Annotated in this window: 54 protein-coding genes and 1 pseudogene (1 of these 55 only partly in view); 34 read left to right on the forward strand and 21 right to left on the reverse strand. The window is 70.7% G+C overall.

Annotated features, from left to right (window positions below):
* From ACFSVL_RS38700 to rimP, 4 genes are all read right to left on the reverse strand, one after another.
* A partial coding sequence (locus tag ACFSVL_RS38700) for a translation initiation factor IF-2 N-terminal domain-containing protein (protein ID WP_378311827.1) occupies positions 1–867 on the reverse strand: 867 nt, incomplete at its 3' end.
* An 88-nt stretch (positions 868–955) separates the two neighbouring features.
* Entirely contained in the window at positions 956–1,258 is a 303-nt protein-coding gene (locus ACFSVL_RS38705; protein ID WP_378311829.1) for a YlxR family protein, read from the reverse strand.
* Between the two features lie 89 nt (positions 1,259–1,347).
* Positions 1,348–2,394, reverse strand: coding sequence for a transcription termination factor NusA (nusA, locus tag ACFSVL_RS38710; RefSeq protein ID WP_378311831.1), 1,047 nt, complete (start codon positions 2,392–2,394; stop codon positions 1,348–1,350).
* The gene (gene rimP, locus ACFSVL_RS38715; protein ID WP_378311832.1) at positions 2,391–2,924 is read right to left on the reverse strand and encodes a ribosome maturation factor RimP; all 534 of its coding nucleotides are present in this window, start codon (positions 2,922–2,924) and stop codon (positions 2,391–2,393) included. Before rimP ends, nusA begins: the two co-directional genes overlap by 4 nt.
* 134 nt (positions 2,925–3,058) lie before the next feature.
* On the opposite strand from rimP, the gene ACFSVL_RS38720 reads away from it, so the two are divergent.
* The gene (locus ACFSVL_RS38720) at positions 3,059–3,979 is read left to right on the forward strand and encodes a ferritin-like domain-containing protein (protein ID WP_378311834.1); all 921 of its coding nucleotides are present in this window, start codon (positions 3,059–3,061) and stop codon (positions 3,977–3,979) included.
* A gap of 183 nt (positions 3,980–4,162) precedes the next feature.
* Here the strand turns inward: ACFSVL_RS38720 and ACFSVL_RS38725 are convergent, their stop codons facing one another.
* From ACFSVL_RS38725 to ACFSVL_RS38745, 5 genes are read right to left on the reverse strand one after another with little or no spacing between them, the layout of a single operon-like run.
* Positions 4,163–4,825, reverse strand: a complete 663-nt coding sequence (locus tag ACFSVL_RS38725) for a hypothetical protein (protein ID WP_378311836.1) — start codon at positions 4,823–4,825, stop codon at positions 4,163–4,165.
* A gap of 32 nt (positions 4,826–4,857) precedes the next feature.
* Complete coding sequence (locus ACFSVL_RS38730) at positions 4,858–5,868, reverse strand: aminotransferase class V-fold PLP-dependent enzyme (RefSeq protein ID WP_378311838.1); 1,011 nt, start codon at positions 5,866–5,868, stop codon at positions 4,858–4,860.
* 10 nt (positions 5,869–5,878) lie between these two features.
* Positions 5,879–6,643, reverse strand: coding sequence for an isocitrate lyase/PEP mutase family protein (locus ACFSVL_RS38735; RefSeq protein WP_378311840.1), 765 nt, complete (start codon positions 6,641–6,643; stop codon positions 5,879–5,881).
* Between the two features lie 48 nt (positions 6,644–6,691).
* A complete protein-coding gene (locus ACFSVL_RS38740) occupies positions 6,692–7,309 on the reverse strand; it encodes a GPP34 family phosphoprotein (RefSeq protein WP_378311842.1) in 618 nt (205 codons plus the stop codon).
* Complete coding sequence (locus tag ACFSVL_RS38745; RefSeq protein ID WP_378311843.1) at positions 7,306–8,745, reverse strand: ArnT family glycosyltransferase; 1,440 nt, start codon at positions 8,743–8,745, stop codon at positions 7,306–7,308. The genes ACFSVL_RS38740 and ACFSVL_RS38745 overlap by 4 nt, the downstream gene beginning before the upstream one ends.
* 167 nt (positions 8,746–8,912) lie before the next feature.
* On the opposite strand from ACFSVL_RS38745, the gene ACFSVL_RS38750 reads away from it, so the two are divergent.
* Positions 8,913–10,124, forward strand: coding sequence for a sensor histidine kinase (locus ACFSVL_RS38750; protein ID WP_378311845.1), 1,212 nt, complete (start codon positions 8,913–8,915; stop codon positions 10,122–10,124).
* Positions 10,121–10,771: a response regulator gene (locus tag ACFSVL_RS38755; RefSeq protein ID WP_378311847.1), complete on the forward strand. Its 651-nt coding sequence runs from the start codon at positions 10,121–10,123 to the stop codon at positions 10,769–10,771. Before ACFSVL_RS38750 ends, ACFSVL_RS38755 begins: the two co-directional genes overlap by 4 nt.
* A 1-nt stretch (position 10,772) precedes the next feature.
* On the opposite strand, the gene ACFSVL_RS38760 is transcribed toward ACFSVL_RS38755, so the two are convergent.
* A complete protein-coding gene (locus tag ACFSVL_RS38760) occupies positions 10,773–11,450 on the reverse strand; it encodes an IclR family transcriptional regulator (protein ID WP_378311849.1) in 678 nt (225 codons plus the stop codon).
* Between the two features lie 118 nt (positions 11,451–11,568).
* Between ACFSVL_RS38760 and ACFSVL_RS38765 the strand changes: the two genes are divergently transcribed.
* The 9 genes from ACFSVL_RS38765 (at position 11,569) to fahA (ending at position 20,408) form a co-directional block, all read left to right on the forward strand.
* A complete protein-coding gene (locus ACFSVL_RS38765; RefSeq protein WP_378311851.1) occupies positions 11,569–11,988 on the forward strand; it encodes a nuclear transport factor 2 family protein in 420 nt (139 codons plus the stop codon).
* 23 nt (positions 11,989–12,011) lie between these two features.
* Positions 12,012–12,845 carry an SDR family NAD(P)-dependent oxidoreductase gene (locus tag ACFSVL_RS38770; protein WP_378311853.1) on the forward strand — a complete coding sequence of 278 codons (834 nt, stop codon included), beginning with the start codon at positions 12,012–12,014 and terminating at the stop codon, positions 12,843–12,845.
* Positions 12,838–13,632 carry an SDR family NAD(P)-dependent oxidoreductase gene (locus ACFSVL_RS38775; protein ID WP_378311855.1) on the forward strand — a complete coding sequence of 265 codons (795 nt, stop codon included), beginning with the start codon at positions 12,838–12,840 and terminating at the stop codon, positions 13,630–13,632. Before ACFSVL_RS38770 ends, ACFSVL_RS38775 begins: the two co-directional genes overlap by 8 nt.
* A complete protein-coding gene (locus tag ACFSVL_RS38780) occupies positions 13,629–15,035 on the forward strand; it encodes an FAD-dependent oxidoreductase (protein WP_378311857.1) in 1,407 nt (468 codons plus the stop codon). The genes ACFSVL_RS38775 and ACFSVL_RS38780 overlap by 4 nt, the downstream gene beginning before the upstream one ends.
* 40 nt (positions 15,036–15,075) lie before the next feature.
* Positions 15,076–16,410, forward strand: coding sequence for an MFS transporter (locus ACFSVL_RS38785; RefSeq protein ID WP_378311859.1), 1,335 nt, complete (start codon positions 15,076–15,078; stop codon positions 16,408–16,410).
* Positions 16,411–16,454: 44 nt separating this feature from the next.
* Entirely contained in the window at positions 16,455–16,994 is a 540-nt protein-coding gene (locus tag ACFSVL_RS38790; protein WP_378311861.1) for a MarR family winged helix-turn-helix transcriptional regulator, read from the forward strand.
* Positions 16,995–17,218: 224 nt separating this feature from the next.
* Positions 17,219–18,418 (forward strand): homogentisate 1,2-dioxygenase, encoded by a 1,200-nt coding sequence (locus ACFSVL_RS38795; RefSeq protein ID WP_378311863.1) that lies wholly within the window; start codon positions 17,219–17,221, stop codon positions 18,416–18,418.
* Positions 18,385–19,242, forward strand: coding sequence for a hypothetical protein (locus ACFSVL_RS38800; protein WP_378312444.1), 858 nt, complete (start codon positions 18,385–18,387; stop codon positions 19,240–19,242). Before ACFSVL_RS38795 ends, ACFSVL_RS38800 begins: the two co-directional genes overlap by 34 nt.
* Positions 19,239–20,408 (forward strand): fumarylacetoacetase, encoded by a 1,170-nt coding sequence (gene fahA, locus ACFSVL_RS38805; protein ID WP_378311864.1) that lies wholly within the window; start codon positions 19,239–19,241, stop codon positions 20,406–20,408. The genes ACFSVL_RS38800 and fahA overlap by 4 nt, the downstream gene beginning before the upstream one ends.
* Before the next feature lie 232 nt (positions 20,409–20,640).
* On the opposite strand, the gene ACFSVL_RS38810 is transcribed toward fahA, so the two are convergent.
* Together ACFSVL_RS38810 and ACFSVL_RS38815 are read right to left on the reverse strand one after the other, a co-directional pair.
* Entirely contained in the window at positions 20,641–21,270 is a 630-nt protein-coding gene (locus tag ACFSVL_RS38810; protein ID WP_378311866.1) for a CoA transferase subunit B, read from the reverse strand.
* Positions 21,267–21,977 (reverse strand): CoA transferase subunit A, encoded by a 711-nt coding sequence (locus tag ACFSVL_RS38815; protein WP_378311868.1) that lies wholly within the window; start codon positions 21,975–21,977, stop codon positions 21,267–21,269. The genes ACFSVL_RS38810 and ACFSVL_RS38815 overlap by 4 nt, the downstream gene beginning before the upstream one ends.
* Positions 21,978–22,134: 157 nt before the next feature.
* Here ACFSVL_RS38815 and ACFSVL_RS38820 point away from each other — a divergent pair, with 157 nt between their 5' ends.
* Positions 22,135–22,902 (forward strand): IclR family transcriptional regulator, encoded by a 768-nt coding sequence (locus tag ACFSVL_RS38820; protein WP_378311870.1) that lies wholly within the window; start codon positions 22,135–22,137, stop codon positions 22,900–22,902.
* Positions 22,903–22,934: 32 nt separating this feature from the next.
* Here ACFSVL_RS38820 and ACFSVL_RS38825 read toward each other — a convergent pair whose 3' ends face one another.
* Entirely contained in the window at positions 22,935–23,306 is a 372-nt protein-coding gene (locus ACFSVL_RS38825) for a winged helix-turn-helix transcriptional regulator (protein ID WP_344284560.1), read from the reverse strand.
* 139 nt (positions 23,307–23,445) lie between these two features.
* Here ACFSVL_RS38825 and ACFSVL_RS38830 point away from each other — a divergent pair, with 139 nt between their 5' ends.
* Genes ACFSVL_RS38830 through ACFSVL_RS38845 form a run of 4 tightly spaced genes read left to right on the forward strand, consistent with a single transcriptional unit; the run spans position 23,446 to position 26,096 of the window.
* Positions 23,446–23,829: a hypothetical protein gene (locus tag ACFSVL_RS38830; RefSeq protein ID WP_378311873.1), complete on the forward strand. Its 384-nt coding sequence runs from the start codon at positions 23,446–23,448 to the stop codon at positions 23,827–23,829.
* A 31-nt stretch (positions 23,830–23,860) separates the two neighbouring features.
* Complete coding sequence (locus ACFSVL_RS38835) at positions 23,861–24,013, forward strand: hypothetical protein (RefSeq protein ID WP_378311874.1); 153 nt, start codon at positions 23,861–23,863, stop codon at positions 24,011–24,013.
* A gap of 50 nt (positions 24,014–24,063) precedes the next feature.
* Positions 24,064–24,738 carry a winged helix-turn-helix domain-containing protein gene (locus ACFSVL_RS38840; RefSeq protein ID WP_378311876.1) on the forward strand — a complete coding sequence of 225 codons (675 nt, stop codon included), beginning with the start codon at positions 24,064–24,066 and terminating at the stop codon, positions 24,736–24,738.
* Complete coding sequence (locus ACFSVL_RS38845) at positions 24,735–26,096, forward strand: sensor histidine kinase (protein WP_378311877.1); 1,362 nt, start codon at positions 24,735–24,737, stop codon at positions 26,094–26,096. Before ACFSVL_RS38840 ends, ACFSVL_RS38845 begins: the two co-directional genes overlap by 4 nt.
* Before the next feature lie 21 nt (positions 26,097–26,117).
* Here ACFSVL_RS38845 and ACFSVL_RS38850 read toward each other — a convergent pair whose 3' ends face one another.
* The 4 genes from ACFSVL_RS38850 to ACFSVL_RS38865 form a co-directional block, all read right to left on the reverse strand.
* Entirely contained in the window at positions 26,118–27,350 is a 1,233-nt protein-coding gene (locus tag ACFSVL_RS38850; RefSeq protein WP_378311879.1) for an LCP family protein, read from the reverse strand.
* Positions 27,351–27,507: 157 nt separating this feature from the next.
* Entirely contained in the window at positions 27,508–28,251 is a 744-nt protein-coding gene (locus ACFSVL_RS38855; protein ID WP_378311881.1) for an SDR family NAD(P)-dependent oxidoreductase, read from the reverse strand.
* Between the two features lie 131 nt (positions 28,252–28,382).
* Positions 28,383–28,979, reverse strand: coding sequence for a hypothetical protein (locus ACFSVL_RS38860; protein ID WP_378311883.1), 597 nt, complete (start codon positions 28,977–28,979; stop codon positions 28,383–28,385).
* A 51-nt stretch (positions 28,980–29,030) separates the two neighbouring features.
* Positions 29,031–29,921 carry a hypothetical protein gene (locus tag ACFSVL_RS38865; protein ID WP_378311884.1) on the reverse strand — a complete coding sequence of 297 codons (891 nt, stop codon included), beginning with the start codon at positions 29,919–29,921 and terminating at the stop codon, positions 29,031–29,033.
* A 356-nt stretch (positions 29,922–30,277) separates the two neighbouring features.
* Here ACFSVL_RS38865 and ACFSVL_RS38870 point away from each other — a divergent pair, with 356 nt between their 5' ends.
* Together ACFSVL_RS38870 and ACFSVL_RS38875 are read left to right on the forward strand one after the other, a co-directional pair.
* The gene (locus ACFSVL_RS38870) at positions 30,278–30,886 is read left to right on the forward strand and encodes a TetR/AcrR family transcriptional regulator (protein ID WP_378311885.1); all 609 of its coding nucleotides are present in this window, start codon (positions 30,278–30,280) and stop codon (positions 30,884–30,886) included.
* 35 nt (positions 30,887–30,921) lie between these two features.
* Positions 30,922–32,472 (forward strand): MDR family MFS transporter, encoded by a 1,551-nt coding sequence (locus tag ACFSVL_RS38875; protein ID WP_378311887.1) that lies wholly within the window; start codon positions 30,922–30,924, stop codon positions 32,470–32,472.
* 202 nt (positions 32,473–32,674) lie between these two features.
* On the opposite strand, the gene ACFSVL_RS38880 is transcribed toward ACFSVL_RS38875, so the two are convergent.
* Complete coding sequence (locus ACFSVL_RS38880) at positions 32,675–32,944, reverse strand: WhiB family transcriptional regulator (RefSeq protein WP_037812602.1); 270 nt, start codon at positions 32,942–32,944, stop codon at positions 32,675–32,677.
* 71 nt (positions 32,945–33,015) lie between these two features.
* On the opposite strand from ACFSVL_RS38880, the pseudogene ACFSVL_RS38885 reads away from it, so the two are divergent.
* Positions 33,016–33,801: pseudogene (locus ACFSVL_RS38885) on the forward strand (sigma factor-like helix-turn-helix DNA-binding protein); the annotation flags it as partial.
* A gap of 51 nt (positions 33,802–33,852) precedes the next feature.
* The gene (gene shbA / locus ACFSVL_RS38890; RefSeq protein ID WP_378312446.1) at positions 33,853–34,533 is read left to right on the forward strand and encodes an RNA polymerase sigma factor ShbA; all 681 of its coding nucleotides are present in this window, start codon (positions 33,853–33,855) and stop codon (positions 34,531–34,533) included.
* Here the strand turns inward: shbA and ACFSVL_RS38895 are convergent.
* Entirely contained in the window at positions 34,510–35,373 is an 864-nt protein-coding gene (locus ACFSVL_RS38895; RefSeq protein WP_378311890.1) for a LysR substrate-binding domain-containing protein, read from the reverse strand. The genes shbA and ACFSVL_RS38895 overlap by 24 nt on opposite strands.
* A gap of 100 nt (positions 35,374–35,473) precedes the next feature.
* Between ACFSVL_RS38895 and ACFSVL_RS38900 the strand changes: the two genes are divergently transcribed.
* A complete protein-coding gene (locus ACFSVL_RS38900; RefSeq protein WP_378311892.1) occupies positions 35,474–36,499 on the forward strand; it encodes a bile acid:sodium symporter family protein in 1,026 nt (341 codons plus the stop codon).
* Between the two features lie 203 nt (positions 36,500–36,702).
* On the opposite strand, the gene ACFSVL_RS38905 is transcribed toward ACFSVL_RS38900, so the two are convergent.
* Together ACFSVL_RS38905 and ACFSVL_RS38910 are read right to left on the reverse strand one after the other, a co-directional pair.
* Complete coding sequence (locus ACFSVL_RS38905) at positions 36,703–39,222, reverse strand: FtsX-like permease family protein (RefSeq protein ID WP_378311894.1); 2,520 nt, start codon at positions 39,220–39,222, stop codon at positions 36,703–36,705.
* Positions 39,223–39,225: 3 nt separating this feature from the next.
* Entirely contained in the window at positions 39,226–39,945 is a 720-nt protein-coding gene (locus tag ACFSVL_RS38910; RefSeq protein ID WP_378312448.1) for an ABC transporter ATP-binding protein, read from the reverse strand.
* A 193-nt stretch (positions 39,946–40,138) separates the two neighbouring features.
* Between ACFSVL_RS38910 and ACFSVL_RS38915 the strand changes: the two genes are divergently transcribed.
* The 12 genes from ACFSVL_RS38915 to ACFSVL_RS38970 form a co-directional block, all read left to right on the forward strand.
* On the forward strand, positions 40,139–41,371 hold the full coding sequence (locus ACFSVL_RS38915) for a sensor histidine kinase (RefSeq protein WP_378311896.1): 1,233 nt from the start codon (positions 40,139–40,141) through the stop codon (positions 41,369–41,371).
* Positions 41,359–42,003, forward strand: a complete 645-nt coding sequence (locus ACFSVL_RS38920; RefSeq protein WP_378311898.1) for a response regulator transcription factor — start codon at positions 41,359–41,361, stop codon at positions 42,001–42,003. Before ACFSVL_RS38915 ends, ACFSVL_RS38920 begins: the two co-directional genes overlap by 13 nt.
* A gap of 258 nt (positions 42,004–42,261) precedes the next feature.
* On the forward strand, positions 42,262–42,810 hold the full coding sequence (locus tag ACFSVL_RS38925; RefSeq protein ID WP_378311900.1) for a DUF1062 domain-containing protein: 549 nt from the start codon (positions 42,262–42,264) through the stop codon (positions 42,808–42,810).
* Positions 42,811–43,138: 328 nt separating this feature from the next.
* Complete coding sequence (locus tag ACFSVL_RS38930) at positions 43,139–43,477, forward strand: WXG100 family type VII secretion target (protein WP_378311901.1); 339 nt, start codon at positions 43,139–43,141, stop codon at positions 43,475–43,477.
* 31 nt (positions 43,478–43,508) lie between these two features.
* Positions 43,509–43,808: a WXG100 family type VII secretion target gene (locus ACFSVL_RS38935; protein ID WP_009080578.1), complete on the forward strand. Its 300-nt coding sequence runs from the start codon at positions 43,509–43,511 to the stop codon at positions 43,806–43,808.
* A 46-nt stretch (positions 43,809–43,854) separates the two neighbouring features.
* Complete coding sequence (locus tag ACFSVL_RS38940) at positions 43,855–44,403, forward strand: hypothetical protein (protein WP_378311903.1); 549 nt, start codon at positions 43,855–43,857, stop codon at positions 44,401–44,403.
* A gap of 66 nt (positions 44,404–44,469) precedes the next feature.
* Positions 44,470–47,880 (forward strand): hypothetical protein, encoded by a 3,411-nt coding sequence (locus tag ACFSVL_RS38945; RefSeq protein WP_378311905.1) that lies wholly within the window; start codon positions 44,470–44,472, stop codon positions 47,878–47,880.
* The gene (eccCa, locus tag ACFSVL_RS38950; protein WP_378311907.1) at positions 47,877–51,893 is read left to right on the forward strand and encodes a type VII secretion protein EccCa; all 4,017 of its coding nucleotides are present in this window, start codon (positions 47,877–47,879) and stop codon (positions 51,891–51,893) included. The genes ACFSVL_RS38945 and eccCa overlap by 4 nt, the downstream gene beginning before the upstream one ends.
* Positions 51,890–53,275: a type VII secretion integral membrane protein EccD gene (eccD, locus tag ACFSVL_RS38955; protein ID WP_378311908.1), complete on the forward strand. Its 1,386-nt coding sequence runs from the start codon at positions 51,890–51,892 to the stop codon at positions 53,273–53,275. The genes eccCa and eccD overlap by 4 nt, the downstream gene beginning before the upstream one ends.
* 16 nt (positions 53,276–53,291) lie before the next feature.
* On the forward strand, positions 53,292–53,522 hold the full coding sequence (locus tag ACFSVL_RS38960; protein ID WP_378311910.1) for a type VII secretion protein EccB: 231 nt from the start codon (positions 53,292–53,294) through the stop codon (positions 53,520–53,522).
* Between the two features lie 13 nt (positions 53,523–53,535).
* Positions 53,536–55,965, forward strand: a complete 2,430-nt coding sequence (locus tag ACFSVL_RS38965) for a hypothetical protein (protein WP_378311911.1) — start codon at positions 53,536–53,538, stop codon at positions 55,963–55,965.
* Between the two features lie 19 nt (positions 55,966–55,984).
* A protein-coding gene (locus ACFSVL_RS38970) for a right-handed parallel beta-helix repeat-containing protein (protein WP_378311912.1) crosses the window boundary here: on the forward strand, positions 55,985–56,847 show its beginning. The gene runs 2,422 nt beyond the window's last position; only the first 863 of its 3,285 coding nucleotides appear in the window; the start codon lies at positions 55,985–55,987; its stop codon lies beyond the right edge, outside the window.

A 56,847-nucleotide genomic window follows, 5' to 3' on the forward strand; every position in this document is an offset into this window, starting at 1 on the left:
GCCACCGCCGCCGGGACGACCGCCGCCGCCACCGGGACGACCGCCGCCGCCGCCAGGACCGCCACGGCCGCCTGCCGGTCCGGCCGGACGGGCGCGGCCCGGCATCATGCCGGGGTTCGGGCGCGGGGGCATGTTGCCCGGGCTCGGCCGGTTGCCGCCGCCCTGCCCGCCGGGACGCGGCGGACGCTCTCCGCCGCCGCCCTGGCCGCCGCCCGGACGCGGGGGACGGTTGTCGCCGCCCTGTCCGGGGCCGGGGCGGGCGGGCGGGCGCGGGGCCGGGGAACCGGAACCGACGCCGAACGGGTTGTTGCCGACCCGCGGGGTGCGCGGACCGGGCTTGGGACCGCCGGGCTTGGGGCCCTGCGGCTTGGGCGGCACGACCGAACCGGCGGACGCCGCGGCGTCCTGCTGCTTCGGGGCCGGCTTCGGCGCGGCGGGCTCGGCCTTGGCGGCCGGGACCTCCGGAGCCGGGGCCGGCTGGGCCGGAGCGGGCGGGCGCGGGCCGGGACGCGGGCCGCCGGGCTTCGGGCCCGGGGACGCGGCAGGCTTGGCCGCCTGCGGACCCGGCTTCACGGCCGGGGCCTGCTGCGGCGCGGGGGCCGGAGCGGACGGGGCCGGCGAAGCGGCGCTCTGCTGCTGCGGAGCGGGCGGCTTCGGGGCCGGAGCGGGCCGCGGTCCGGGGGTGGGACCGGGCTTCTTCCCGCCCTTGGCGGGGTACGCGTCGCGGAGCCGGCGGGCGACGGGCGCCTCGACGGTGGACGACGCGGACTTCACGAACTCGCCCTGCTCCTTCAGCTTGGCGAGAACTTCTTTGCTGGTGATGCCGAGCTCCTTAGCGAGCTCGTGTACACGGGCCTTGCCTGGCACAGCTCTCCTCATCTAGGGGAGGCCAGGCGGGGACCCGCTGACCTCGTCCTTATCGTCGCGCGTTCATGGCTTCAGCTTCACGGCTGACTCATGACGGGTCGACCTGCTTCCTTGTTTCTCGCGACCCCGGGGGTGTCCCGGCGTCGTCGTCCGCGGCGAACGCCTCGTGGTCGTGCAGCCTCGCGGCGTCGAGCGCGCCCTGGGCCCGAAGAGCCCGGGGGAACGCCCGCTTCCGCTCGGCTTTGGCCAGGCAGGCCGTTCCGGGGTGCAGCCACGCTCCCCGGCCCGGCAGCCGCCGACGTTCGTCGACGACCAGCCGCCCGTCCGCCGCGACCACGCGCAGCAGTTCGCCGGTCAAGTCCCGTTTCCGGCAGCCGACACACGTGCGCACCGGCGACTGCCGGTGACGCTGGAGGTCGGGGGTGTCCCCAGTAGCCCTTCGCGGGTCTTGAACCGTTGTCGAGTCTAGCGCCTGCACCTTCAGTCGGCCGAACCGGTTGCCGCGGCGGGCCGCGCCTGGCCGGCGTGGTCTTGCTCACCCTCGGCCTCGGCGGGTGCGGCGTCGCTGCGGATGTCGATCCGCCAGCCGGTGAGCCGGGCCGCGAGACGGGCGTTCTGGCCTTCCTTGCCGATCGCGAGCGACAGCTGGAAGTCGGGCACCACGACCCTCGCCGTCTTGGCGCGCTCGTCCACGACACGTACCGAAACAACCTTCGCCGGCGACAAAGCATTCCCGACGAACCTGGCCGGGTCCTCGGACCAGTCGATGATGTCGATCTTCTCGCCGGCCAGCTCGCTCATCACGTTGCGCACGCGCGCGCCCATCGGGCCGATGCAGGCGCCCTTGGCGTTGACGCCGGGGATGGTGGAGCGCACGGCGATCTTCGACCGGTGCCCCGGCTCGCGGGCGACCGCGGCGATCTCGACGGTGCCGTCGGCGATCTCCGGGACCTCCAGCGCGAACAGCTTGCGCACCAGGTTCGGATGCGAGCGCGACAGCATGATCTGCGGGCCGCGGTTGCTGCGCGACACCCCGAACACGAACGCCTTGATCCGGGTGCCGTGCTCGTAGGACTCCCCCGCGACCTGTTCGGCCTGCGGCAGCACGCCCTCGGTGTCGCCGACCTGGATCACGACCATGCCGCGGGCGTTGGCGCGCGCGTCGCGCTGCACCACGCCGGCCACGATCTCGCCCTCCTTCGCGGAGAACTCGCCGTAGGTCTTCTCGTGCTCGGCGTCGCGCAGCCGCTGCAGGATGACCTGGCGCGCGGTGGTGGCGGCGATCCGGCCGAAGCCCTCGGGGGTGTCGTCCCACTCCTCGTCGACCTCGCCGTCGGAGGTGAGCGTGTGCGCGAGGACGCGGACGAGGCCGGTCTTGCGGTCGATGTCGATCCGGGCGTGCGGCTGGTGGCCCTCGGTGTGCTTGTACGCGGTGAGCAGCGCGGTCTCGATGGCCTCGATGACCGTGTCGAAGGGGATGTCCTTGTCCCGTTCGATCGCCCGCAGCGCGGCGATGTCCACGTTCACTTCGACTCCTCCTTCTTGTCCTTGTCGTCTTCGGCAGCGCCGTCTTCGGTCAGGGTTTTCAGTTCTTCAGCGGGCGGTTGCTTGAATTCGACTTCCACCACGGCCTTCGCGACGGACTGGTAGGACACGTCCTTGATCCGGCCGTCCACGAGGACCCGCGCGCTCTTCTCGCCGGCGTGCCCGACGCGGCCGAGGTAGGCGGCCCCTTCGACGGGCGTGATCTTGACGAGGCGGAAGCGGGCGCGCCGCCAGTGCCGCTGCTGGGTGAGCGGGCGGTCGAGGCCCGGCGAGGTGACTTCGAGCGTGTAGGCGCTCGCCAGCACGTGCTCGTTCTCGTCGAGGGCGGCCGAGACGGTGCGGCTGACCTCGGCGACCTCGTCCAGCCCGACGCCGTCGTCGGAGTCGACGACCACCTTCACCAGCTGTCGCCTTCCGGCTTGCTGCACCTCGAGCGAGTCGAGGTCGAAACCCGCGGTCGTGACGGCTGCGGCCACGATCGGCTCCAGCCGGCTGGCGAGTTCGTTGGGCACGTGGAGCACTCCTGTTCGGCCGTCGTGACGCGGGCTGGTCACGGCTGTGGTCGGTGAAGGTCAAGCTTATCCTGCGCCCCCGCCAGGACGCGCGAGCGGCGGCGCACCCGGGCGGCCTGGCAGGATGGGCCGACGTGACCGCAGACTTCTCCCGGCGCGCCGTGCTGCGTCTGGGCGCACTGAGCGCCACTGTCGCCGCGGCTGTGCCGCTCGCCGCCTGCTCGGGCGGCTACGACGACGCCCCCGACCCGTTGGCCCCGCTGCTGGCGATGGCCGAGGCGGACGCCGCCGCGGCCAGGAAGCTGCCCTCCGGCGGCGACGCGGCGGGCCAGGTGGCCGACGCCAGAGCCGCGCAGGCCGCCGCGCTGAAAGCCGAGGTGGACCGGCTGAACCGGCCCAAGAAGGCGGCGAACGTCGCGCCCGCGCCCGCCGATCTGGGCGGGTTCAAGGACCGGCTCGCCGCCGCGCGCAAGCAGGCCGAGGACCTGGTGCCCGCGCTGCCGGCGTACCGGGCCGGGCTCGTCGCGTCGGTGGCCGCCGGGTGCGCCGGGCTGCAGCGGGTCGCGCCGGAACTCGGGCCGGGCGCCGACGCGAAGGCCGCTGCCGCTCCCTCGTCAGTGCCGAAGGACGCGGTGGACTCGCTGCAGAAGGCGCTGGCGGCCGAGCACGCGTCGTTGTGGGTGTACGGGCTGGTGACGGCGTTCCTGCCGGGCGACTTCGGGGACGCGGTGAAGTCTGGGCGCGCGGAGCACACCGCGCGCCGCGACGTGGTCACGCAGATGATCACTTCGGCTTCGGGGACGCCGGTGGCTCCTGAAGCCGCGTACGTGCCGCCTAAGCCGGTTACGGACACTGCTTCGGCGGCTGCGCTCGTGGCTAGCGCTGAGGCGGACACTGCGGCGGCTTGGCTTGCGGTGCTTACGCATACCGACGACTCGGGGTTGCGCGGGATGGCGTTGCAGGCGTTGGTGGCTGCGGCGCGGCGCGGGATGCCTTGGCGGCAGGAGGCTGGGGTTAAGCCGGCTGCGGTGGCGTTGCCTGGGCAGGCGTCTTGAGCCTCGTGAGTGGCAATCACGGTTAGAACCGGGATTGCCACTCACGAGACCCAGCCACACACGCCCCCGCGCCTGCCGGTGCGGGGCGGACGCGGGCAGGCCCGAAGGCTGCGGCTGCCGCAGTGCCTGGCCGGAGGGTTGTGAGTGGCAATGCCGGTTAGAACCGGCATCGCCACTCACGACTCAGCGGAGCTTGCTCGACAGGTTCAGCGCGTTCTTCGCGATCCGCGTGAGCAGCTTCTTGTCGTGGTGCCCGTAGTAGAAGTCCGTGAGCACGATCGTCACCTCGGTGCCGGTCGCCTTCGACTCGTACTCGGCCTCGTTGCCGCTCAACTTCGGGGCGTCGGTGTCGTGGAAGGTGCCGTCGCGGACGAGGTCGCTCACGTTGCCCGTGCCGTCGCGGTCGGTGAGCTGCTTCAGCTCGGTCGCCTTCGCCTCGTCGGGCATGGTGACCAGCACGACCGACACCAGCGCCTTCGCGTCGCCGGACTGCACCGTGTACAGCGCCCGCGCCAGCGACTTGCACGGGTTGTCCTGGAAGTACTTCTTGGCGCCCGAGTAGGCGTTGGCGGCGCAGTCGGTGGCCTTGGTGGGGCCTTCGGCCAGCTTGTAGTCGAACGCGGGCTTCGTCGTCGCCGGGGGTTCGGCGACCGGCTCCTCCGGCGTGCTTTCGTGCCGGATCAGGTACCAGACGAGCCCGGCCACGACGGCGATCGCCACGAGCCCGGCTCCGCGCAGCAGCAGGGCGCGGTTGCGCGGCGGGCCGGGCGGCGGACCCGGTTGCGCGGGCACGGCCGGGATCGGGGCCGTGTCCGAAGGACCGGGGGTGAAGTGCGGATGGGACACGGGAACACCGTAGTTCACCGCGTCCCCGGCGCTCAGCCCAATGCGCCCAGAACGCGTTCGACGTCGTCAGGGCCGTTGTAGAGATGGAAACCGACCCGTACCCGGCCGTTGCGGACGCTCGCGACGACTCCGGCTTCGGCGATCCGCGCCGGGTCGGCGTCCAGCGCCGCGATCGCGCTCCCCCTCGGCTCCAGTCCGGCGGCGGTGAGCAGGGAATCCGCCAACCCGGCGTTGTGTTCGCGGACCGCGGCGAGGTCCAGTGACGCGAAGTAGTCGAACGCCTCCGCTGCGCCGACGTGGGACAGCCACACTGGCGAAAGGTCGAAGGCGCGGGCGTTTCCGGCCAGGCGCAGTGGCATTCCGTATACCGAGGACCACGGATCGTCGCCGGCGTACCAGTTCGCGGCGGCCGGGCGGGTCCGTTCGCGCGCTCGCGGGTGCACGGCGAGCCAGGCGCAGCCGCGCGGCGAGAACAGCCATTTGTAGCCCGCGCAGACGATCCAGTCGGCCCACGCGACGTCCAGCGGCAGCCAGCCCGCGGCTTGCGTGACATCGATCATGACCGGCACGTCCGCGGCTTCGGCGGCGGCTCGCAGCGCGGCGGTGTCGAGGATCGCACCGTCGGCGGACTGCACGAGGCTGACCGCGACGAGGTCGTGGCCTTCGACGTGGTCCGACAGCTTCGCGAGCGGCACTTCGGTGACGTTGGCCCGCTGCGCGAACGGGAACGTGACGCTGGTGAATTCGCCCTCGGCGACGAGCACGCGGGCTTCCGGGGACAGGCCGGCGGCGACGTTCGCTGCCAGTTGCGACACCGACGCGCCGATCGCCACCCGCTCCGCCGGGACTCCGGCGAGCCGCGCGAATCCGCTCCGGGAACGGGATACCGCCTCGTCGAAGCCGGACGGGGTGTCCTGTCCGGTGCGCCACCGGCGGACGGCGGCCTCGACCGCTTCGCCGACGGGCGTCGGCGGGATCCCGATGCTGGGCGTGTTGAGGTATCCGGCGGGGACAGCGAAGTCGGTGCTTCCTCCGAAGATCATGTCGCTCAGATTACGGGAGCAATGCCGTGACTTCCGCGTACGAAGGCGGCTTCATCGGCAGCTCCGCCCCCTCCCGGACGGAGTCCACTGTGGCCAGTGCGGCGGAAAGTGCTACCCGGTAAGGAGTTGAGCCGAGACTGACCCTCGCCACACCCAAAGAAGCCAATCCGGAGAAAGTGGCTTTCCCGGGCAGGTGCAGGAGGTTCACCGGCACCTCGACGGCTTCGACCAGCTCTGTCACGTCCGCGGGAGCGTGCAGGCCGGGGACGAAGACACAGTCGGCACCAGCGTCGGCGTAGGCGCGGGCCCGGGTGACGGCGTCCGCGACCGGGCCGGCGCCGAGCCAATGCGTGTCGGTGCGGGCGTTGAGGAACATGCCCGGGACGCGTTCCCGAACCTTCGCCAGGAGAGCGCATTGGACGACGATCGGCGCGAGGGTGTCGCCGCGGCCGTCCTCCAGGTTGACGCCCGCTACCCCGGCGTCGGCGAGTTCCGCGACGAGGTCCGCGACCGCCGCCGGGTCGGCGCTGAATCCGTCGGCGAGGTCGACGCTGACCAGGATGTCCAGTGGTGCCAGCGCTTTCGCCAGTGCGACGGTCGCGGCACGGGAGTCCGGGGCGCCGTCAGGGAGACCGGCGGCGGCCGAGACGCCGAGGCTGGTCGTGCCGACGGCCGGGTGACCCGCGTCGGCGAGAGCGGCGGCGAAGCCGAACTCCCAGACGTTCGGCAGCAACAGCGGACGGCCTGGGACGTGCAAGGCGGCGAAGGAGGTCATGCCCGCCACGGTACGACGCCGATGCTTCGGCGGCGGCCGAACCGTCGGTCAGCCCCCGGAGCCGCCGGAGAAGGCGGCGATCCGCGCGGCGCGTCGACCGGCTACCGCCTTGCGCAGGGCCGGGACCGCCGGTCCGGCCAGCTTCTCCAGTTCCGCCAGCCGGTCGGCGTGTTTGCGGGCTTCCGATCGCGCCACCCCGACGCCGGAGGCTGCGGCTAGTGCGGCCAGCGCGGCGGTCGGAGAGTCTACTTCGGACAGTGGCGCGGCTAAAGCGCGCTTGAGGTCCGCGTGTGCCTCGCGTACCCGTGAAGAGTCGGCAGGGACTAAAACCTTGCGGCGCAAGAACGAAGTGGTGCCCTCCTCGAGTAATCCCGACGCGGACAGTTGCGTTTCCAGCGACTGCAGCGTGTCGTTCCGGCCCCTCCGGAGTAATGCGCGCCAGGACGCCGGACTGTGCGTGCGGAGGTCGGTGAGCAGGTCGTCGAGCAGGAGGTCGCCGGTCGGGGCGGCATCGGTCGGCTCGGCGTGGCCGCGCTGGTCGCGGAGGTTGCCGCGCAGCACCAGGTCGGTCACCGCGGCCGCGCGGACCAGCAGGGCCGTGCTGGAGCGGCGAGAGGCCGGGTCGCAGGCGAGGAAGTACGCTCGCGCGGGCAGGGAGTCGCTCATTGTTTCTTCACCTCTGGCCAGATCGTTTCCCAGGATTGCTTCCGCCCGGTGTACAGCCACATCAGCCCGGGCACCACTTCAGTCACCGAAGAGAAGTACGGTCGCAGCAACGCCGGGTCGAAACCCGCGAAGAGCACATTTCGCGCGGAATCCGGCGGGCGGTCGAAGTACCAGTATCCTCGATGTCCACTGTAGACACTGTTGATCCCGTACCGCGGGCCGTAGTATTCCACGGCTGCGGCGAACGGGTAGATTTCCCCGTATACGGCGGTTTCCCGGCGCACTGATTCGGGCAGTGACAGATACGTCTGCCCGACGCCGTCCGCTAGTTGCTGTTGCGCGGTCTCTCCCGCCGCGAACACGGTGCCGAGCGGAAACGGTCCGAACGACGTGGCTTTCATCGAAGCGGGCCACACCGGAAGACCGGCCACAGTGACCGCGACGGAAAGCGCGAAGGCGATTCCGGCCGGAACCTTCCACCACCGCACCAGATTCCGTCGAGAAAGCTCCGTCGCGGCGGCGGCGAACGGCAGCGAATACAGGCTCATCAAATAGTACGACCGCCCGTGCGTGACGAGGACAACCGCCGCGACCAGCAGCAACGCCACCGCGAGATACCGGTATGGCACCAGGTCCGGCGAACGCAGCAGCCGCCACATTCCGTACAGCAGCGCCAGCACGCCGATTCCCATTCCCGCGCCGAGCAAACCGTCGCGCACGAAGGTGAGATAGCCGGGGAATTCGGCCGCGACGACTTCGCTCATCCGGGTGTACGCCCAGCCGTGCGTGGCTTGCCAGAGGAAGGTCGGCAGGGTGGCCACGACGGCGATCAGCGCACCCAGCCACAGTTTCGGCCGGGACACCAGCTTCCGCGGCCCGAGCACCAGCGCGGACACCAGCACCGCGCCCCACAACGCCGGAATCAGGAATTTCGTCTGCAGCGACACCGCGGTGACCACTCCGGCCCACACGAGCAGGCCGTCGCGCCGGGTCCGGGTCCAGCGCACGAGCAGGAACACCACGAGCGTCCAGAAGAACGGGTCCAGCGCGTACGTCGCGACCCAATGGCTGATGATCATCAGCCCCGAAGTCGCGTACGCCCCGGCCGCGATCAACTGGGCCCCGCGGCCGCCGCCAAGTTCGCGGGCGGTCAACGCGGTCACCACGACCCCGGCGCCGGCCGCGAGCGCCATCGGCAGGCGCAGCGCGGCCAGCGACCCGGGGAACCACTGGTCGAGCGTGCCGGCCAGCAGCGGGACGAGCGGCGGCTGGTCGAAATACCCCCAGGCCAGATGATCTCGACCGGCTACGAGGAAATACAGCTCGTCGAACCCGTGCGCGTACCGGGTGCTCGTCGCGATCAGCAGCGCGACGGCGCCCGCCGCGACCGCCAAGACCGGCAGCCGGGCGAACCGAGGGATCCCTTCGCTCGTCATGGCGTCGAGTCCACCGCGCCGGGCGGGTGCGGGGTAAGCGTGCTCGGTAGCGACTCGCAGCGACGAAAGTGGATCTCTCGCGGCCGAACCGCAACTTTCGGCGGTAGCCGTCCTCCGAGCGGTGCGGATCCAGCGCGTTCGCGCGGGCGAGCGGATACCGTGACCGGGTGACCAGCACGTGCCATCCCTGGCCGCGGAAGACCGACTGGTTCTGGCTTGGCGGCGCCGCGCTGGTGTTCGCCTGCCTCGACGTCGGGCTCTTCCTCGCCGCCGGCCCCACCACCGGGTTCCTCGGGCCGTACGCGTCGCTCGTCCTGGAACTGGTCTGCGACGCGTCGCTGCTGCTCATGGCGCGCTTCCCGAACGCGGTGGCCGGCCTGCTGATCGTGGCTTCCTTGGCGATGCTGGCGTCCGACCTCTTCTCCCCCGGCCTGCTCGTACCGACCCGGCAGCCGACGCTGATGACCGTCCCGACGATCACGCCGATCGTGCTGGCTCAGCTCGTCCGGCAGCTGGACCGGCGACGGCTGTTGTGGATCGCCGGTTTCCTGGCCCTGCTGGCGACGCGGCCGTGGAACCCGGCGTGGAACACGACGCCGTTCGGACTGCTGGGCACCGCGCTGCCGGTGGCGATTTCGCTGTACTTCGAGGCGCGGCGGCAGTTGCTGAGTTCCTTGCGGGACCGGGCCGAACGCGCGGAACGCGAACAGCATCTGCTCGCCGAACAGGCGCTGGCGGCCGAGCGGCGGCGGCTGGCCAGCGAGATGCACGACGTGGTCACCCACCGGCTGAGCCTGATGGTGCTGCATGCGGGCGCGCTCGGCGTGACGTCGCCGGATCCGTCGGTGAAGTCGGCCGCCGAGGACATCCGGCGCGAGGGCGCGCACGCCCTGGACGAACTGCGCGATCTGGTCGGCGTGCTGCGCAACGGGACCGGGATCGAACCTCCGGTACCGAATCCGCCGCTGCCCGGCGAGGTGGCGGACCTGGTCGCCGAGTCGGTGGCGGTCGGTATCGAGACCGAGCTTTCCGTGACCGGGGACCGGACTTCGGTGTCGCCGACCGTCGCGCGCACCGCGTACCGCGTGGTGCAGGAGGCGCTGACCAACATCCGCAAGCACGCGCCGGGCTGTTCGGCGACGGTTTCGCTGCGGTACCACCCGGGCGGGCTGGACGTAGCGGTCGCCAACACGCGCGCGACCCGGCCGCCGGACGCGGCGCTCGCGGGCAGCGGCTCCGGCGCGGGGCTGAGCGGACTGCGCCAGCGGGTGGAACTCGTCGGCGGGACCTTCGAGGCGGGCCCGGTGCCGGGCGGCGGGTTCCGGCTCGGTGCGATACTTCCCGCCTACGTCCCGACCACGGAAGGTGCTGCCCGGTGATCACGGTCGTGGTGGCCGACGACGAGCCGATGGTGTGCGCGCACCTGCGCACGATTCTCGGCTCGGCCGGCGACATCGAGGTCGTCGCCCAGGCCCAGGACGGTGCCGAGGCGGTCGAGGAAGTGATCCGGCACCGGCCGTCGGTGGTGCTGATGGACCTGCGGATGCCCGGCGTGGACGGGCTGGCCGCGATCGAACGGATCTGCGCGCTGCCGGAACCGCCCGCGGTCGTGGCGCTGACGACGTTCGACGCGGACACCTACGTCATCCGCGCGCTCCGGGCGGGCGCGGCCGGGTTCCTGGTGAAGTCGACGCCGCCGGAAGACCTGATCGGCCTTGTGCGGGTCGCCGCGGACGGGCACACCGTGCTTTCGCCCTCGGCCGCGCGCCGATTGGTGGCCCTGTCCTCAGACGGCCACCGTCGCGACGACGAGGCCCGCCGCCGGACCGCCGGGTTGACCGAGCGGGAGCGGGATGTGCTGGCCTGCCTGGGAGAAGGACTGTCCAATGCGGACATCGCCGGTCGGCTGCACCTGGCGGAGGCGACGGTGAAGAGCTATGTGTCGCGGATGCTGGTGAAGCTCGACTGCACGAACCGGACCCAGGCCGGACTGCTCGCGCACGAAGCCGGGCTCGTCGGCCGTTAGCTCACTTCAGCAGCGAACCCAGCCGCTGCGCCGAGGCCACCACCAGCCGGCCCAGCTCGTCCGGGTCCGGGGCCTCGAACAGCGACAGCCCGATGCTCGTGCCCGGCGCGTCGCGGCCGGTCGGCACCACCGCGGAGATCCCGGTGATCCCCGGCGCGATCTCCCCGACCGACACCGCGTAGCCCCTGGTCCGGGCGCGGGTGATCTCCTCGCGTTCGCCGTCCACCGGCGGTTCCGCCGAGAGCAGCGCGAGCCCGGCCGAACCGCGGCCGATCGGGTCCAGCTGGCCGCTGCGGAACGACACGTGCATCCGCGCCTGCCGCGGTTCCACGATCATCAGCATCCGCACCTGTTCGGCGTTTTCGCGGACCACCAGGTGCGCTGACGCGCGGCCGGCGTCCGAGAGTTCCTCCAGCAGCGGGCGGGCGAGCGTGCGCAGGTCCTGTTCGACCGGCTCGGCCAGGCGCACCAGGCCGGTGCCGAGCGAGATCCGCTTGAACCGGTCGCGCCGGCACAGATGGTGCGCCTCCAGCGTGCGCACCAGCCGGTGCGCGACCGTGCGGTGCACGCCGATGCCGTCGGCGATCTCGGTCATCGTGAGCCCCTGCGGGTGCTCGACCAGCAGCTCCAGCACCTGGAGCCCGTGGCTCAGCGTCTTCGACGTCCCCGATTCGGACACACGGCTCCCTTGACGACAGTTGTCCGGCGACCTACTGTTCCTACATATCGCACGGTGCGTGCGAATATAGCACGTTTGCCGCTCCCGGCAACTCCCCTTGCGGATCGAGGTCTCGGACATGAGCGAAGTCCCGGTTGAGGACGTGCTGGCGGTGCATCAGCTCTACGGCCGCCAGAGCCACGCCATCGACTCCGGGCAGGCCGCGCGCTGGGCCGCCACGTTCACCCCGGACGGGGAGTTCGTCTCGCCCAGCTACCCGGAGCCCGCGGCCGGCACGGCCGCGCTGACCGCGTTCGCCGAGCGGTTCCACGCCGGGTGCGTCGAGTCCGGCGAGCGGCTGCGGCACGTGGTGTCCACTGTGGAGGTCCGGTTAGGACAGTCCGGGGATGCCTTGCGAGCGCTCGCCTATCTGCAGATCGTCGGGACGCCGGAAGGCGGCTCCCCCCGGCTGCACCGGCTCACCGTGCTGGACGACGAACTCGCGCGCACTGCGGACGGCTGGCGCGTGCGCCGCCGCACCGTGCACCGCGAGCCCTGAGAAACAACGAGGAGAAGACCCAGATGACCACTCTCGAGCCCACCGGCCCCGGCCGGGTGCTGCACCAGCCCGCGACCGCGCGTTACCCGGAGATGCCGGGCAAGGTCGCCGTGGTCACCGGCGCGGCCCGCGGCATGGGCGCGCGGTTCGCCGCCGGTCTCGCCACGCGCGGGGTGCACGTGGTGGGCGGCGACCTCGACGTCGCCGCGATGGCCGCCACCGCCGACGACCTCACCGCCGCACTGGCCGCCGAGTCCATTGAGGACAAGCCGGGCCGCGTCGTCGCGTCCGCTTTGGACGTCACCCGCGCCGAGGACCACGTCGCGCTCGCCCAGCGCGCGATCGACGAGTTCGGCCGCATCGACTTCTGGGTCAACAACGCCGGAATCTTCCCGTACGCCGAGGTTCCCGACATCACCCCGGAGCAGATCCGGTCGACGCTTTCGGTGAACGTCGAGGGCGTGCTGTTCGGCGCGCAGGCCGCGGCCGCGCGGATGGAACCGGGCAGCGCGATCGTCAACATGGCGTCGGTGTCCGCGGTCCGGGTGCGCAAGGGCCGCGCGGCGTACTGCAGTTCCAAGGCGGCCGTCGCGCACCTCACCGAATCGCTCGCGGTGGAACTCGGCGACCAGGGCATCCGGGTCAATGCCATTGCCCCGGGCTACATCGACACCGAAATGACCCGCTGGATCCAGGACGACGCCCCAGCGCTCGCGAAGGCGCTGGACGCGGTGCCGCTGCACCGGATCGGTTCGCCGGAAGAGGTGTGCAGCGTCCTGCTGTTCCTGCTCTCGGACAGCTCGCGGTACGTGACCGGGCACAGCCTCGCGGTCGACGGCGGCTCCCGGCATGTCTGACGCCACCGAAGCCGTGCGCTACCCGGACGTCGTGCTCGTGACGGGCGCGGCGAACGGGATGGGCGCGCAACACGCCCGCGCGCTCGGCGAGCGTGGCGTGCACGTCTGCGTCGCGGATTTCGCTGGTGCGGACGAAATCGCGGACGAGATTCGCGCGTCGGGCGGTGCGGCCACTCCGTACACAATGGACGTGGTCGAGCCAGCACAGTGGACTCGCGTGCTCGACCGGATCCGCGCCGAACACGGTTCGCTCGGCGGGCTCGTGAACAACGCCGGGATCTCGCGGCGGCTGGAATTCCAGGACACCACCGCGGAGGTCTGGGACCGTGTGCTCGCGGTGAACCTGTCCGGCCCGTTCCACGGGATGCGCGCGGCCGCGCCGCTGATGCGCGATTCGGGCGGCGGTTCGATCGTGAACATCTCGTCGATCTCCGGCCAGATCGGGTACTTCTCCCCCGCCTACTCGGCGAGCAAATGGGGGCTGACCGGGCTGTCGAAGTCCGCCGCGGGCAATTTCGCGAAGTGGCGGATCCGGGTCAACTCCGTCCATCCCGGACTGGTCGACACCGGGCTGCTGGCCGGAGCGGACGCGTTCGTCAAGTCCGCTGTGGACAGTGTGCCCGCCGGGAGGATGGCCGACCCGAAGGAAATCACCGAAGCGGTGCTGTTCCTGCTGTCGGACCGGTCCACCTACTTGACCGGAAGCGAGGTCACTGTGGACGGTGGTCTCGTCTCGAACGGTCTCTACCATCGCATTCTCGCCGAAGCCGGAGGTGATCTGGGATGAGCGTCGACACGGACGTCGTAGTGATCGGCGGAGGCGGCGCGGGATTGGCCGCCGCTGTGTCCGCGGCCGAGCACGGTGCCTCGGTGATGCTGTTCGAGTCGGAGAAGGAACTCGGCGGCTCGACCCAGCTGTCCGCGGGCATGCTCACCGCGGCGGGCACGAGCGTCCAGCGCGAGCTGGGCATCGAGGACACGCCGGAGCGGTTCTTCCAGCACTACCTCGACCTCAACCAATGGCAGCTGAAACCCGGTCTGCTCAAGACGTTCTGCCGCGAGGCCGGTCCGGCCGTCGAATGGCTGATCGGGTTGGGCGCGGAGATCCCGGCGAAGGTTTCGCACGACGCGCACACGCCGGGCCTGACCCGCGCGGGCGTCGAGGACGTCTGGCGCGGGCACGTGCCGAAGGACCAGGGCTACGGCCTCGTCCAGGTGCTCGACCGCGCGCGTCGCAAGGCCGGCGCTGAGGCGGTGCTGAACACCCGGGTCGAACGGCTGCTCGTGGAGGACGGCCGGGTCGCCGGCGTGGTCGCCGACGGCATCGAGGTCCGCGCGAACGCGGTGATCGTGACCAGCGGCGGGTTCGCCCAGGACCCGGCCCTGCGCTCGCGGCACTACCCGGACGCGGACGCGGCGGGCGAGGACCTGTTCGTCGTCGCCGCGCCCGGTTCACGAGGCGACCACTTCGCGTTCGGCGAGCAGGTTTCGGCCTCGATCACCGGCGAGGGCTGGGGATTGCTGCTGCCGACCGCGTACTTCCAGCGCCTGCACCACTGGCAGTCCGGTTTCCCGCCGCGCTCGCGCGTGCTGGTGAACGCGCACGGCCGCCGGTTCATGGACGAGGACGCCTCCTACGCGGTATCCAGCGGCATCATCTCCGCGCAGGACGGTCCAGTGTGGATGGTCTTCGACGACCGAGCGCGCCGCGATCTCCCGCCGGGCTACGCGCACTGGAACGCCGAGCACGTACTGTCCGAAGCGGACGCCGGCCGCACCCTGCGCGCCGACACGCTGGAGGAATTGGCGGGCAAGATGAACGTGCCCGCCGACGCCCTCCAGGCCACTGTGGACAGATGGAACGCCCAGCTGCCCACCGGCGAGGACCCGGAGTTCCTGCGGCACGAAACGCTGTCCGCGAAGGGCGCGACCGAACCGCCCGCGAAAATCGCGACCGGACCGTTCTTCGCCGCCCGCACGCTGCCCGCCGAACTGGTCTGCACGCACGCCGGGCTGGAGATCGACTCCAGCGCCGCCGTGCTGGATGTCCGCGGCGACCGCGTGCCCGGGCTGTTCGCCGCGGGCGAGGCCGGGGCCGGAGTGCTCGGCTTCCGCTACGTCGGCGGCGGCAACGCGGTCGCCAACGCCGTCACCATGGGCCGGATCGCCGGTCGCTCCGCCGCTGCTTGACCCCCTCTAGAGTTACTGCTCACCGTCGAGGAGAACCCCCATGTCCGTCCCCGCCGCAGCCGCCACCACGGCGGACTCCCCGCTGGCCAGACGCACCGTCCGCAAGGTCGGCGTCCGCGTCATGCCGATCGTCCTGCTGCTCTACATCTTCAACTACATGGACCGGGCGAACATCGGCTACGCCCAGCTCGGCATGGCCAAGGAACTCACCATCACGGCCGCGACCTTCGGCGTCGCGTCGGCGATCTTCTTCCTCGCCTACGTGGTGTTCGAGGTCCCCAGCAACATGATCATGAAGAAGGTCGGGGCCCGGCTGTGGCTCAGCCGGATCGCGGTCAGCTGGGGCATCGTGACCGTGGTGACCGGGTTCGTCGCGAGCGTGACGCACCTGATGATCGCGCGGATCCTGCTCGGCATCGCCGAGGCGGGCCTGTTCCCCGGGCTGCTGCTGTACCTGACCTTCTGGTTCCGCGGCAAGGAGCGCGGCAGGGCCATCGCGACGCTCGCGCTCGCGCAGCCGATCGCGCTGATCCTCGGCAGCCTGTTCGGCGGCTGGATCCTCGACCACGTGCACTGGTTCGGCATGAGCAGCTGGCAGTGGGTGTTCATCCTGCAGGGCGCGCCCGCGGTGCTGATCGGCCTGCTGACCTTCTTCTACCTGCCGAACAAGCCCGCCGACGCGAAGTTCCTGACCGCCGAGGAAAGCACCTGGCTGCAGGCCGAGATCGACCGCGAGTACGTGCCCGAGGAGAAGGAAACGTTCCTCGGCCAGCTGCGCGCGGTGCGCGACGGCAAGGTCCTGCTGCTGGCGATTTCCAACCTCTTCATCGCCTGCGGCCTGTACGGGCTGACGTTCTTCCTCCCGCTGATCGTGAAACAGCTCGACCCGAAGTACTCCTCCACCAACATCGGGCTGCTCGGCGCGATCCCGTACGTGGTCGGCGCGATCGGCATGCTGCTGCTCGCCCGCAACTCCGACCGCACCGGCGAGCGCAAGGGCCACGTGATCGCCACCGTGCTGGTGGCCGCGATCGGGTTCTTCGGCGCGATCCAGTTCAAGACCGTGCCGACGTTATCGCTGGTCAGCCTGTCGCTGGCGGCGATCGGCGTGCTCGGCTACCTCGCGCCGTACTGGGCGATGGCCGCGCGCGTGCTGTCGAAGGAGCACACCGCGGTCGGGCTGGCCGCGATCAACTCGATCGCCGCGCTCGGCGGATTCTTCGGGCCTTACGCGATCGGGCTCGCGGCCACCGAGAGCGACGTGACGATCGGGCTGTACTTCCCGATCGGCTGCCTGGTCGTCGCGGCGGTGATGCTGGCGTTCCTGAAGGTGCCGCGCGACGCCGGGGCCCGTCTCGCCCGGCCGGTGAAGTAGTTTCGAGTTTGATTATCCCGGCGGCGCGGGTACCGTGCTTGTCCATGCAGGACGCCACCGCGCCGCCGGACCCGGACTCGCTCGACTTCTGGTCGTTCATCGCGCTGGCCAACCGCAGGCTGTCCGAGGAATTCGGGTTCCGTCACCAGCTCGCGACCGAGGTGCTGCTGACCCTGAACCGGGCGTCGAACCTGGTGACCTACGACCTCGAATCCGCCGTGCACCGGCCGCGCGGGCGGTCGTGGTCGGCGTTCCGGGTCCTGTTCGTGGTGTGGCTGGCCGGGCCGCTCGAACCGTCCGCCGCCGCGCGGCTCACCGGGATGAGCCGGGCAGCGGTGTCGAATCTGGCGAAAACCCTGGTCAGCGAAGGTTTGCTGACGCGGACGCCAGGCGAGACGGACGGCCGCTCAGTGCGGCTTTCGCTCACCGAGGCCGGGCAGGCCGAGATGCTCGAAGTGTTCGAGGCGCAGAACGAACGCGAGGCCGGGTGGGTCGAGGTGCTCACCGAGGCCGAGCAGCGCGTGCTGGTGATGCTGCTGGACAAGCTCATCTCCGGCCGGGCCGGCTTCGCCACCCGCCGCTGACCCTTTCACTGGCCCCACGAAAAGTCCGCTGGCCTGCCAGGCCGACGGGAGCGGGTTTGGCCGTCCGTGAGGGGAACCCTCACGGACTCTGATTCCCCCAGGGTTCCCCTCACGGACCTTGGGACCGCTGGCCGGGCGCAGGCCCTTTCGCCGGCTGGGCAGGTGGACTACGCTGGACGCAAAGTAGTACATACTTTAATCACTTCGCGCCGAGGAGGCGACCCATGGCCTACTACCGCAGCGCGGGCAGCATCCCGCCTAAGCGGCACACGCAGCACCGCACGCCCGAAGGCGGGCTCTATTCCGAGGAGCTGATGGGCGAGGAGGGCTTCTCCTCCGACTCGTCGCTGCTCTACCACCGCGGCATCCCGTCCGCGATCGTGGACGCGACGCCGTGGGAGCTGCCGGACCAGACGCTCACCGAGAACCGCCCGCTCAAGCCGTTGCACCTCAAGCTGCACACGCTTTTCCCGGGCGAGGAATGGAAGAGCGCGGACGTCGTCTCCAACCGTCGCCTGGTGCTCGGCAACGGCGACGTGCGGATCTCCTACGTCGCCGCCGGCGAGGCTTCGCCGTTGTACCGCAACGCGATCGGCGACGAATGCGTGTACGTCGAGTCCGGCGAAGCGGTGGTCGAGACGGTGTTCGGCGCGCTGCCCGCCCGAGCCGGCGACTATGTGCTCCTCCCCCGCGCCACCACGCACCGCTGGGTGCCGAAGGGCGCGGAACCGTTGCGCGCCTACGTGATCGAGGCGAACTCGCACATCGCGCCGCCGAAGCGCTACCTGTCGCGCTACGGCCAGTTGCTGGAGCACGCGCCGTACTGCGAGCGCGACCTGCACGGCCCGGCCGAACCGCTGCTCGCCGAAGGCACCGACGTCGAGGTGCTGGTGAAGCACCGCGGCTCGCGCGGCGTCGTCGGCACGCGCTACGTGTACCCGACGCACCCGTTCGACGTGGTCGGCTGGGACGGCTGCCTCTACCCGTACACGTTCAACGTCTCCGACTTCGAGCCCATCACCGGCCGCGTGCACCAGCCGCCGCCCGTGCACCAGGTTTTCGAGGGCAACAACTTCGTCATCTGCAATTTCGTCCCGCGCAAGGTCGATTACCACCCGCTCTCGATCCCGGTGCCCTACTACCATTCCAATGTGGACTCCGACGAGGTGATGTTCTACTGCGGCGGGAACTACGAGGCGCGCAAGGGCTCCGGCATCGGACAGGGCTCGATCAGCCTGCACCCCGGCGGGCACAGCCACGGCCCGCAGCCGGGCGCGGTGGAGCGTTCGCTCGGCGCGGAGTTCTTCGACGAGCTGGCCGTCATGGTCGACACGTTCCGCCCGCTGGAAATCGGCGAGGGCGGCCACGTGAGCGACGACCCCGGCTACGCCTGGACCTGGGCAGGACGGGGACCGCAGTCGTGACCGACGCACTGACCCGCGGCCTGCTGGACAACGCGGCGGTCTTCCCGCCCGGCCTCGCGCCGCTGCCGGACGCCGTCGCCGCGCACGACCGGCACACTGCTTCTGGGTACGCCGCGATGGTCGGCCCGCTGGTCGTCGCCGCGTCCGGCCTGGCGGAACTCGCCGAGGTCGTCAAGGGCCGCGAAACGACCCTGCCGCTCACCGTGACGCTGCCCGCCGGTCCGGCGGGGATCGCCGACGTGCTCAAGGCCGTCGACGGCCTGCCGGTGTCGATCGAATCGCTGGAAATCGCGGTGCCGCAAGGAATGGACGCCGCCGAGTTTCTGTCCGCTGTGGACGGTTGCCCGGTCCCGATCGCCGTGGAAATCCCCCGCGACGACCGCCGGGTTCCCTTGCTGCGGGCGCTTTCCGGAACCCCGCACAAGGCCAAATTCCGCACCGGCGGCACGTCCGCCGAGTACTACCCGGATGAGGCCGAACTCGCCGCCGCGATCCGGGCGACCGCCGAGGCAGGCGTCCCGTTCAAGGCGACCGCCGGCCTGCACCACGCGATCCGCAACACGGACCCGGCGACCGGCTTCGAACAGCACGGTTTCCTGAACCTCCTGCTCGCCGCCGAGGCCGTCGACCGCGGTGCGGAAGACGAGGAAGTCGTTGCGCTGCTTGCCGAACGCGACGCCACGACGGTCGCCGACCGCATCCGCGCGCTGGCCCCGGACCGCCTGGCCGCGGCCCGCGCGCAGTTCACGTCCTTCGGCACCTGCAGCATCACCGACCCGCTCACTGAACTGACCGGCCTAGGCCTGATCGGAGCCACCGCATGACCGTGCTCGACATCCCCGCCGGCTCCCCCTTCGGCGTCGAAAACCTGCCGTACGGCGTCTTCTCGGCAGGCGACGGCAGCCCGCGAGTGGGCGTGCGCGTGGGCGAGCACGTGCTGGACCTGTCGATCGCCCTCGGCGACGCGGTCTTCGCCGAGCCGACGCTCAACGCCTTCATGGCGCAGGGCTACGACCGCTGGGTCGAGGTCCGCACGCGCCTCCAGACGCTGGTGACCGGCGACGTGCCTGCCGAAGCCGTGCACGCGGTGGCCGACGTGAAGCTGCACCTGCCGATCGAAGTCGCCGACTACGTGGACTTCTACGCGTCCGAACACCACGCGTCGAACGTCGGCCGCCTGTTCCGTCCGGACGCGGAACCGTTGCTGCCCAACTGGAAACACCTCCCGGTCGGCTACCACGGCCGCGCCGGAACGGTGTATGTGTCCGGCACCGACGTCGTCCGCCCGAGCGGCCAGCGCAAGGGCGAGGACGGTCCGGTCTTCGGCCCGAGCACCCGCCTGGACATCGAGGCGGAGCTGGGCTTCGTCGTCGGCGCGGGCACTCCGCCCAACACCCCCGTCTCCCCCGACGACTTCCCCCGGCACGTCTTCGGCGCGGTCCTGCTGAACGACTGGTCCGCCCGCGACATCCAGGCCTGGGAGTACGTCCCGCTGGGCCCGAACCTGGGCAAGAGCTTCGCGACGTCCATCTCGCCGTGGGTGGTCCCGATCCTGGCCCTGGCCGAGGCCCGGGTCCCGCTGCCCGGCCAGACGTCCCCGGAACCCCTGCCCTACCTGCGGGAAACATCGCCGTGGGGCCTGAACATCGACCTGGCGGTGGAGTGGAACGGCCAGGAGGTCGCCCGCCCGCCGTACCGCGAGATGTACTGGTCCCCCGCGCAGATGCTGGCCCACCTGACCGTCAACGGAGCCTCCGCCCGCACCGGCGACCTCTACGGCTCGGGCACGATCTCCGGGGCGGACCCCGCGGAACGGGGCTCGTTCCTGGAACTCTCCTGGGGCGGCCGCGACCCGCTGACCGTCAAGGGCGAATCCCGCACCTTCCTGCAGGACGGGGACGAGGTCACCATCACCGGCACCGCCACGACCGCCGCGGGCGCGAAACTGGGCTTCGGCGAGGTAACCGGCCGCATCCTCCCCGCCCAGTAACTCCAAAGTCCGTGAGGGGAACCCTGAGGGAATCTGATTCCCTCAGGGTTCCCCTCACGGACCTATAACCGCACCAGCGCACCCACCCCAGCGAGGCGCCCAGCCCCTCCCCCGCACCCCGATACGAAGCCAAAACGCGGCGCGGGGGTGTTTGTCAAGGCATCTTTCCCGCCTTGACAAACACCCCCGCGCCGTAGTCACAATTCAGGCTTCGGGGTGCCCCACGCAAGCACTACTCCGCGATCGGCGCCCCAGTCTTCTCCCGCACCTCATCCAAAGAAACCCCAGGCGCAAGCTCCACCAGCTTCAACCCGTCATCCGTAACATCCAGCACAGCCAGATTGGTGATAACCCGATTCACCACTCCAGCCCCCGTCAACGGCAGAGTGCACTTCTCCACAATCTTCGGCGTCCCGTCCTTGGCAGTGTGATCAGTAATAATCACCACCCGGCGAGCCCCGGCGACGAGATCCATCGCCCCGCCCATCCCCTTGACCAACGCTCCGGGAACCGTCCAGTTGGCCAAATCCCCGTTGGCCCCGACCTGCAACGCCCCCAGCAACGCCAGATCAATATGCCCCCCGCGAATCATCGCGAACGACTCAGCGGAATCGAACAAACTGGCCCCGGGCTGCAACGTAACAGTCTGCTTCCCGGCATTAACCAGGTCCGGATCCTCTTCCCCCTCCCAAGGAAACGGCCCCAGCCCAAGAATCCCGTTCTCGCTGTGCAAGGTAACCTGCACACCGTCCGGCAAATGATTAGCCACCATCGTGGGAATCCCGATCCCGAGATTCACATAATCGCCGTCCCGCAGCTCGCGAGCCCCGATCGCGGCCATCTCGTCCCGACTCCAGCTCACGCCGACGCCTCCTCACGCACGCGCACGGTCCGCTTCTCGATCTGCTTTTCCCGCTCAGCCGCCTTGATCAGCCGCTGCACGTAAATCCCCGGCGTGGTGATCCGCTCCGGGTCGAGGTACTCGTCCGACACCTGCTCGGACTCGGCGACCGTCACCTTCCCGCAGGTCGCGACGAGCGGGTTGAAGTTCCGCGAGGCGTAGCGGTAGATCAGGTTCCCGGCCGGGTCCGCGACGTACGCGTGGACCAGCGAGAGGTCGGCGACGATGCCGCGTTCCTGCACGTAGGTGACCCCGTCGAACTCCGCGTGCGGCTTGCCCTCGGCGATCGGCGTGCCGACCCCGGACTTGGTGTAGAACGCCGGGATCCCGGCCCCGCCTGCCCGCATCCGCTCGGCCAGCGTCCCCTGCGGCGCGAACTCCACCTCGACGGTCCCGTCCAGGTACTGCTGCGCGAACAGCTTGTTCTCGCCCACGTACGACGCGATGACGCGGCGCACCTGGCGGTTCTCGAGCAGAATGCCGAGCCCGGCCCCGTCGACTCCCATGTTGTTCGAGACGATCGTCAGATCGCGCACGCCCGAGTCCCGGACCGCCTCGATGAGGTCGTTCGGGTTCCCGGTGAGGCCGAAGCCCCCGACCGCGATCGTCAGCCCGTCCTCGAGCAGCCCGTCGAGGGCCTCCGCGGCGCTGCGGTACTTCGTCGGCACGGCATCCTCTCCACTTCGTTCGGTGAGTGGTCAGTCCCCGCATACAACCCAGCGCGGGGGAAACGGGTCAACCGACACGCCGGGATCGTCGGCAAACCTCTCGTGCACCGAACACCCGTGCCCGATGCGTTCACTGAGCGGACGTACCCTCGACTCCGTGCCCACCTCGCCTCCCGACCACGTCGTCGGACGCGTGTCCGCGGTCCTGCGCGCATTGTCCACCTACCGCGACGGAGCGTCGACCTCTCAGCTGGCGCGCCAGTGCGCCCTGGCCCGGCCGACCGTGCACCGGCTGCTCGCGTCGCTGGCCGCCGAGGGTTACGTCGACCGCGACCGGCAGAGCGCCCGCTGGTACCTGGGCCCGGAGCTGTACCTGCTCGGCGAAGCGGCCGCCCCGCGCTACGACGTGACGCAGCAGGCGCGCGCGAGCGTCCACCGGCTGGCCGCGGCCACCGGGGAAAGCGCGTTCTTCTCCGCCCGCCGCGGCAACGAGACGGTGTGCCTGCTGCGCGAGGACGGCGACTTCCCGATCCGGTCGTTCGTGCTGTACGAGGGCGCGCGGTTCCCGCTTGGCGTGGTGTCGGCGGGGCTGGTGGTGCTGTCGATGCTGCCGGACCGGGAGGTCGAGGAGTACCTGTCCACAGTGGATCTCACCGCGGAATGGGGCCCGGCGCACCGGGCGGAGGAGGTGCGGACCCGGATCGCGCGGACGCGGGAGGACGGGTACTCGACCAATCCCGGGCTGGTGGTCGAGGGCAGCTGGGGCATGGCGGCGGCGGTATTCACACCGGGCGGCGAGCCGGCCTGGGCGCTGACGTTGACCGGGGTGGAGTCACGGTTCCGGGCGGAGCGGAGGGGTGAGCTGGGGGCATTGCTGCTGAAGGAGGCGCATACGTTGACGAATGTGCTCCGGCAGCCCTCGTGAGTGGCGATCCCGGTTAGAACCGGGATTGCCACTCACGAGGCGGTAGCGGCGTTCTCCGCGTCGTAAGCCGCGCGGGCGGCGGTCACCTGGTCCATGTTCCGGCGGGCCCACCGGTCCAGCAGCTCCAGCGGTTCCGCGAGGTTGCGGCCCAGCTGGGTGAGTTCGTACTCGACCTTCGGCGGGATCACCGGGTACGCGGTGCGGATGAGGATGCCGTCGCGGACCAGGCTGCGCAGGGTTTGCGTGAGGACCTTCTGCGAGATCCCCTCGACGCGCTTGCCGATCTCGGTGAACCGCAGCGGGCCGTCCACCAGCGCGCCGACGATCAGCACCGTCCACTGGTCGCCGATCCGGTCGAGCAGCTGGCGCGTCGGGCAGTCGCGGTCGTACGGATTTCCCAGCACGGCGGCCTCCTCGCTCTCCGGGAGAGAGTAACACTCCCCCGGGCCGGCGGGGTTTACCGAACCCGAACATTCGTCCCACACCGCTCGTACCTTCGCGCGCCACCGTGGTCGCGACCACCGACACGGGAGGACGAGAACGATGCGAGGAACGAGGCGGCTGGCACTGGCCGGCTGCGGGATCGCGGCGGGGCTGCTCGTGGCCGCGCCGGTCGCCAGCGCGGACACGCCGGGCCCGGTCACGCTGAGCCCGCAGGAAGTGCAGCAGATGTGCACGGCTTGGGTGCCGAAACTGCGCAAACAGGCACAGCACCTGACGGACCGGATCAACGGCGGGCCGGAGGTCGCCGGGTCGGTCGCGAATCTCAAGGCCCGGGCGAACGACGCGCGCACGAAGGGCCACGCGGCACAGGCCGACCGGCTGCAGAAGCGGGCGGACAAGCGGCAGGGCCGGATCGGTGAGCTGGCGAACTCGGCGAAGCAGCTCGACGCGTTCACCGCCGCGCACTGTCAGGCGCCGAAGTGAGGCGGCTCGTCGCGCATTGTCAAGCAGCCCGGTGAAGCGGCTCGTCGCGATCGTGGTCGTTGCCGTCGGACTTGGCTGTGCGGCGTGCGACGACAGTTCGGCACCGTCGGACGGCGGTCTGAGCAGCGTTCAGTCCACGCTGGACTCGATCCAGTCCGACATGGCGGGAGACGGGTCGCCGTGACGCGCGTACCGTTTCCCCCGACGTAGCCGTCCGGAGGAACGGGAGCCCGCATGGGGTCAGCTGGCCGCGGTCTCGTGCTCGTCGTGGAGGACGAGACCGCGATCGCCGAACTCGCCGCGCTGTATTTGCGGCGCGACGGGTTCGGGGTGGAGGTCGAGCCGGACGGGGCGAAGGCGCTCGCGGCGATCCGCCGGTCGCGGCCGGTCGCGGTGGTGCTCGACATCGGACTGTCCGGAATGGACGGCATCGAGATCTGCCGGGCCCTGCGCGCGGCGGGCGACTGGACGCCGGTGCTCTTCGTGACGGCCCGCGACGACGAGCTGGATCGCTTGCTGGGCCTCGAAATCGGCGCGGACGACTACCTGACCAAACCGTTCAGCCCGCGCGAACTCGCCGCCCGCGTGCGGACTGTGCTGCGCCGCGCGTCCGGCAATCCGGCCACGACGCTCGCCGGCGGCGGCGTGCGCGTCGACGTCTCCGGTCGCCGGGCCTGGGCGGGTGAGGTGGAGGTCTCGCTTACTTCCACCGAGTTCGATCTGCTCGCCTATCTGCTGCGTCATCCTGGCCAGGTCCTGTCGCGGGATCAGCTGCTCAGCGCGGTCTGGGGATACGCCGCGGCGGCCGGGACCCGCACCGTGGACGTGCATGTCGCGCAGCTGCGGGCAAAACTCGGCGACGACAGTCCAATCCGGACTGTCCGGGGCATCGGTTACGCCGCCGGATGAAAGGCACGCTGGCCCTCCGGATCACCGTGGTATGCCTGGCTGTCGCCGGGATCGCGGTGCTCGTGGCCGGGCTCGTCGCGTCCCGGCTGGTCCGCAGCACCGCTGATTCCGTGCTGCAGCAGTCGTTGCGGGACCAGGCCGACGTCGTCGCCGGGCAGCTCGACGGCACCGGGATCGGCAACCGGCTCGCCATCGGCAAGGTGGCCGCGGTGGTGCGGGGGCAGGGCATCGAGGTCGTCGTGCATCGGGTCAACGGCCAGAACTCCGGGCAGGCGACCGCGGTGCGCGCGGCGGAACGGGCCGGGCTCACGTCCGGAAAGGACCGTTCGACCCGGGTCGCGATCGGTGACACCGACTACCTCGTGGAGGTGCGGCCGGTCGGTCCGGAGGCGGCGTTCGCGCTCGTTCAGCCGGTGCGCAGTGCGGAGGCGACGCAGCACGCGCTAGTGCGCAATGTCCTTTTGGCACTGGGCATCGGGCTTCTCGTCGCCGCCATCGCCGGGTATGTCTCCGGACGGTTGCTGGGCCGTCCGCTCCGCCGTGCGGCTGCCGCGGCGGGCAGTCTCCGGGCCGGTCGCCGCGACGTCCGGGTGCCGGTCGAAGGTCCCGTCGAGGTCGCGCAGGTCGCGGGCTCGCTGAACGAACTCGCCGACGCCCTCGCCCGCAGTGAGGCGCGGCAACGGGAATTCCTGCTCTCGGTGTCGCACGAGCTGCGCACCCCGTTGACCGCGGTGACCGGTTTCGCCGAGGCGATCGCGGACGGAGTCGCCGAGGGCCCGGACGCCCGCCGCGCCGGCGAGACCATCCACCGCGAGGCGCAACGGCTGGAACGGCTGGTGTCCGATCTGCTGGAACTCGCCCGTCTCGGCGCCGACGAATTCCAGCTCGACCTCGGGACTCTCGATCTCGTCGCACTGGTCCGGGACTGCGCGGAGGTGTGGCAGCTGCGCTGCGCCCGCTCGGATGTTCCGCTGACCGTGCAGACTCCATCGGGAACCGCGCTGGTCACCGCCGACGCTCGACGGTTGCACCAGGTCGTCGACGGCTTGGCGGAGAACGCTTTGCGCGTCACGCCCGCGGGTGCGCCGATGGTGTTCGCGCTGGCGGTCGCGGACGGACACGCGCACCTGTCAGTCCGGGACGGCGGGCCAGGGCTCGCGCCGGAGGACTATCCGGTGGCGTTTGACCGCGGGGTGCTCAACGCCCGTTATCGCGACAGCCGTCCGGTCGGGTCCGGGATCGGGCTGGCGCTGGTGCACGGACTGGTGACGCGGATGGGCGGGACGCTGACCGCCGGTCCGGCGCCCGAGGGCGGGGCGGCGTTCACCATCACGCTGCCGCTGGCCCAGCCCGGCTAGGCAAGCCGAAGCGGCGTGCGCTCAGTTCACGCAGCCGCTGGCCGCGGTCATCTTCGGCTGTCCCGGAGTCCCCGCCGGCGGGGTCGGATTCGTGGTCTCCGCGATCGGCCGCACCTTGCCGCCGCTCGACGGCGGGCGGGCCGTGCCCGTGCCCGGGTCCGCCGTTCCGCCGGAGGCCGCGACGTCCGGCGAGCTGAGCTGCGTCTGCACGAACGCCTTCACCTGCGCCGGATCCACCTTCACCGCGTCCCCGTCGGACGGAGTGGCCAGGGACAGGCTCTGCACCGGGATCGTGCCGAAGGCGATCGCGCCCGAGCTGAGGCCGTGCAGCTGCTGGGCGAAGCTCAGCAGGTTCCAGCCCTGGTCGAGGACGATCGAACCTTCCAGAGCGTCCACCAGGGACGAAAGCCGCGACGGGTCGGTGAAGGTGCCGGAGCCGAGGACGGTTTTCGCCATCGCCGACATGAACGCCTGCTGCCGGGCGATCCGGTCCAGGTCGCTGTTGGGCAGGCCGTGCCGCTGCCGCACGAAGGCGAGCGCCTGCGTGCCCGAGATGGTTTGCACGCCAGCCGGGAAATCCGCGCCGGAGAACGTGTCGTGCACCGGGGCTTTCAGGCACACCTGCACGCCGCCGACCGCCTGGCTCAGCGCGGCGAAACCGGCGAGGTTGACCGCGGCGTAATGGTTGATGGCGAGCCCGGTGAGCTGCTGCACCGCGGCGATCGCCGACTTCGCGCCGGCCGCGTCGGCGGCGACCTCCAGCTGCGGGCCGCTCATTCCTTGCTGGGCGAGCTTTCCGCGCTGATCGGCGCGGGCGCGGCTGTAGGCGGAATTGATCTTGTGCTTGCCGTAGCCCGGAATGTCCACATAGGAATCACGAGGGATGGAGATCGCGGTGGCGGCCGCGCCTCCCGCCGGGACGTGCACGACGATCATCGTGTCGGTGGTGTTGCCGCCGTCGTCCCCGCTGCCCGCGTGCAGCGCGTCGAGCACGTTCTGCGGCAACGGTTTCCCGTCCGGCCCGGTGCGCGAATCGAGACCCACCAACAGGATGTTCTGCGCGACGGTGAGCGGTTCACCGGCCGGGGCGTCCGGAACCTGCGCTGTGGGCGCGATGACGTCCGCGGTGACCAGGTTCGCGTCCAGCCGGTGCAGTTGCGACCACGCGAATCCGGTGGCGCCCAGCACCAGGGTGGACACCACCCCGAGCACCGCACGGCCGCCGATCCGGCGGCCACGGGACGTGATCAGCACGGCCGGCCCCTCGCTTCCCCGGGGACGGATTTCGCCCCCTCGTCCGAGGATCACCGCGTTAGCTGGGAATAGCCTGAGAAACCTGTCGGGAAGATGTGATGCTGCCCGTTCGGCCGAGCGCGCCGCGACAGCCGGTACCCCTTCGGGCACAGGGAGTTCAGCGCGGCATCCGCCGCCACACCGCGCGCGGCACGAACCGCATCGCCGCGAACACCAAGCGCAACAACCCCGGCACCCACACCACCTCGCGGCGGCGGCGCAACGCCGCGACGGTCGCGTCGGCGACCTGGTCAGCGGTACTGGAGAACGGCGCGGGCGACATGCCTTCGGTCATCCGGCCGATCACGAAACCCGGCCGTACGAGCAGCAGGTGCACGCCAGTGCCGTGCAGCGCGTCCGACAGGCCGGAAGCGAACCCGTCGAGCCCCGCCTTCGCTGAGCCGTACACGTAGTTCGCCCGCCGCACGCGGATCCCGGCGACCGACGAGAAGACGACCACGTTGCCGGAACCCTGTGCGCGCAACAGTTCCGCCGTGTGAGTGAGCACGGACACCTGAGCGACGTAGTCGGTGTGCACGATCGCGGTGGCGTGCGCCGCGTCGGTTTCCGCGCGAGCCTGGTCGCCGAGGATGCCGAACGCCAGCACGACCGTCTCCAGCGGCCCGTGCTCCGCGATGACCCGGTCGAGCAGCGGACGATGCGCGGAGAGTTCGTCAGCGTCGAAGTCCTCGGTCGCCACCGTCTCCGCGCCGGCTTCGCGCAGCGCGGCCGTCTGCTCCCCGAGGTCCGCACCCGGCCGCGCGGCCAGCACGAACCGCCGTGCGCCGCCGCGCGCCAGCCGCACGGCCACCGCCGTCCCGATTTCGCTGCGTCCGCCTAGTACCAGCACCGTTCCGCTCACGGTCGGTGAGTCTGCCAGCTTCGCCGGTGACGCCGCGGCCGCCCCGGTCCGAGCAGCCAGGCCCTGTCGACCATGTCCCCTCCTGGGCAGTTGAGCAGCCGTAACGCATCGAGACTGCCGGATATGCCGGGTTAATCGAACAGCTCGTCAGTCGAGATCTGGTTTTTCTTGACGTGGGCTTCGTAGTCTTGCGCGTGAACGATGCCGACGACGTCGGAAAGAAGCTTGAGCAGCAGCAGAGCGCCCTGAGCAAGCAACACAAGCCCCGTTTCAAAGAACCACGGCGCGACCGCCTTGCCAGAGGTGGTCTGGATCATCGCCGCGATAATGCCGAGCAGCGTGGCAGCGAAGGGTTCGGCGACGACCGCCATCCACGCGATGTGCAACGCTTTACCGGACCTGAACCGGAATCGCTGGATCCGGTCGGCTTCAGAGCCGATAGTGAAGACGATGACGACTCCGGCGAACCCTGCGACGATCGCGGCGGCCGCAGCGGCTCCAAGGTAGAGGGTAACCGCGGTGCCGGTATTGGTGTCGAAGGCCAAGCTTTTGTACGGGTTAAGCGGGTGCCAGAAGATTGCGCTGACGGCGTGTGCAACGACAAGCACGATCAGCGCAGCAGCTACGGCGAGGGAGTGATCGACCAGTCCGTCGACAATGACTCGCGTCTTCTTCCCGAGCCAAGTCGGCGGCTCGTCGCTGGCCAGCGTTGATATCGGCGCGCTCACCGGACCTCCCACGAAAGTCTCACGGGCAGGACGGCGTGTGGCCGGCCCGTGCTAGCTGAACTCTTTACGGAACGCGTCGATTGCCTGATGGACACCGGTCAGGACCGCGAACTCCGAGGGTCGTTCATTGCTCCTGATATCAAACTTCTCCATAGCAGTGAACTGCTGCTTGAGCAGGTCGTACTTCCTGCGCTTGAAACCATCGCCGTCCGCCAGCACCAGGTTGACCTCCGCCTTGCTGACGAAGTCCTCCCGCACCCATCGCGCTCCCTCCAGCAACGCGGTCTTGGTCTGTTCGTCTCCGGTGCGATGACTCAGCGTCCATCCCAGCTGAATGTCGGTTTCCTGCGAGACCGACCGGGCGGCGCGAGCGGCTTCGCCGATGTGCCCGCCGCCCGCTTCTGGAACGTCAGACCCGTGTTTCACGGTCACGCGCAGCACGGTCGCCCCTTCCGCCTCGCCCAGCCGGTGCGCCACCCGCGAATTGACGACCGGAGTGAGCATGTAGGCAATAGCCGGGTCCGAGCGCTTATGCACGGCAGTGAACCAGGACTCCAAGGCGGTCACCCGCGGCGAGGCAGCCGACATCGTCAGAACCGCGACCTGGTTGTTGACACCGAACGGCACGATGTATGTCGGCTCGATCAGCACAGTGCTCTGGTCTCGTGGCTGAAGGTCGCCGACTATGCCAGTCGCGCCGCTGAGCCCGTCAGGCCATTCAGCTCGCTCCCGGACCCCACCAACGTAGAAGTACCGCTGTGCTGGTCGCGTCGCTAGGCGGTGTTCGCCGTACACACTTCGCCCCCGGATGGGGACCTGGCGATCCGCAGAAGGCAGGTTCCCGACGTAGTCACCCATCTTCTGCCAGAAGTCGGGATTCGCGGTGATCACCCGATCAGAGCCGCCACTGGATTTCACGACCTGCAACTCGTAGAAGCGCACGGTTTTCCTCAACATCGCGACGCAGCCCCTCGCTCTGCCGACAGTAAACAGAGCAGACTACCAACCGTAACCACGACGGAACGTCGCTCAAGCGAGTGAAGTCGTTACTCTGAGCGAGGGGAGTTCAGGGGCTCGCTCGTGCACTCACACGAGAGCCATCCAGGCTGACAATCGAACACATGTGCGATTCCATGCTTCAACCATAGCCTCCGGCACCGACAAACTCGACCCCTTCTGAGCGCACAACCGCGGGTCCGGAAGCCAGCAATGCCGACCCGCTTCCAGTCCGGCACGAGGTGCTCTGATTCACAAACTGCAACTTTGCAGGCTCTGCAAAGTCTCGCTACGCTGATCAGGTGCCTCCTCCCGGCCTGCGCGAGCGCAAGAAGCTCGAAACCCACCGCACCATCGCCCTCGCGGCGCTCCGGCTGATCGACGAACGTGGTCTGGACCAGGTCACGGTCGACGACATCGCCGCCGAGGCGGGCGTGTCCGCGCGCACGTTCTTCAACTACTTCGCGGTCAAAGAAGACGCGGTGCTGCTCGCGTACGCGGACCACGCCGAACGGGCCGAGCGGACGATCGCCCGGTTTCTCGCGCAGCCCGCGGAGATCGGTGCCTTCCCCGCCTTCATCGCGACCGTGCGGGAAGACCTCGCCGAAATCGAGCGGGACCGCGAGGAATGGCTGACCCGGCTGCGCATCATCCACGGCGATCCGTCGCTGCTCATCCGGGCGACCGTGCTCAGCTCCGGCGCGCGCGATCCGATGGTCGCGGCGATCGCCGCGCGCACCGGGACCGACGCGGAGAACGACCTGTTCCCGTCACTGCTGCTGGCGGTGGCGGGCGGAGTGCTCAACACCTCGCTCAGCCGCTGGGCCGCCCTCGACGGCGCCCAGCCGCTGCTCGAGATCTTCGCCGAGGCCGCCGCCATCGCCGCCGCCGGCCTGCCCGACCCGCACTGACCACCCCACCTTCACGAAGTCCGGAAAGGACTGTCATGTCCCTGTCCACCGCGGAATCGCCCGCGGCCCCGGTGATGACCCACCGGCAAGTGCTGCAGGCGATGTCCGGCCTGATGATGGGCATTTTCGTCGCCATCCTCGCGTCCACTGTGGTCGCGAACGCCCTGCCGCGGATCGTGTCCGAACTGGGCGGCAGCCAGTCGTCCTACACCTGGGTCGTCACCACCGAACTGCTCGCGATGACCGCGACCGTCCCGCTCTGGGGCAAGCTTTCCGACCTGTACAACAAGAAACTGCTGATCCAGCTCTCGCTCGGGCTGTTCGTGGTCGGCTCGCTGGTGGCCGGGCTCGCGCAGAACATCGACATCCTGATCCTCAGCCGGATCGCCCAGGGCATCGGCGGCGGCGGGCTCACCGCGCTCGCCCAGGTGATCATGGCGGCCATCGTTTCGCCGCGCGAGCTGGGCAAGTTCTCCGGCGTCTTCGGCGCGGTGTTCGCCGTCGGCACGGTGGCCGGGCCGCTGATCGGCGGCGTGCTCGTGGACACGTCCTGGCTCGGCTGGCGCTGGTGCTTCTTCCTCGGCGTCCCGTTCGCGCTCGCCGCGATCCTGTTGCTGCAGCGCACTTTGGGCCTGCCGACGCTGCGCCGCGAGGTCCACGTCGACTATCTCGGCGCGTTCCTGATCATGCTCGGCGTGTCGACGCTGCTGGTGTGGTCGTCGCTCGCGGGCTCGACGTTCGAGTGGGGTTCCTGGCAGACCGCGGTGCTCGTGCCGGCCGGCGTGCTCGTGCTGGTGCTCGCGGTGTGGGTGGAGTCGAAGGTGCGCGAACCGGTCGTGCCGCTGGGCCTGTTCCGCAACCGCACGGTCACGCTCGCCACCGTCGCGAGCTTCCTGGTCGGCGTCGCGATGTTCGGCGGCACCGTGTTCCTGTCCCAGTATTTCCAGCTGGCGCTCGGGAAGTCGCCGACGGTGGCCGGGCTGATGAGCCTGCCGATGATCTTCGGGCTGCTGGTTTCGTCCACAGCGTCCGGCCAGCTGATCAGCCGCACCGGCCGGTGGAAGCCGTACCTGCTGCTCGGCGCGGTGCTGATGGCGGCGGGGCTCGGCCTGCTCGGGCTGGTCGACGCGCACACGTCGCTGCTGGAGCTGAGCCTGTTCATGCTGGTGCTCGGCGTCGGCGTGGGCATGCTCAACCAGAACCTGGTGCTGGTGACGCAGAACGACGTGCCCGCCGCCGACCTCGGCGCGGCGACCTCGACGCTGTCGTTCTTCCGCAGCCTCGGCGGGTCGATCGGCGTGAGCGCGCTCGGCGCGGTGCTGGCCAGCCGGGTCGGCACGCTCATCGCCGACGGGCTCGGTCCCGCCGCGGCGGGCGGCTCCGGCGGCGGGAAGGTGCCGGACCTGGCGCAGCTGCCCGCGCCGGTCGTGACGGTGATCCGGGAGGCTTACGGGGTCGCGACCAGCGACCTGTTCCTGATCAGCGCGCCGATCGCGTTGCTCGTGGTGGTGGCGGTGGCGTTCCTGAAGCACTTGCCGCTCAAGACGAAGAGCGGGCTGGAAAGGCTGGCGGACGAAGCGGCCTGAACGACGTCGTGAGTGGCTATGCCGGTTCTAACCGGCATAGCCACTCACGACTTGGCAATAAATGAAAAAACGCCCGGGGCGGCGATCGCTGATCCGCGATCGCCGCCCCGGGCGCAACCACCGAGTTCCGGGCTTAGCGGCCGGTCGTGGTGGGGGAAACTGCTAGCGCCCTCGCCGCCGGGAAATGGTCACCGGCTCGCGGTCAGGCGACTCGATGCCGTGCGGCGGCGGAGCCGGTTCGGACCAGCTTCCGGCGCTCCAGCTCGGTAGTTCCCCCGAAGATCCCGTTGCCGAGACCGTTGTCGAGAGCATAGGAAAGGCATTCCGCGCGGACCGGGCATCGCGCGCAGACCGCCTTGGCCTTCGCGACCTGCTGCGCCCCCGGACCCATGTCGGAAATCGGGAAGAACAGTTCCGGGTCCTCGTCCTGGCACGCCGCGCGGGCGAGCCAGCTGGTGGCCGTGAGTTCCATTGTTGCTTTTCACCTCCTGTCCCCATTGTTGAACCGTGGTCAACCGACTTCTCCGCGCGCACAGGCCAGCCATGCCTGCGGAGGGTGTTCGGTGGGCTTTTTCGGCCGAACCGCCCCGGGCCGCGAAGGACCCGGCGGACGACCGGCTTTCCAAGTTACCACCGATCACCGCCCGCGCGGGAAATTTCGATTCAGCTCACATCGCGGACGCGGTTGCCGCCGGACGTGCTACGGACCCCTCGGCCGCGTGCCTTCCGCCCGGAGCGCCCGGATTTTCCTTGTGCGCACGCCGTTTCCCCCTTCCGCCGCGCCGGCGGGCGAAATGCCCGTCCCCGCGAGGTACCCGCCGGTCCCGACCCTCCACACATTTCCGTGACCGGATCGTTACATCCCACGGGCGCGTCACCGCACCTGTTCGACAGGTCCGGGTTCGGGAGGGGGTGCGCGTGGCGGGATTCGACGGCTTCTTTCGCGGCGATTTCCCTCGCCTCGTGGCGTTCCTGTGCGCGGGCGGGCTCGGGCCGGGCACCGCGCGCGAGGTGGCGGTGGAGGCGTTCGTCCAGGAAACCGGGACGTGGCCGCCGCCGGGCGACCCGCGGGTGGCGGTCCGGCTGACCGCCGCCCGGCTCGCCGCCGAGCAGGCGTGGTTCGACGGCGGAGCCCCGCCCGCGGACCCGCCGGGCGACCGGCTGGCCGCGGCCGTGGAGCGCAACGCGCGCGGCGTCGAATTGCTCGCGACCCTGCCGGAGACCCAGCGCACCGTGCTGACCTGGTCGCTCGACGGGTTCTCCCCCGCCGCCATCGCCGCCGCGCTCGGCATGGCGGGCACCACCGTCCGCTCGAATCTGCGGCACGCCCGGGAACGGCTGAAACACCGGCTCGGCGCGGCCGGTCGCGAGGAGGCCCTGATGGCCGCACTGCTCGAAGCCGAGACCGCTCTGGTCAGCGCACTGCGCTCGGCACTCGACGTCGAGGAAGCGCTGACCAGGGTGAAAACCGAGTCGACCGCGTTGGCCGCGCCACGCGTGCCGGCCGGCCGGTTCGGGTTCGACGGCCCGGTGCGCGCCGCGGTCGAGGGCGATCCGGAGGCGGCGCAGGACCTGCTCGCCGCGGTCCAGCCGCTGATCGTGCGCTACTGCCGGGCCCGGCTCGGCGGCGCCGACGCCTATTCCTCGGCGGACGACGTGGCGCAGGAGGTCTGCCTGGCGTTGCTGACCGCGCTGCCCGGCTATCGCCACCAGGGCAGGCCGTTCCTCGCTTTCGTTTACGGGATCGCACAGCACAAGGTCGCCGACGCGCACCGGGCGCTGGCGCGCAACCGGACCGAGGCCGTGGCCGAGCTGCCGGAGTCGCCCGATCTCACCGACGGGCCGGAGGAACGCGCGCTGCGCGCGGAACTGAACTGCCAGCTGGCTCGGCTGCTGCAACTGCTGCCGGAACGACAGCGGGAGATTGTGTTGCTGCGCATAGTAGTCGGGCTGTCCGCCGAAGAAGCGGCGGAAGCGGTCAACTCCACCCCGGGCGCGGTCCGGGTCGCGCAGCACCGCGCGTTGCTGCGGCTCCGCTCAGCTCTCGAACGACGACGCTGAGCCGATCCGCGCCACGACGAACTCCGCCAGCGCGGCGACCGGCCCCTCGCTGCCGTCCCGCGACAGCAGGATGAAATCCACGTCCCCCGGGTCCGGAAGGCCGAGTTCGGCGGGCAGTTCGACGAGATCGGCCGGCACGAGGCTCCGCGCGTGCACGGTGACGCCGAGCCCGGCGGCCGCCGCCGCGCGCAGCCCAGTGAGGCTGGAGGTGAGGCAGGCAGCGCGCCATTCGAGCCCGGCGCGTTCCAGCGTTTCCACCGCGAGCTGCCGGGTGACCGACGGCATCGGGTACTGCACCAGCGGCACCGGCTGGCCGGGCAGGAGCTCGGTGGCCGCCGAACCGATCCACACCAGCGGTTCGCGGCGCAGCAGCCGCCCCGGACCGGCCGCGCCCGGACGGCGTTTGCCCAGCACCAGGTCGAGCCGCCCGTCGGCGATCCGCCGGGCGAGCACATCGGACAGTTCCACGTGCAGCTCGACGTCCACCAGCGGATGGCTTTCCCGCAGCCGCCGCAGGATTTCCGGCAGCTCGCCGAGCGCGAAGTCCTCGGACACGCCGAACCGGACCCGGCCGCGCACCTGAGCGCCGCGGAAATGCCGGGCCGCGCGCTCCTCGGTGTCCACAATGGTCTGCGCGAACCCGAGCATCGCCTGCCCGCGCGCGGTGAGGTCGACCGCGTGCGTGTCCCGGGCGAACAGCAGCCCGCCCGCCTCGGTTTCCAGCCGCCGGATGTGCTGGCTGATCGTGGGCTGGCCCACACCGAGCCGGCGCGCGGCAGCGGTGAAGCTGCGAGTTTCCGCCACTGCAAGGAAAGAACGGCACAGGCGTGGATCCAGCATGCGTCACATCTTATCGTCTTTCGAAATGACAGTCAGTACGGTCATCGGGGTTCCGAATGACCAGCCTCGGCGAGAGAATGAGCGGGAAAGGAGATCCACCGTGCTCGCTTCGTTCGCCCGCCCCGTCTCGGCCCTGCTCGCCAAGCTGCGGATCGACCCGTTCATCGCCCTGATCCTCGTCACCGTAGGCATCGCCTCGCTGCTGCCGGCGTCCGGCGGCGTCGCGACCGGATTCGGCGTAGCGACGAAGATCGCGGTCGGACTGCTGTTCTTCCTTTACGGCGCACGGCTTTCCAGTCAGGAAGCGGTCGAGGGGATGCGGCACTGGCGGTTGCACGTCACTGTGCTCTGCGCCACGTTCGCGCTGTTCCCGTTGCTGGGGCTGGCGACGTCGTTCCTCTCCCCCGGGCTGCTGACGACCCCGCTGTACACCGGCGTGCTGTTCCTCTGCCTGCTGCCGTCCACTGTGCAATCGTCGATCGCGTTCACGTCGATCGCGAAGGGCAACGTCGCGGCGGCGATCTGCAGCGCGTCGCTGTCCAACCTGCTCGGCATCGTGCTGACGCCGCTGCTCGTCGCGCTGCTGCTGGCCACCGACGGCCCGGGCGTGAGCGGTTCGGCGGTGCTGGACATCGTGCTGCAGCTGCTGGTGCCGTTCGTGGCCGGGCAGCTGGCGCGCCGCTGGATCGGCGGATGGGTGTCGCGGAATTCCGCGCCGCTGAAGATCGTCGACCGCGGTTCGATCCTGCTGGTGGTCTACACCGCGTTCAGCGAGGGGATGACCGAGGGCATCTGGCACCAGCTGGAAATCGGCCCGCTGCTCGTGCTGGTCGCGGTCTGCGGCGTCCTGCTGGCCGCGGTGCTGGGCGTGACCAGCGGCGGCGCACGGCTGCTCGGCTTCGACCGCGCGGACCGGATCACGATCATGTTCTGCGGTTCGAAGAAGAGCCTCGCGAGCGGCCTGCCGATGGCGACGGTGCTGTTCGGGCACGCCGAGGTCGGGCTGATCGTGCTGCCGCTGATGCTGTTCCACCAGATCCAGCTGATCGTGTGCGCGGCGATGGCGCGCCGGTACGCGAGGCAGGCCGCGGCGTTGGAGCCGGAGGAGCTCGCGGCGGTCGGCTGAGGCTGGGTGGCGGGTGGTCCGTGAGGGGAACCTTCACGGACTCTGATTCCTTCAGGGTTCCCCTCACGGACCTTCAGATACCGCCATGCGGACATCAATCGGGCAATTCGGCAGTTCTGGCGTACTTTGTGGACGGTCAGCAGGTTGAGCTTTAAGTCCCGGGCGTTGGCCGGAACGCGCGCGCACGACTGCCGAAAGCCCGGTCACTCGCGCAGCCCGATCGCGTCGACCTGCCGGGCCCGCAGCGCGAACCTCGCCGGCACCAGGACCGACGCGGCGCCCACCAGTGCGGTCGCCGCGACGATCCCCAGGTACAGCAGCGGCGGGATGCTCGGGATCGGCGATCCGGTGAGGCCGAGGCTGACCGTGGCCAGCGGGATCAGCGGCACCGCCGAGCCCACCGCCACCGCGGTCAGCACCACGGTCAGCGCCTCGATTCGCAGCACCTTCAGCACCTGGTCGCGCGTCATCCCGACCAGCCGCAGCAGCGCGAACTCCCGCGTCCGGGCGAGCGTCGTCATCACCAGCGTGTTGGCCACCGCGAGGGCGATGTAGGCGAAGACCAGCACCAACGGCAGCGCACTGCTCAGCACCGAGGCCGTCGCCGCGTCGCGTTGTTCGTCGGACAGGCCTGCCTCATCAGACACAGTCAGTCCCGGGTATTTCGCGGACAGGCCCGTCAAAGCCGCTTCCAGGTCCGCCCCGGGACGGGCCCGGACCAGGATCTGCTGGTCCAGCTGCCGGACGCTGTGCACGAACACGTCCTCGTGCGCCAGCGTGACGTCACCGAATCCCATGCCCCGCTGGTAAATCGCGACGACGGCCGGGGTTGCCGCGAAGCCGTCCGGGAGGTTCAGCTTGATCTGGTCGCCGATGTTGACGCCGAGGGTGCTCGCCGCGCTGGTGCTGATGGCGACCTTTCCCGGGGCCAGCTCGGCGAGATTTCCCGAGGAGATCCCCAGATCCATCGTCTTGGCCGCGTTGTCGACGGTGATGCCTTGGGCCGGGAATTCGAAGATCTCCGGCGAATCGAGCACCTTCGTCGAGGCGAACACCTGCACCCGCGTTACCCCGGTCGCGGCCTCCACGCCGGGCAGTCCGGCGGCGTCCCGGACGGCGTCGTCCGGCAGGCCGCCCGCCGCGCCGGTGAGCGTGTACTGCGCGGTGATTCCCTCGTCAGCCTGGTCGGCCGCTGCGGAGGCGAGGGTGGCGGGGATGAACAGCTGCACGCAGGCGAATCCGATCGCCAGCACCAGCGGCCCGATCCCGGCGGCCAGCCGGCGCGCGTTCGCTCGCGTGTTGGCGGAGGCGAGGAAGCCGTATTCCTTGAACCGCCGGGTGATCGGCTTGGCCAGCACCCTCGTCGCGAACGCCGCCACCGGAGGCGCGAGGAGCAGGATCGCGATGATCATCACCAACCCGCCGCTGCCCGCGCCCGCCACGGCGAAAACGCCGGAGAAGAACACCGGGAGCAGCGACGCGGCCAACCCGAGCAGCAGCAACAGCACCCCGAGCGTCCGACGGCCACCGCTGATCCCCGGCAACTCGACCGCTGCATCGCTCAATGCCTCGACCGGGCGTACCGACGCGGCTTTTCGTGCCACCGCGAACGTCGCGACCTGAGCCGTCGCGACGCCGGTGAGCACGGCCACAAGCATGGGCAGAATTCCCACGGAGAAAGAGAAATCGCTCGGCACGACGCCGATCAGGACGAGCGCGCCACGTAAGAGCTGCGCGGCGAGAATGCCGGGCAGGCATCCGAGCGCCGACGCTACGACGGACAGCACCAGTGATTCCGCGGCGAGCATTTTCCAGATCTGGCGCGGGGTAGCGGCGATCGCGCGCAGCACAGCCAATTCGCGGCGGCGCTGGTGGACACTCACCGCGAGAGTGCTGGCCACGACCAGCATCGAGATCAGGATCACCGTGCCGCCGAGCGAACCCGCGATCTCCCGCAGAGTGCTGCCGGCCGAGGCGACATCGGGGTTTTCGATGCGGCTCCGGTCCTCTCCTGTCGTCACCTCCGCCTCGGAGCCCAGCTGGGAGGTCAGCCGGTCGGCGAGATCGTCGGGATCGACGCCAGGCCGCGGAAAGACCCCGACTGCGTCCACCCGATCGCCGCGCCCGGCCAGGCTTTCCGCTTCCGCGTCGGCGAAAAACACCGCCGGGGTACGGAGTTCTCCGTCCACACCGGACAGTTTCGCCACGCCGACGACGCGGTATTCGGCCGCGGCCTTGGTCGTCTGGATCCGGATCGCGGTCCCGGCGTCCTTCGCCAGCCCGGCGTCCAGCACCACCTCGCCGGGCCGCTGCGGTGCACGGCCGTGGACGAGATCGAACGGACCCAGCCGGGCGCTCGACCACGGGTGTCCGGCCGGTGTGGTGCCGTCGGTCGCCAGCACCGCGGGGAAGCTCACGTCCGGCACCACCTCGCCGACGCCGTCTGTGGCGGCGATCTTCCGCACGGTCTCGCGCGTCAGCGGCACCGGGTCCTTGAGCGTCTTGGACTTGGTCTTGCCGTTTTCCCGCACCTCGAACGATTTCGCGCCGCCGACGGCCACCGGGACCCCGGCGTACCGCTGCGGAGCCACCCCGGCTTCGACCCCGGACTGCAGGAGAATGCCGAACGCGGTGACCAGCATGGCCGCGCCGAAGAGAGCGACGAACGCGCCGGCGAACCCGGAGGCGCGCCCGCGCAGCGTTTTGACCGCGAGTTCGAGCATCGCTCACCACTCCCCGAGCGTGGTCATCCGCTCGGCCACGCGGTCCGGGGACGGCTCGGTCATCTCGTCGGCGAGCGCGCCGTCCGCGAGGAAGACCACGCGGTGCGCGTGCGAGGCGGCCACCGGATCGTGCGTCACCATGATCACCGTCTGGCCGGTCTCGTCCACGAGCTGCCGCAGCAGTTCGAGCACCTGACGGCCGGTCCGGGTGTCGAGCGCGCCGGTCGGCTCGTCGGCGAACACCACCTCCGGCCGCGGCGCGAGCGCGCGGGCGATCGCGACCCGCTGCTGCTGGCCGCCGGACAGCTGGGCCGGGTGCCGGTCGAGCCGCCCGGCGAGCCCGACCCGCCGCACGACCTCCTCCAGCCAGGCCTGATCGGGAGCCAGCCCGGCCATCCGCATCGGGAGCGAGATGTTGTCCGCGACGGTCAGCGACGCCAGCAGGTTGTAGGCCTGGAAGACGAACCCGGCCCGCTCGCGGCGGAGCACGGTCAGCCCGGTCTCGTCCAGCCCGGCCAGGTCCGTGCCGCCGAGCAGCACCGTCCCGCTGGACGGCCGGTCGAGCCCGGCGGCGCAGTGCAGGAAGGTGCTCTTGCCCGCGCCGGACGGGCCCATCACCGCGGTGAACGATCCCCGTCCGAACTGGACGGTGAGGTCGCGCAACGCGGTCACCTGGCCCGCGCCGGAACCGTAGGTCTTGCACACCGACCGCAGCGAGACCACGTCGTCCGGCGGTGCTCCGGTCCCGGCCGGTGCCGGGCGTTGCCGTTTCTCGCGTGCCACTTCGTCCTCCGGGTGCTCGTGCTCCTCCCGGACGCTACGGATCCGGGATCCCGCCGGACAGCACGTATCCTGCAGGTCCCAGGTGCAGAAAACTGCACCTGCCGAGCGAATCCCCGGGGGACGGATGCAGCCGGTGGCCGCGGACCGGTTCAGCGTCCGGGACTACGTCGCCGGGTTCGGCGTGTCCTTCCGGTACCTCGCCGTCGGCGCCGCGGCCGGTCTCGCCGGTCTGTTGCTGTGCTGGCTGACGGCGGGCAGCCTGCTGCTGAGCCTGGCCGGAATCGGGCTGCCGCTGCTGGTCCTGCTCGTCCCGCTGCTGCGCCGGTTCGCCCGCGCGCAACGGAAACGGGTCGAACGGCTGCTGGGCACGCCGGTCGGCGAGAAGTACGCGGTGCCCCGCTCGCCGCTCGGGGTGCTCAAGGACCGCGCGGTCTGGAAGGACCTGGCGTTCCTCGCGGTCAGCACCGCGGTGGGCACGCCGCTGTGCTTCGTCGGGCTGAGCCTGCTGTCCGGCGCGCTCTGCTGGGGCACCGCACCGATCTGGTGGACCTTCCTGCCGCCGGCCGCGCATCTCACGTTCCAGCCGGTCACCAGCTGGGCCCAGGCGTTCGGCGCGACCGGCATCGGCTTGGTGTACGCCGCAGGGCTGATCCTCCTCACGCCGCTTCTGGCGCGCGGGCACGCGATGCTCACCAGGGCACTGCTGCGCCCGCCGCGCGGCAGCAAGCAGACCCGCCGGATCGAAGAGCTGACAGTCAGCCGGGCCGAGGCACTCGAAGCGCACGGTGCCGAGCTGCGCCGGATCGAACGAGACCTGCACGACGGCACCCAGGCCGGGCTGGTCGCCATTTCCCTGCGGCTCGGGTTGATCAAGCACGCCCTGCAGAACCAGCCGGACAACGCACTCGGCCTGCTCGACGACGCGCAGGAGCTGACCGAGCATTCGCTGGCGTCGCTGCGCACGATCGTCCGCGGGATCTACCCTCCGCTGCTGGCCGACCGTGGCTTGCCCGGCGCGGTGCAGGCGCTCGCGGCGAGCAGCGCGATCCCGGTCGAGGTCGACGTCTCGGGCACCGGGCAGGCCCCGGCTGCGGTCGAGGCGGCCGCCTACTTCGTGATCGCCGAAGCACTGACGAACATCGCCAAGCACAGCGGAGCCGACCGGGCGTGGATTACGCTCGCGGTCGGCCAGGAAAGGATCAGCATCACTGTGCGCGGCAACGGGAAAGGCGGTGCCGTGGAGAACTTCGGCACCGGGCTCGCCGGGATCCGCCGCCGGGTCGCGGCCTTCGACGGCAGCACCGAACTGAGCAGCCCCGAAGGCGGCCCGACGGTACTGCGGGCGGAGCTGCCGTGCGCGTCGTGATCGCCGACGACAACGCCTTCATCCGGGAGGGCCTGGCGTTGATGCTGTCCACGTTCGGCCACGAGGTGTGCGCCGTGCTGGAGCGAGGGCCCGACGTGCTGCCCGCGTTGCTGAAGCACCGGCCCGACGTCGCCGTGCTGGACGTCCGGTTGCCGCCCGGGTTCACCGATGAGGGGCTGCGGGCGGCCGCCGCGGCGCGCGAGGAAATCCCGGGCCTGCCGGTGTTGATGCTGTCGCAGTACGTCGAGACCGCGTACGCGGCCGAACTGCTGGCCAACGGCGCGTCCGGGGTGGGCTACCTGCTGAAGGACCGGGTCGGGCGGATCGAGGAATTCCGCGAGGCCATGGACCGGGTCGCCGCGGGCGGCACGGCGATGGACCCCGAGGTCGTCTCGCAGCTGATGGCGCGCCGGCGCGCGGCGAACGTGCTCGACGCGCTCAGCGCCCGCGAACGCGAGGTGCTCGCGCTGATGGCCGAGGGCCACGGGAACGGTGCGATCGCCGGGAAGCTGTTCATCGCGGAAACCTCGGTGAACAAGCACGTGGGCAACATCTTCGCCCGGCTGGGACTGCCCGCGGGCACCGGCGACCATCGGCGGGTGCGGGCGGTGCTCGCTTATCTCAGCGCCTAGCCCGATACGGCAGAAAGGTCGTGAGGGGAACCCTAGGGGAATCTGATTCCCTCAGGGTTCCCTTCACGGCACGCGACCCCAGCCAGAAAACCAGTGGAGCCGCGCAGCCGCGCTGATTACGCTCCCGCTCGACCAGTGCTGTCTAGGCAAGGACGTGCCGTTGTACCTCGCGTGAGGCATCCCAAGCTCTGAGCGCGCCGCGTTCCCGCGCCGCGCTTCTTCGTGCTGCGGAATTCTCACTGGGATCGGTGTACTCCTGTGCTCTGCAACTGGACAGTCCTGCCCACTCGCCTGCCGCTCGTCCGGCGCCGGTGCCACACCTGCGCGTCCGGAAGCTTCCGGGCCGGCGGCAAGTTCCGGGTCAACGCCAACCACAAACTCATCGACGCCTGGCTCCTCGTGCGCTGTACCGGCTGCGGGGAAACGGCGAAACTCACCGTGTTCGAACGGGCGAAGGTGCGCTCGGTCCGGCCGGAACTGCTGGATCGCCTGCACCACAACGATCCCCTTCTCGCCGCCGAACTGCTCCAGGACCCGGTCCTGCTGCGGCGCAACCGCATCGCGCTCGATTGGGCCGGTGCCTGGCGGCTCGACACAGGTGGTTCGGACCACCTGGACAGCGACGCGATCGACGTCTCGGTCGCGTTCGCCGCCCGGATCCCGGTCCGGCCGGTGCGGCTGATCGCCGAGGGCTGCGGTCTCGCGCGGGCCGAGGTGGAGCGGCTTCTCGCCGAGGGGAAGGTCGTGTCGGGCGTCCGGCTGAGCGGCAAGCTCTCCGGCGGCTTCGCCTTCACCCTCAAGCACTGAGGCCGTCCTTAGTGGACTGCTCGCATGAGCGCGGAACGCGAACCCGGGCAACAGCGGTGGCTGAACGGGCAATGCCGCGTAACCGCTCGCGGCGAAAAGCGTTGCCGCAGTTCACCACCCCCCAGGTGGAGGAGCGGGTTGCCCACCCGTCCGCACGCCGGTGTTCAGAAGGGAACAACGCGGCGACAACCCGTAGACCGGCGCTTACCGTAAGTCCGCAGTCTCCCCCTGCTCTTTCGTATCGGCCGAGCGAAGGGCATCCGCGGCGACGTGGGCGGCCTGGCATGCCAGTCCGTCATATCCGGAGAACCCGATCAGAGGAGAAAGCATGGCTTCGCAGGACGGCGCACGCGTCGACACCAACGTCATGCGCAAGGGCGCGCAGACGATCAGCGACACCGGCCAGAACATCACCGGGGTGAACCAGAAGGTCGACGGCACCATGCAGACGCTGTTCGGCACCTGGCAGTCGGACTCGGCGAACGTGTTCAACCAGGCCATGGGCCAGTTCGACCAGACGGTCCGCAAGATCGTGCAGAAGCTGGACGAACTCGCGCAGAACGTGCAGACCTCGGCGAGCGAGTACGACAGCCGGGACTCGGACAACACCTCCACCGCCAACAACGCCTCCGCGGTCATCGGCGGCGGCGGGCTGCGCGGCTTCTGATCCCCTTCCCTTCCACGAAAGGACTTTTCCGATGGCTTTGGGCCAGTTCCAGATCAGCTTCGCCACCATGCAGGACACCGTCGGGCAGGCCAAGCAGCAGTCCAACCAGATCACCGAGCTGCTCGACCAGATGAAGGCGGTCATCGAGGGCCAGCGCGAAAACTGGACCGGTGTCGCGGCGGACATGTTCCACGAGACCTACACCTACTGCCACCAGGCGGCGCTGACCCTTCCGCAGGCGCTCGACGCCGCCGCGCAGACCCTCGGCCAGATCAACGAGGGCACCTCGAACACCGAGGGCAACAACGCCAAGCGGTTCGCGGCGAACTGACTCTCGCCGCCCCGCCGCACCTGACCTGAAAGGAGGGTGAACCACAGTGGACGGCAACGGCAACGGGGAGCACAAGGACACCTCCTCGGACAACCACCAGACCACTTCGGACGACGGCAAGTTCCACAGTCCGGGCGACCAGGCGCCGCCGGACGTGAAGAACGAGTGGATCCCGCCGGGCGACGTCGGCAAGCCGCCGCCGGTGCCGGGCGGTTCCGAGCATCCGGGCAAGGGCGTCACGGCGGTCAACACCGAGGCGATGCGCACGTTCGCGAAGAACCTGCAGTCGCTCGCGGACGGGCCGCTGAAGGATCTGCCGGCGAAACTCGACGGCATCCAGCTGAAGCCCGGCGTGTTCCTGACGGCGCAGAGCAAGATCTTCACGCCGATCCAGGGCACGAACGCGCTGCGGGACACCACCCGCACCGCGATCCACGACCTCTGCAAGGCGCTCGACGAGGTGGCGGACGCGGTGAACAAGGCCTCGAAGGCGTACGACAACGCCGACGAGGTCAACAAGATGTCCGCCGACGACTACAACCAGTATTTCAACACAGTCAGCGGCCACATCACCGGCGCCGGTCAGAAATCCTGACCGGACGGGCGGCGGTCTCTCCGGGTTCTCTCCCGGGTCTCTCAGGTTCGAAGCGATCGAGGGAAGATGGCGGACGAAAACACCCACGGGTTCACCTCGGACGACAACGGGGTCTGGCCCGACACCACGCAGACCGGCAACCAGAACACCACTGGTGACCCGTCGAAGGATTTCGACGGCCTGACGTGGAAGCAGATCGAAGCGGCGATCCTCGGCGGCGGTTCGCTGTCGGGCGGCCAGGACAACCGGGACAAGGCCTACGGCAACGTCAACTGGCAGTCGCTTCAGGACGCGGCCGGGGTGTTTCAGGAGACGCAGCAGAACCTCGCGATGGTCGCTCAGTCCATTCAGGACCAGACCGCCGCCCTCGCCGGGCCGAACGGCCCGTGGAAGGGCGACGCGGCGACGAAGTTCAAAGACATGATGACCGCGCTGGGCAACAAGTTCTCCGATCTCGCGGACCGGATCGGCGACGGCGGCGGATCGAACAACGTGCCGACCAACCTGGTCAATTCCGCGGCCTACCTCAAGTGGGCGCAGGACACGATCCGCTACATCGACAGCTATTACGCCAGCCAGGTCCTCTCCCAGGGCAGCAAATACGAACTCAACGACGGGCGCGCGTACATCTCGCAGTTCCCCGAAGCCGTCGAGATGATGACGAACGACATGCGCAAGGTGGGCGGCCAGCTCGCGCAGAAGTACAACACGGTGCACGTCAACGCGGGCAAGACGACCCCGCCGCCGACTCCGGGCGGTGGCGGCGACAACCCGCCGAAGCCGCCTCCGCCGCCACCTACTCCTCCCCCGCCGCCCACGCCGCCGCCTCCTCCGCCGCCGGTGACGCCTCCGCCACCGCCGCCTGCTTCTCCGCCGCCGCCACCGGTGACGCAGCCGCCGCCTACCCCGAAACCGCCGCCGGTGTCTCCGCCGCCGGGCGGGGGCAATGGCGCGCCGCCGCCTCCGGTCAACAAGGCCACGATCCCGCCGCCTCCGGGCGGGGGCAACGGTCCGGGCGGGAACAACGTGCCGCCGCCGCTCAAGAACGCCGTCGTGCAGCCGCCGCCGGGCGATCTCAAGGGTCCCGGGGGAAATGGCACGCCGCCTCCGCTGAACCCTGCCGCCATTCCGCCGCCTCCCGGCGGGATCAACGGGCCCGGCGGCAACAACGTCAAGTCGCCGAACCTGCAGAAGCCTCCGGGCGGCGGCGGTTCGCAGCCTCCGCCGCAGGTCAAGCCGCCCGCCATTCCGCCGCCTCCCGGCGACAGCGCGGCCAACAACGTGAAACCGCCGCAAGTTCCGCCGCCGCCGGGAGATTCGGCCGGCGGGAACAACGTCAAGCCGCCGGCGGTCCCGCCACCGCCGGGAGCTTCGGGCAACAACCTGGGCGGGCACGTCAACCCGCCGTCGATCCCGCCGCCGCCCGGAAGCTCGGGCGGCAACCCCGGCGGGTCCGGCCACGTCGCCCCGCCGTCGGTTCCGCCGCCGCCGGGCGATTCCGGCAACCTGGCGAACAACGCGCTCAACCCCGCGCATCTGCCGCCGGGACTCGGCAACCCGCCGGGCAGCCAGCCGCCGGGCGGCAGCGGCATCCCGATGATGCCGCCGGGCGGCATGGGCGGGGGCGGCGGCCTGAACCCGCCGTCCGCCGAACGACCGGATTCCTCCGGGCTGCTCGGCAACATCAAGAAGCCGTGGCTCAGCCCTCCGCCCGACGGCATCGGCAACCCCGACGCGCACGGCGACACCCCGCCGCTCAGCTCGGCCAAGTGGGCGCCGCCGCCAGGGGCGAGCGGTGGAACCGGCAACGGCCCGGGCGGGCTCGGCGACAGCGGTCCGGGCGCGATCAAGGGCCTCGGCGAAAGCGACCTGCCGAAAATTCCGGACCCCGTGGGCAACCAGAACCACGAGCAGCAGCAGCTCCCGGGCGCCGGGACCCCGCCGATGGTCCCGCCGGGCGGCATGGGCGGCGGCAGCGGGCTGAACACGCCGTCCGCCGAACGACCGGACTCGGCCGGGCTGCTCGGCAACATCAAGAAGCCATGGCTCAGCCCTCCCCCGGACGGCATCGGCAACCCCGATTCGCACGGCGAGACCCCGCCGCTGCACTCGGCCGAATGGGCGCCGCCGCCCGCTGGCGTCGGCGGCGGTCCGGGCGCTGGCGGCCCGGGGCTTGGCGGCCCCGGCGTTGACGGTCCGGGCATCAGCGGTCCCGGCACGGGCGGCCCCGGTATCAGCGGTCCGGGTACCGGCGGGGAGCCGGTCGGCCCGGGAGTCAAGGGCCTCGGCGAAAGCGACCTGCCCAAACCGCCGAACCCGATCGGCAGCCAGAACCACGGGCAGCAGCAGCTCCCGGCCTCGGGAATGCCCCCGATGATGCCGCCCGGCGGCGCAGGCGGCGGGCTGAACACCCCCGCCGCCGAACGACCGGACTCGGCCGGACTGCTCGGCAACGTGCAGGAGCCGTGGACGGCCGACCTGCCCGGTGGCGTCGGCGACCCGACCGCGTCCGGGGAGACGCCGCCGAGCGAATCGGCTGAGTGGGCGAGTCCGGAGTCCGTCCGCGAGCACCAGGGACCTGGCATGCCGATGGTTCCGCCCGGCGGCGCGGGCGGCGGGCTGAACACGCCCGCCGCCGAACGGCCGGACTCGGCCGGACTGCTGGGCGACGTCCAGGAACCCTGGGCGGCGAGCCTGCCAGCCGGCATCGGAAACCCCGAAACCCCAACGGGCACACCAGCCGCACAGCGCACCGGCTCCCCCCAGCAAAGCCCCGGCATGCCCATGGTCCCGCCCGGAAGCGGCACCACCACGCCTGCCGCCGAACGACCCGACTCGGCCGGGCTCCTCGGCGACGTCCAGGAACCGTGGGCGGCGAACACCCCGGTCGGCCTCGGAAACCCCACCGCACCAGGCGAAACCCCGCCAAGCCCGGCCGCCGCCTGGGCACTGCCCCCCGTCCCGGCCCCGCCAGACAACGACGACCGTCCGGACGCCGCCGACCACCTCCACGCCAGCACCGAATCGTGGACCGGCCAGCACATCCCGCCGAACACCGGCTGGGCCACCGCCGGCGCCGCCCCGGACGACGTCCGGATCCCCGTCGTGCGGCCGCTCGACACCGAGGACACCTCCGCCTGGGACGTCGGCACCGCCGAATTCCTCCCCGCCCTCCTGCCCGTCGGCACACCGGCCGACGACCGGGCCGAGGAGATCCGCACCGATTTCGTCCAGCGCAGCGACGAACCGTGGCGACCGGCCGACGAACCGCTCAGCACGTACCAGCGGGTGCGCGGCGGACCGGCCGAAATCGTCCCCGACGAGCTGCCCACCTGCGGCGACGCTCCGGAACCGGCAGAGCCGGAAACCGTCGAGGAAGAGACCCAGGAAGAAGAGGAACGCACCATGGCCGATCTGCTGCGGCAGGACGACGCGGCCTGGGGCAGGCGGCGCGGGGCCTCGGGGGTGCTCGAATGAGTACCGAAACGGTGAAGCGCGGCCCGCGCACGACGGGCCCGGAAATGCCCGAGGGGCAGGAAGAACTGCAAGAACCGCCGGTGATGGCCGAACCGGCGGCGCGCGATTTCAACTCGCTGCTGATGATGCTGCCGATGGCCATCGGGTCGCTGGTGATGGTGCTGGCGTTCTCCGGGGTCGCGGGCAGTTCGCCGTTCACCTACGTGATCGGCGGCGGCATGGGCGTGTCGATGATCGCGATGAGCCTCGGGCAGCTGTCCCGCGCGGCCGCCGAGCGCAAGCGCAAGATGCAGGCCGAGCGGCGGGACTACCTGCGCTACCTCGGCCAGGTCCGCGACCGGGCCCGGTCGACCGCCGAGGACCAGCGGCACGCGGTGGCCTGGAACAACCCGGCGCCGGATTCGCTGTGGTCGCTCGCGATGGGGCCGCGGCTGTGGGAACGCCGGATCAGCCACGAGGACTTCGCGCGGGTGCGGATCGGGCTGGGCACCCAGCAGTCGGCGCTGGAGCTGGTGCCGCCGGTGACCAAGCCGATCGAGGACCTCGAACCGCTGTCGGCGATCTCGCTGCGCCGGTTCACCGAGACCTACCGCACGCTGTCCGGCATCCCGACCGCGGTGGGGCTGCGCAGCTTCACCAGCGTCGAGTTCGACGGCGATCCGGACGCGGCCGTCGCGCTGGTCCGGGCGATGCTCGCGCAGCTGGTCGCCTTCCATTCGCCGGACGAGCTGCGGCTGGCCGTGCTCACCACGGAGGCCGCGCAGGCGCAGTGGGACTGGGTGAAGTGGTTGCCGCACAACAACCATCCGGCCCTGCGCGACGCGGCGGGCCCGCTCCGGCTGCTCACCACCGACCACGACGAGCTGATGGACCTCCTCGGCCCGGACGTGGCCGATCGCGACGACCACGACAAGACCGTCGGGCCGACGACGACCGAGCCGTTCGTGGTGGTCGTCGCGCATCTGGCGACGATCCCGGAGTCCTCGCGGCTGGTCGGCGCGGGTCTGCGCAACGTGGTGCTGCTGGACGTCACCGGCGCGCTGCCCGGCGGTCCCAAGGTGCTCCGGCTGACCACCAAGGACGATCTGGTCGAGTTCCCGGCGGGCAGCGGCGTGGGTTCGGCGACCCGCGACGAGCTGTCGGTGACCCAGGTCGAAGGCCTCGCCCGGCTGCTCGCGCCGAAACGGACCAGCGGCACCCTCGAAATCGCCGACCAGCCGCTGGAAAGCGATTTCGGGCTGACCGCGCTGCTGGGCATCAAGGACGTGCACACCTTCGACGTCCCGGGCCAGTGGCGGCCGCGGGCGGCGCAGCGGGCGCGGATGTCGGTGCCGATCGGCGTGACCGAGGACGGCGAGATCGTCGAGCTGGACCTGAAGGAATCGGCGCAGGGCGGGATGGGCCCGCACGGGATGCTGATCGGCGCGACCGGATCGGGCAAGTCGGAGCTGCTGCGCACGCTCGTGCTCGGGCTGGCCGCGACGCATTCGTCGGAGATCCTCAACTTCGTGCTCGTCGACTTCAAGGGCGGCGCGACGTTCCTCGGCATGGACCGGCTGCCGCACACCTCGGCGACGATCACCAACCTCGCCGACGAACTGCCGCTGGTCGACCGCATGCAGGACTCGCTCAACGGCGAAATGGTGCGGCGGCAGGAACAACTGCGCGCGAGCGGCTACCCGTCGCTGTACGAATACGAAAAAGCGCGCGCGGCCGGCGAACAGCTGGCCCCGATGCCGACGCTGTTCCTGGTGGTGGACGAATTCTCCGAGCTGCTGAGCGCGAAGCCGGAGTTCATGGAGCTGTTCGTCTCCGTCGGACGGCTCGGCCGCAGCCTCGGCGTGCACCTGCTGCTCGCTTCGCAGCGGCTGGACGAGGGCCGCATCCACCGCGTCGAAGGCCATCTGTCGTACCGGATCGCGCTGCGCACCTTCTCCTCGATGGAGTCCCGCAGCGTGATCGGCGCGGGCAGCGCCTACGAACTGCCGCCGGAACCGGGCAACGGCTACCTGAAGCTCGACACCACGAACCTGGTGCGGTTCAAGGCCGCCTACGTCTCCGGTCCGGTCCCCGCGGGCAGCGGCGAGAACTCCGCGGCGTCCGCGGCGCGCGCCAGCCGTGAGGTCGTCCCGTTCCGCACCGAAGCCCGGCCCGCCAAGCTGATCATCCGCGACGACGAGCCGGAACCGGCCGAGAAGCAGTCCGATGTGGACGCTCTCGAAGCCGCCACGGCGGGCGGGCCGACGCTCGCCGACGCGTTCATCGACCGGCTGACCGGCGCGGGCCCGGCGGCGCGGCAGGTGTGGCTGCCGCCGCTGGCCGAATCGCCGAGCCTGGACTCGCTGCTGCCGAGCGTCACGCCGGACCCGGTGCGCGGCATGTCCGTGCAGGACCCGGCGCACTGGGGCAGGCTCCGGGTGCCGATGGGGATGATCGACCGGCCGTTCGAGCAGGTCCGCGAGCTGCTGACGGCGGACCTGTCGTCGGCGGCCGGGCACGTCGCGGTGGTCGGCGGGCCGAAGACCGGCAAGTCGACCCTGCTGCGCACCCTCGTGCTGGCGCTGGCGATGACGCACACCCCGCAGGAGGTCCAGTTCTACGGGCTGGACTTCGGCGGCGGCGGGATCATGTCGCTGTCCGGGCTGCCGCACGTCGGATCGGTGGCCACCCGGCTCGAACGCGACCGCGTCGTCCGGACGATCGAGGAAATCTCGCAGGTCATGGAAGGCCGCGAGACGCTGTTCTCCGAGCACGGCATCGAGTCCATGGACGCCTACCGCGCGCTGCGCCGCAGCGGCCGGATCGAGGACCCGTTCGGCGACGTCTTCCTGGTGGTCGACGGCTGGTACAGCCTCAAGAACGACTACAGCGAGCTGGAACAGAAGATCGGCGAGCTGGCCTCGCGCGGGCTGTCCTTCGGCGTGCACGTGGTGATCGGCGCGACCCGCTGGTCGGAGATCCGGCCGTATCTGCGCGATCTGCTGCAGACCCGGTTCGAGCTGCGCCTCGGCGACCCGATGGAGTCGGAAATCGGCTCGCGCAAAGCGAAAACGGTGCCGAACCAGCCGGGTCGCGGCCTGACCCCGGACGGCCTGCACTTCCTGGCCGGGCTGCCGCGGATGGACGGCAGCGGCAACACCGGCGACCTCGCCGCCGCGGCCAAGGCGGTCGCCGAAGAGGTGCACCTGTTCTGGCCGGGCGCACCCGCGCCGTCGGTGCGGCTGCTGCCGGCGAAGCTGCCGATGGCCCAGCTGCCCCCGCCGGACGGCGACCTGCGGATCGCGCTGGGACAGGACGAGCAGCGGCTGATGCCGGTATGGCACGACTTCGCCGCCACCCCGCACCTGCTGGCGTTCGGCGACAACGAAACCGGCAAGACCAACCTGCTGCGCGTGGTCCTGCGTTCGGTGCTGGCGCGCTACTCGCCGAGCGAGGCGAAGATCGTGCTCGCCGACCCGAGCCGCCAGCTGGACGCCGAGGTGCCCGAGGAATACCGCGTCGGGTACGCGACGACCACCGAGGCGCTGCAGGAACTGGCGCAGCAGGCCAGCGTTTCGCTCACCCCGCGCGTACCGGACCAGACCATCACCGCGGACCGGCTCAAGCGCCGCGACTGGTGGACCGGCCCCCGGCTGTTCTTCGTGGTCGACGACTACCAGCTGCTGACCAGCGGCATGGGCTCGCCGCTGGAACCGCTGCTTTCCTTGCTGTCGCAGGGTTCCTACATCGGGTTCCACCTGATCCTCGGCCGCAGCACCTCCGGCGCGATGCGCGCGCTGAGCGACGCGGTGGTCCGCCGCATCTGGGAACTCGGCAGCCCCGGCGTGGTGTTCTCCTACCCCAAGGAGGAGGGCAAGTTCCTCGGCGAAGCGGCACCTCGGCAGCTGCCCGCCGGCCGCGCGCAGCTCGTCACCCGGCGCGGCGTGAAGCTCGTGCAGACCGCGATCGCGGAAGAAGACCGGGCCGGCGAAACCCGGTCCCCGCTGGCGACGACCGAAAGGGGCGTGCGATGACCGCGTCGACCGGCGAACTGTGCCGGATCACCGTGTACGGGCCGCAGGGCAGGGCGGACCTGGCGGTGCCGATGTCCGTCCCGCTGACCAGCCTGCTGCCGGTGCTGCTGGAGCACACCGGCGGCCGCGAGGACCTCGGCGACGCCTGGGTGCTGCAGCGGCTCGGCGAGGAACCGCTGGACGCGTCCGGCACGCCGGAGTCGCTGGACTGGAAAGAGGGCGAGGAGTTCCATCTCCGCCCGCGCACGGACCCGTTGCCGGAGCTGGATTTCGACGACATCGCCGAGGGCATGGCCACCGCGGTGAGCCGGCATCCCGGCCGCTGGCGCCCGGAGTTCAACCGCGGCCTGTTCCTCGGGTTCGCGATCTTCTCCCTCGCGGTGCTCGCCAAGGTGCTGCTCTACCCGGGTTCGGCCGGGCTGACCGCGATCGGCGGCGGAGTGGTGTCGCTCGGGCTGCTCGTCGCGGCCGTGGCGACCGGGGTGCGTTCCGACGACAAGGCGCTGCTGACGCTGCTCGGGCTCGGCGGCTGCGCGTTCGCGTTCCTGGCCGGCGCGGTCGCGGTGGCCGGGCTCGATCCGGCGTTCGACCTGCAGGGCACGCCGGTGCTGACCGGCTGCCTGACCTTCGCGCTGGCCGGCGGCCTCGTGCTCGGCGGGCGGGCCGCGTGGTCGCCCGCCATCCCGTTCGTGCCGTTCGGCGCGGTGGTCGCGACCGGGCTGGCCGGGGCGATTTCGCTGTGGCTGCACCTCGGCGCCGGGTTCACCACCGAGCAGGCCGCCGGGCTGGTGTCCTTCGTGCTGGTCGGGCTGATGGTGTTCGCGCCTCGGATCGGCATCCGGTTCGCCCGCATCCGCGGTCCGCAGCTGCCGCGTTCGGCCGGCGAACTGCAGTACGACATCGAACCGATGCCCGCCGCGCAGATGGCGCACCAGACCGAGTACGCCGACGGCTACCTCACCGTCGCCTGCCTCGCCGCCACCGCGGTTTTCGTCGGCTGCTTCCCGTTCCTGGTCGGCCATGGTCTCTTCCCGGGCATGCTGGGCGGACTGGTCGCGGCGGCGGTGCTGATGCGCTCGCGGGCGCTGCTCGGCGTGTGGCAGCGGGTCCCGCTCGCCGCCGCTGGCGCGATCGGCCTGGTGCTGCTCGGATTGTCGCTGATCCAGCCGTTGCCGACGCAGTGGCGGGGCGCCTGTCTCGCCGGGCTGTGCCTGGTGTTCTTCCTGCTCCTGCTGGCGATGCTGCGCCCGCCGCCGCGCCGGCTGCTGCCGATCTGGGGGCACCTGGCGAACTGGCTGGAAACCCTCAGCGCGGTGGCGATGATCCCGATCCTGCTGCAGCTGTTCGGCGTCTACGCGTGGGCCGTCGGGCTCACCGAATAAGCGAAGGAGCGGTGCCATGGTGCAGACGCAGAAGGACCACGTCGAGGCGTACTCGTTCCTGATCGGGCGGATGACCTCGGCGCTGGTGCTCGGCGACGCGAGCCACCTCGACGTGCCCGCCCGGCGGGCCTGGGTCGGCCTGCTGGTCGGGCTGGTCCTCGGGCTGCTCATCGCGGTCGGGTTCTTCGTGTACGGGCTGATCGCGCACCACGCCGGCGCGGCTCCGGCCGTCGGCCGCCGAGTCTGAGAAGGAGGCAGCCATGGAGCTTTCGCTGATCCGGCGCGACGACGGCGCGCTGGAGAAGAAGACCGTCGGCAACGCGCTGGTCGTGCACCTCGCGGAGGGCATGACCGGGGAGGCGCAGTCGCTCGCGCTCGGCGTCGCGGCCGATCCCGAGCACGACCTGGTCGTCGTGGACCTCCCGGTGGACTCCCCCATCGCGATGTGGGAATCGGTGGCCAAGGCGCTGCCCCGGCGCCGCCGCGGGGTGCGGCTGGTGATCGGCGGCCGCTCGCGCGAGACCACCGCGCTGGCCGGGCAGTGGCTGGCCGAGCGGATCAACCGCCCGGTGCTCGCGCCGGACGGTTCGGTGATCCCGAGCGCGGGCGGCGCGCTGTTCGTGCACGCCGGGCGCGGCGGCGGCTGGGTGCGCTTCCGGCCGGGCCGCCCGCCGTCCTGGGAGGCGAAGCGGTTTCCGCGGCCCGCTTGGGATTCCGGGATCGCCGCCGAGCTGACCCCGACGAGTTCGCGCGGTGTCGCGGAGCCGCTGCCGGGCGGATTGTGGGTCCGCCCGGTCGGCTTCGACGCTCCCCAGCGCCACCACCGCAGGGCGCTGATCTCCCGGATGCCCGCGCAGCACGACACCATGACGATCGTGCTGGGCTGCCCCGGCTGTCCCCCGCTGCCGCTCGACGACGCGGCCCGGCTGTGGGTGCAACTGCCGGAGAAGGTCCGGGCCAAGGCGCGGTTCGTGCAGTACGGCCCGATGTCGGTGTCCGGCGAGGCGACGACCGGCCAGGCGCTGGCTGATCTGCTGGGCAAGCCGGTCGCGTTCTACGCCGGGGTGCCGGTCGGTTCGCCGCAAATGCCGACGTTGCAAACCGTGCTCTTCGACGGGCAGTTCGGCTGGCGTCCGTTCGTCACCGAACTGGGCTACGAACCCGGCGCGCCCCTGCCTGAGCTGCTTACGCACCGTCCGCCGATCCACGGGCTCGACCAGATCGCGCCCGCGGTGTACTGGTACTCGCCGGACGCGGTGGTCGAGGTTGTGCAGTCCGGTCTGCTGGTGCGTCCGCCGGAGGACGGTCCGTCTTCCGGCGCGGTCCGCGAGATCACGCTCGACGCCGCGGTGCACAACCTGACTTTTGACGCGGCTGACGAGAACTCCGCGCCCCGGATGCGGTTGCTGGCCGAGGATCTGCTGGCCCGGCTAGACGAGCGGACCCGCCGGATGAGCCGGGTGCTGCCCGCCGCCGCGCTGCTCGCCGAACGCGCCCGGCCCCGGGTCGCGGCGCGGGCGTTGGAGGCGATCGAGGCTGGGGAGCCGGTCGTGGCCGAGCCTGCGGTCGCTGTCGTTGCGGAGACTCCGGTGCCTGCTGCGTATCTGCCTGCGGCTCCGGCTGCGTTGGGGATCGCCGCGCCTACGGAGGTTCCCGGGGCGATCGTCGCGGCTGAGGCTCCCGGCGTTGTCGCCGCAGCTGAGGTTCCTGGCGTTGTCGCCGCCGATCCGGTGCCCGCTGCTCCTCCGGCACCGGTCACCCGGATCGCCCCGGCCGACCTCGCCCCGCCGAAACCGGCCGAACCGCCGGTCGCCAAGCCGGTAGCCCCGGCTCCGGCTCCGGAGAAACCGCCCGCCGCGTCGCCGCCCCCGGCGAAGCTGCGCTTCCAGGAAACCCCCGGCGCGGAGTCGACCGCCCTGCTGCCCAAACGCGGCGCGGACAAGGAACGCCAATGGCTGCGCAAATCGCTCGGCGCGGAATACGGCCTGATGTCGAACACCGTCGCGCGGATCCTGTCCGAGCACCCGGGCTTCCAGGGCGTCCTGTCGACGGCGTCCTCGGCTGAAGTGCTGACCGATGCCGTAGCCGTGCAGCTTTACCTGTCCCCCAAGGGTTCGACGATCGACGCGGGACTGCGGCGCGGCGCGAACGGCCCGCACGTGCCGGTCGCCCGGTGTGTCGTGGCCGGGTTGAGCCGGCTGCCCTCGCACCGCGGCCCGGCGACCTTCACGACCGAGCTGCCGCCGTCGGCGTGGCCGTTGCTGAACGACCGGAAAGTGCTGACCGAATGGGGTTTCCTCAACGCGCTGACGCACCCGTCGTCCACTGTGGACGGCGACACGGACGTGCTGGTGTGGTCGATCACCGGACGGCGCACCAAATTGCTGGAACCGAGCGAGGGCGGCGTCGAGAACCGCGTGTTGTTCGTGCCGGGGACCAGTTTCAAGGTGCTGGAAACGCGCGAGCCCGCGGCGGGCGAGCGCGGCGCGGTGCTGCTGCGGGAGCTGACCGCGAGCGAGATCGACGAGACCGGCCGGGTCGCGAACGACCGGGCGGCGCTGGACGAGCTGGCCGTGAATTCGCTCCGGCAGACCGTGGCGACCTGGGCGGAAGCGGGCGAGGACCTGGTCAGGACCGTGATGGACGAGCAGGCGGCGGAGCGGTTCGGGGCGCTCCCGGGCCTGGCCTGAGTGCGGAGAGGCGGAGACGATGAACCGACAGCTGCTCGTGGTCGGCGGCGACCGGCCGGGTGCGTTCGGCACCATCGGCGCGGCGCTGGCGCAGGCGCAGCCGGGGGCGACGATCAGCGTGCACCGGGGCCGGTACGAGGAAAACCTCGTCGTGGACCGGATGGTCTCGCTGGTGGCCGAACAAGGCGCGGGCACCGTGGAAATCGTGGCGAGCACCGGAAGCGCGCTCGTCGCGAACGCCGAAGCCGTGCAGCTGAGCGGGTTCGTCCTCACCGGAGCCGACGATCAACTGGTCACTGTGGACGTTGTCCGCGGCGAGGCGGCGCTGGACGGCTGCCGGGTGTCCGGGAATTCGTGGGCCACGCTGCTGGCCCGGCTGGAAGGTTCGCTCGCGCTGCGGGGCTGCACGGTGACCAGCACCGGCGGTGCCGGGGTGGTGATCGCCTCGCCGGTGCAATCGGCCATTGAGGACACTGAGATCGTGGACGCCGCGTCGTCCGGAGTGGTCGTGGCCGAGTCCGGTTCGGTACTGCTGCGCCGATGCGCCGTGCGGGGCGCGGCGGGCAACGGAGTGTGCGTCAACGGCGAAGCGGTCGCGATTGTCGAGCAGTGCGAGATCGTCGGCGCGCAGAAACCGGCGATGGTCGTCGAACAGCAGGGGCGCGCGACGATCACCGGGCTGACCGTGCGGGACAGCGCGAACGTCGACCTTTACGTGACCAGCAAGGGCCGGGTTTCCGTGGCGTCGTCGCAATTCCGTTCCGCACCGATGCAGGCGGCGCACATCGCCGCATCCGCGGAACCGCTGCTGCGCGAGTGCGTTTTCGCCGGAGCGGGCACGAACGCGGTACAGGCCACCGGAACCGCGGCACCGCAGTTCGT

Source organism: Amycolatopsis silviterrae (assembly GCF_042684085.1).
Taxonomy (GTDB): Bacteria; Actinomycetota; Actinomycetes; order Mycobacteriales; family Pseudonocardiaceae; genus Amycolatopsis; species Amycolatopsis silviterrae.

Bases quoted from the DNA above. Each gene is read 5' to 3' on its own strand.
- ACFSVL_RS38730 (WP_378311838.1), bottom strand. From the start codon at position 5,868: ATGATCTTCGGAGGAAGCACCGACTTCGCTGTCCCCGCCGGATACCTC.
- ACFSVL_RS38735 (WP_378311840.1), bottom strand. From the start codon at position 6,643: ATGACCTCCTTCGCCGCCTTGCACGTCCCAGGCCGTCCGCTGTTGCTG.
- ACFSVL_RS38740 (WP_378311842.1), bottom strand. From the start codon at position 7,309: ATGAGCGACTCCCTGCCCGCGCGAGCGTACTTCCTCGCCTGCGACCCG.
- ACFSVL_RS38745 (WP_378311843.1), bottom strand. From the start codon at position 8,745: ATGACGAGCGAAGGGATCCCTCGGTTCGCCCGGCTGCCGGTCTTGGCG.
- ACFSVL_RS38765 (WP_378311851.1), top strand. From the start codon at position 11,569: ATGAGCGAAGTCCCGGTTGAGGACGTGCTGGCGGTGCATCAGCTCTAC.
- ACFSVL_RS38770 (WP_378311853.1), top strand. From the start codon at position 12,012: ATGACCACTCTCGAGCCCACCGGCCCCGGCCGGGTGCTGCACCAGCCC.
- ACFSVL_RS38775 (WP_378311855.1), top strand. From the start codon at position 12,838: ATGTCTGACGCCACCGAAGCCGTGCGCTACCCGGACGTCGTGCTCGTG.
- ACFSVL_RS38780 (WP_378311857.1), top strand. From the start codon at position 13,629: ATGAGCGTCGACACGGACGTCGTAGTGATCGGCGGAGGCGGCGCGGGA.
- ACFSVL_RS38785 (WP_378311859.1), top strand. From the start codon at position 15,076: ATGTCCGTCCCCGCCGCAGCCGCCACCACGGCGGACTCCCCGCTGGCC.
- ACFSVL_RS38790 (WP_378311861.1), top strand. From the start codon at position 16,455: ATGCAGGACGCCACCGCGCCGCCGGACCCGGACTCGCTCGACTTCTGG.
- ACFSVL_RS38795 (WP_378311863.1), top strand. From the start codon at position 17,219: ATGGCCTACTACCGCAGCGCGGGCAGCATCCCGCCTAAGCGGCACACG.
- fahA (WP_378311864.1), top strand. From the start codon at position 19,239: ATGACCGTGCTCGACATCCCCGCCGGCTCCCCCTTCGGCGTCGAAAAC.
- ACFSVL_RS38830 (WP_378311873.1), top strand. From the start codon at position 23,446: ATGCGAGGAACGAGGCGGCTGGCACTGGCCGGCTGCGGGATCGCGGCG.
- ACFSVL_RS38840 (WP_378311876.1), top strand. From the start codon at position 24,064: ATGGGGTCAGCTGGCCGCGGTCTCGTGCTCGTCGTGGAGGACGAGACC.
- ACFSVL_RS38845 (WP_378311877.1), top strand. From the start codon at position 24,735: ATGAAAGGCACGCTGGCCCTCCGGATCACCGTGGTATGCCTGGCTGTC.
- ACFSVL_RS38875 (WP_378311887.1), top strand. From the start codon at position 30,922: ATGTCCCTGTCCACCGCGGAATCGCCCGCGGCCCCGGTGATGACCCAC.
- ACFSVL_RS38880 (WP_037812602.1), bottom strand. From the start codon at position 32,944: ATGGAACTCACGGCCACCAGCTGGCTCGCCCGCGCGGCGTGCCAGGAC.
- shbA (WP_378312446.1), top strand. From the start codon at position 33,853: ATGGCCGCACTGCTCGAAGCCGAGACCGCTCTGGTCAGCGCACTGCGC.
- ACFSVL_RS38895 (WP_378311890.1), bottom strand. From the start codon at position 35,373: ATGCTGGATCCACGCCTGTGCCGTTCTTTCCTTGCAGTGGCGGAAACT.
- ACFSVL_RS38905 (WP_378311894.1), bottom strand. From the start codon at position 39,222: ATGCTCGAACTCGCGGTCAAAACGCTGCGCGGGCGCGCCTCCGGGTTC.
- ACFSVL_RS38930 (WP_378311901.1), top strand. From the start codon at position 43,139: ATGGCTTCGCAGGACGGCGCACGCGTCGACACCAACGTCATGCGCAAG.
- ACFSVL_RS38935 (WP_009080578.1), top strand. From the start codon at position 43,509: ATGGCTTTGGGCCAGTTCCAGATCAGCTTCGCCACCATGCAGGACACC.
- ACFSVL_RS38945 (WP_378311905.1), top strand. From the start codon at position 44,470: ATGGCGGACGAAAACACCCACGGGTTCACCTCGGACGACAACGGGGTC.
- eccCa (WP_378311907.1), top strand. From the start codon at position 47,877: ATGAGTACCGAAACGGTGAAGCGCGGCCCGCGCACGACGGGCCCGGAA.
- eccD (WP_378311908.1), top strand. From the start codon at position 51,890: ATGACCGCGTCGACCGGCGAACTGTGCCGGATCACCGTGTACGGGCCG.
- ACFSVL_RS38960 (WP_378311910.1), top strand. From the start codon at position 53,292: ATGGTGCAGACGCAGAAGGACCACGTCGAGGCGTACTCGTTCCTGATC.
- ACFSVL_RS38965 (WP_378311911.1), top strand. From the start codon at position 53,536: ATGGAGCTTTCGCTGATCCGGCGCGACGACGGCGCGCTGGAGAAGAAG.